Genomic DNA, 57,671 nt, shown 5'->3' with positions numbered 1-57,671 from the left:
GGTATACAGTTTAAACCAGACCAAAAAGCTGCGGCTGTAAAAGCGATGCAGCACATCGTAAAAAGTTTTGGTTTAGAAAACGGACCATTAAACTACGATATAACACATCATACTGATAATCAGAACTATGAAAATTATATTGTGGTTGGTTACTGGCGTGATCCCGCTGCCTACTGTCAATGGGCACGTTTAGCAGAGGTCAATGACTGGTGGAATTCAGATGAACGTCTAAATGATGGCATCGGTTATTTTCGTGAAATTGTTTCACCACGGGCTGAACAATTTGAAACCTTATATGCATTTAAAGAAGATTTGCCTGGTGTGGGTGCGGTCATGGATCGTATCAGCGATGATATTCAAGAACATGGATATTGGGGATCAGCACGAGAACGCTTTCCGGTTTCACAGACAGATCGCATGTTAGCCAACGGCGAATTACAGATACTTTCAGGTGATCCTCAAAAAGGTGGACGTGTAGTCGTACAGGGCCATGACAATATTACGTTAATTCGTTCTGGTCAGGATTGGGTCAATGCAGATGAACAAGAAAGAGCATTATATTTTAATGAAATGCTGCCTTCATTGCAGGATGGCATGGATTTCCTTCGCGATGAAGGCCAATCTGTAGGATGCTATAGCAATCGTTTTGTTCGCAATGTTGATCTGGACGGTAACTTACTTGATATCGCTTACGATATAGGTTACTGGCGCTCATTAGATAAATTAGAACGCTGGGCAGAATCACATCCCACACATCTCAGAATTTTTACCACTTTCTTTAAAGTTGTTACCGGCTTACAAAACTTGAGACTTTATCATGAAGTTTCAGTCAGTGATGCCAAACATCAAATATTTGAATACATCAATTGCCACTCCCAAACAGGCATGATGCGGGACGCACAAACCACCTAAATAACCCTAAAAATTATTTTATTTCACAACAATACAGGCACAGTCTGACTGTGCTCATGGCTGGTTATTGCCTAAAGGAAATGCAAATGAATTCAAAATATTATAAATATTACATGATGTTAATAGCCCTACTGGCTGCATATGCTGAAACACATGGGGCTGAAGTGATGTCAGGTGATTATGAGCAAGCTCCCGGTGGCCTAACTCTCGGTGCAATATATTATCAACATGCCACGACCGATGCACTTTATAGCAATGGTTCAACTGCCGCAAAAGATATGAAAGTCGAATCAAACATAGGAATCGCAAGGATGATCCATGTATTCGAACTCAGCGATCGCGTCACCATTGAGCCACAGTTCTTATTACCATTTGGTCGCGTTGAAGGCAAAGACAATGCCAGCGGACTTGGAAGCACCTCTGGTATAGGAGATCTTGTTTTAACCGCTCCTGTCCGCTATCGCTTAAATGATGCTAAAGATGTTCTTGCAGGAACGCTTTATCTTAATGCTCCGACCGGAGATTACGACAATGATAAACCATTAAATTTGGGCAGTAATCGCTGGAAATTTGATTTACAGGGTGCATATGTTAAACATTTCACACCAAACTGGGCATTAGATCTGGTGGGTGATGTGGTCTTTTACACCAATAACGACAACTACGGAGCAAATTCTGACACCCTTAAACAGGATATCTCGTTTGAAACACAAGTCATGGGACGCTATATGCCAAATGCTACAACCTCTTTGGGTTTAGGCATCGGGCATAACTGGGGTGGTGAAACCAAAATCAATAATGTTTCACAAGATAACTCAACCGAAACCACCAACATTCGCTTTGCTATTAGCAAATTTATGACGCCTAAAGACCAGTTCGTAGTGCAACTGGGACGTGATCTTTCAGTAGATGATGGCCTTAAAGAAGATTTTCGTCTGAACTTGCGTTATTTACGCATTTTTTAAAAGTTAGCCCCTATCAGGATAACTGCTCATGTTGTCCTTTTCGAACAATTGTCTGGCGCTTTAAATCAAGTTTTCAAGAAAAGAACAGACTAATTTAAAACATATCTTCAGTCAGAATAACAAGTGACGGGTAAAAAATTATGGCAATTCAAAGACCAACTATCGGCGATTTAAAACAGATTGCAAACAACCTGCACATGCAGTTGACTGACGCAGAAGCTGAGGAATATCTAAGTGTTATGCAGGCTAATTTTGATGCATACGATTTGATTGATGAACTGGCTGATGAAATTCCAGAAGTTCACTACCCACGTACTGAACCTTATCGTCCTGACCTAACCGAAAATCATCTCAATGCATGGTATTACAAAACTGAAGTTAAAGGTGCCCCCACTGGAAAACTTGCAGGAAAAACAGTTGCTCTGAAAGATAATGTCTCACTTGCTCAAGTTCCAATGATGAATGGTTCATCTACCTTGGAAGGTTTCATACCCGATTATGATGCCACTGTAGTGACTCGTATGCTTGATGAAGGTGCTACGATTTTAGGTAAAGCGACTTGTGAACATTTCTGTTTATCAGGTGGCAGCCACACCTCAGACCCGGCCCCAGTACATAATCCATATCGTCACGGCTATTGTGCAGGTGGTTCATCATCTGGCAGTGCTGCACTTGTTTCAAACGGCGATGTCGATTTAGCAATCGCTTGCGATCAAGGCGGTTCAATCCGTATTCCGGCTGCTTTTTGTGGTGTTTATGGGATGAAACCCACCCATGGATTGGTTCCTTATAGCGGGATTATGCCTATTGAAAATACTATTGATCATGCAGGGCCAATAAGCCGTTCGGTTCAAGATAATGCACTACTGCTTGAAGTCATCGCAGGCATCGATGGGCTGGATCCACGTCAATATGCTGTTCACGTTGAAAACTACACAAGTTATTTAGATCGCGGTGTGAAGGGTTTAAAAATCGGTATTGTTAAGGAAGGCTTTGCTCTACCCAACATGGACTTAAGAGTGGCAGAAAAAGTTCGCCAAGCCGCAGCGGAGTTTGAAAAACTCGGTGCAATTGTTGAAGAAATCTCTTTGCCTGAACATCAACTCGCAGGTGCATTATGGACACCGATAGGCTGTGAAGGCCTGACTGCACAAATGATGCATGGGAATGGCATGGGCTTCAATTGGGAAGGCTTATACGATGTCAAACTACTCGATAAACACAAAGACTGGCGCCAAAAAGCCGATCAGCTTTCTCCAACATTAAAAGTCTGTATGTTTGTGGGCGAATACGGCATTCGAAACTATTCAGGTCGTTACTACGCTAAAGCACAAAATATTGTACGACGTGCCCGTGCAGGTTATGACCAAAAATTGGCTGAATACGATCTTCTATTAATGCCAACTCTACCTATTGTTGCCCAACCTCTGCCTGACTCAGATTGTTCATTAACTGAATATATTACCCGTGCCTTTGAAATGATTGGAAATACAGCACCACAAGATATTACAGGCCATCCAGCGATGAGTGTGCCATGTGGGCTCGTAGATGATTTACCTGTTGGCATGATGCTCATCGGACGTCATTTTAACGAAGGCACTATTTATCAAGCAGCCGCAGCTTTTGAAGCAGCCGTTGATTGGAAAACTTTTTAAGCAAAATCAAAACGTTCATTCAATCAAACCATTTCTTCATGAATATGGTTCGTTGAAACTCATCTCTACCAAGGAGTATTACACGTGAGTACATCTGTTTCTAAAACATCAAACTCCACCCCAGGCGAGAGAGCATGGGCATTGCACAAAGTGCTTAGCAATAAAGGATTAATACCAGAAGGATTTATCGAAGGTTTAACCGATCTGCTTGCCAATAAATTTGATCCGGCTAACGGCGCTCATGTAGTGGCTAAAGCGTGGACTGACCCAGCCTATCGTGAGCTGTTATTAAGTAATGGCACAGCTGCATGTGAAATGTTTGGTTATACCGGCCCGCAGGGTGAATATATTGTTGCCCTTGAAGATACACCAACAATCAAAAATGTAATTGTTTGCAGCCTTTGTTCTTGCACTAACTGGCCCGTTTTGGGCTTACCACCAGAATGGTACAAGAGCTTTGAATTTCGGGCACGATTAGTGCGTGAAGGCCGAACGGTACTAAAAGAGCTGGGCACAGAATTACCCGAAGATATCAAAATCAAAGTATGGGATACCTCTGCCGAAACACGTTATCTGGTATTACCAATGCGCCCCGAAGGAACTGAGCATATGACTGAAGAAGAACTTCGAAAGCTCATCACCAAGGACGTACTTATTGGTGTTGCATTGCCAAAATTGCCTTAGTTTTTAGTAACGCTTTATCAACTATATAGTGGAGTAATGATAATGGATGGTTTTCATGATTTAGGTGGTATGCAAGGTTTTGGCTCAATTGATCACCAAATAAATAGCAAGAGTTACAAACCTGTATTTAAAAAAGACTGGGAGCACCTCGCCTACACATTAATGTTTTTAGGTGCAGGACATCTCAATAAATTTAATATTGATCAGATTCGTCATGCTGTAGAGCGTATTGGTTTACGGCAACATGTTGGAACTGAATATTACGAGCGTTATGTGATTGCAACAGCAACTTTGCTTACAGAGACTGGTGTGATTACGCAAGAAGAACTAGATGACGCTCTAGGTTCTCATTTTCAACTCGCTAGCCCAAATCATTCAAATGGCCGCGCTGCAATTTCAGGACGTCCACCATTTGAAGTTGGAGACCGAGTTACTGTTCGTGATGAATATATTTCTGGTCATATTCGTGTACCTGCCTATGTAAGAGGAAAAACAGGTGTTGTCCTTCACCGCACCACAGAAAAATGGCCATTTCCAGATGCTGCGGGTCATGGTCATTCTGATGCATTACCCCAACCAACGTATCATGTGGAATTTTCAACACAAGAATTATGGGGAGATGCAGGTCTTGAAGGTTCTGTAGTCGTTGATTTATTTGAGAGCTATTTAGATAAAGCTCAGACCTCTTAACCTGATTTTCTATATTAACTATCACGAACTATGAGGTCATGCATGACAGCAATATCATTAAAATCAGAATTTGAACTTAATTCCTCTCGTATTCCTGTGACGGTTTTATCTGGCTTTTTAGGTTCAGGCAAAACCACCCTACTGAACTATATTCTGAATCATCAGCAGAATATGAAAGTAGCAGTAATCGTCAATGATATGAGTGAAATTAATATTGATGTTGAAGATGTGCGCCGTCATGTAGATCTCAGTCGTGGTACTGATGAATTAATTGAAATGAGCAACGGATGTATCTGTTGCACCTTAAGGGCCGATTTACTCGAACAAATTAGTACAATCGCGCGCAAGTCACAGTTTGACTATATTTTAATAGAATCAACGGGTATTTCAGAGCCCATGCCTGTTGCCGAAACATTTGCTTTTCTTGATCAAAATGGTTTTAGCTTAAGTGAGCTGGCCCGTTTAGATACGCTGGTCACTGTAGTAAATGGCGAAAACTTTGCTCAAATGATTCAATCCAATGACAAAGTAGAAACAGCTCATCAAGAAGAAGAGTTGTCGACAACACGCCCTTTATCGGATCTTTTGATCGAACAAGTGGAATACGCTAATGTTATTTTAGTCAGTCGTGTTGATGTGATTGGACAAGAACAATTTTATCAATTGCGATCATTACTCACTGAGCTGAACCCAGCAGCAGAAATTTTTCCCATATCTTTTGGTGAAATTGATCTCGAAAAAATTCTAAATACTCATAAATTCAATTTGCCTGATTTGGTGAAATCCCCAGGATGGATGAAACAGATGGATCCGAATGAGGAGATTCATTCTGAATCTGAAAATTATGGTATTTCTTCATGGGTATATCATGAGCGTCTTCCCTTTCATCCCCAACGTTTTCAGAGCTTTTTACAGCAAGCATGGAATAATGGTGCTTTATTACGTTGTAAAGGCTACATCTGGTTTGCCAATAGTTATCAGGATATTGCGATGCTCGTGCAAACAGGAAATCAATTTGCATGGGAATATGTAGGCAAATGGTGGAATTTTATTAATCAGGCTGACTGGCCTCAGGATGCTTATCGTCGTAATAGTATTTTTGAAAAATGGGATGAACGTACAGGCGACTGTCGACAGGAAATTGTTTTTATCGGTCAAAATATTGACTGGGAACAACTTCAACAACAGTTAGATCAATGTTTATTAACATTAGATGAAATCGAAGACGGACCTGACGTTTGGACAGCTTATTGATGTTTATCAACCCACTTTTTTTAGAATTGGGTTGATTTTCATAAGATCAAATCTAGGACCTAATAGTTAAAAATTTTTATATAAATAATTTAATTTCACAGTTAGTTCACCCTATTTAAGTACCGATTTTAACTAAAAGGACAACTATCAAGTTTAAGTGATAAATAATGCTTTTTTATTCATAAATATAAACTCATCTTTGCATATATCCATTCCACTTTTTCATATTTTTATTAATCATAAATTTTCACTAAGATCGAGTAAATTTCGAAAATTACTGGAAATATAATGTTGTTTGCAACACATTTTCACTTTAAAAATGCGGTCTTATCATTAGGGGTTCTCAGCTTTGCACTTTTAACGGGTTGTGGAAATAATTCACAGCAAAATAATGAAACTAAGGTAGAAGCTTCTCAAACTGCACCTGCTGCTGAACTTCCTAAAGAAGTACGTTTTGCTTGGGGTGGTGGTCCACGAGTTTGGGTTCTTGGTAAAGCTGATGGAGATTTTGAAAAAGCTTTAGGTACAAAAATTAAGTGGGTCGAATTTGCTTCGGGTGCGGATGTAATTAATTACTTCGCCGCAAATGAAATTGATATTGCTCGTTTTGGTTCAAGTCCGGCTGTTGCAGGCATCACTCGCGGATTACCAATTGAAATCATTGGTTTGGAAGGTCTAATTTCTGGTGCAGAACGTTTAATCGTCCGTCCTGACATTAAAAACCTGCAAGATCTGGTAGGTAAAAAAGTTGCCTTCCCCGCAAACTCCACTGCGCAATATGCTTTAGAACAGGCCCTTGCATTAAATAAAATTGATAAATCAAAAATCAAATTAATCCCACTTAAGCCTGCTGAAATTGTTTCTGCATGGACACGTGGTGATATTGATGCAGCCTATGTTTGGGGACCATTTACTCAGCAGCTAGAAAAAGAAGGCGGTAAAGAAATTTATCGTACAACGACGCTAAATGAAAAAGGCATTTTGGTTTACAACAACTTTGCTGTCCGCAAAGAGTTTGCAGAAAAACACCCTGATCTTGTAATTAAATTCCTGAAAGCTTACCAAGAACAAGTTGATGAATATAAACAAGATCCTAAAGCTGCTTCCCAAAAAATTTCTAAATATTTAAGCCTTCCATATGATCAAGTCGAAACCACACTTGCTGGTATTGAGTACATTCCTCTGAAAGATCAAGCCTCTGAAAAATATTTAGGTGCGACACCAAACGATGAAAACTCTGGCTTAGCTAAAGCAACTCAAGATATTGCTAAATTCTTAGTCAATATTGGCGAGTTGAAACAATCGGATGTTCCAAAGAGCTATGCGCCTAATATAAACAGTAAATACCTTATTGAAGCGACAAAATAAGGTTATGAGATGATTCAGTTGAACCCGTTTAAATTAAAAGTGATTAGTGCATTATCGCTAATCACTTTTGTGATTATTTGGCAGCTTGTGTGTACATTCAAACTTGTATCACCAATTTTGTTGCCCTCTCCGCTACAAATTATAGATACAGTTTTAGATTTATTTAAAAACGGTTACCGTGATGCTCCTTTTTACCAACACATTTTAGTAAGTACGGCGCGTGCATTCTTTGCATTCTTCGTTGCAATCATTATTGGTGTGCCTTTGGGATTATTAATGGGTCGTAGCCCTGTACTTAATGCCGTTTTAGATCCATTTGTACAATTCTTACGCCCTATTCCCAAAATTGCCCTCATTCCATTAGTTGTTGTGTGGCTAGGGATTGGTGAGGAATCTAAGTTTTTCCTTATTTTTATTGCGACTTTGCTTAGTGTCATTGTGGGTGCAACCGCAGCAAGCCAAAACGTTCCATATGGTTTGATTCAAGCAGCACAAACGATGGGCCTAAGAAAAACAGCAATCTTATTTCGTGTCATTTTACCCTCTTCGCTTCCTGAAATTTTCACCACCATTCGTTTATCTATTGGTATTGGTTGGACATCATTAATTGCAGCGGAAATGGTTGCAGCAACTTCTGGTTTAGGCTGGATGATTATTAATGCCGGCTCTTATTTGCGTACAGATGTTGTGATTGTCGGAATTATTTTACTTGGAACAATTGGCTTTATTTTAGATTGGCTCATTGTGAAAGCACAGCAAAAATGGGCCCCTTGGACAGGAAAAGCATAATGACTCAACCATTTATTGAGCTAAATAATGTTCAGAAAATATTTAAACAAAACAAAACGGAAAATACGGTCTTAGAAGATATTAATCTGAAAATTCCTGAAGGTCAGTTTGTTTGCTTACTTGGGCCTTCTGGCTGTGGTAAATCAACTATTTTGAACTTACTTGCTGGTTTTGAAAAACCAACTTTAGGTGACATTTATGTAGATGGTCAAACCATCTCAGCACCGGGCATTGACCGAGCTGTTGTATTTCAACAGGCTCAGTTATTTCCTTGGCTCACAGTAAAAGAAAATATTCAATTTCCACTTAAGCAATCAAAAGCTGAAGCTAAATATATTGCTGAGCAAACTGAATACTATTTAGAAAAAACGGGCTTGAAGAAATTCGAAAATCATCGAATTTGGCAAATCTCAGGTGGTATGAAGCAACGTGTTGCCCTTGCCCGTGCGTGGGTTATGAAGCCAAAGATTTTATTGATGGATGAGCCTTTTGGCGCTTTAGATGCTCAAACACGTATTTTGATGCAGGAAACACTGACTCAGCTTTGGCAAGATAATAAAACTACCGTTTTATTTGTTACTCACGATATTGATGAATCTCTACTTTTAGCAGATCGCATTATTTTAATGGCAGGCCATCCTGGGCGTATTGCTGAAGATATTCAAGTAAATTTACCTCGTGCCCGCAGCATTGAAAATATTGCGCCACAGCAAGAATTTATTGAAACCAAAAAACATATTTTAGAAATTATGCGCAAAGAAGTAAGTCGCATGATTGATTACATACACTAAAATTTTAGGACACTATTATGTTATTAAGTCATTTGCCGCGCGTTCAACTGGTTCATGCGCCTACTCCTCTAGAGTTTTTACCTAACTTAACTAAAGCGTTAAATGGTCCCCAGATTTACATCAAACGAGACGATGCTACAGGTCTGGCTACAAGCGGTAATAAAACCCGTAAATTAGAATTTTTAATTGGTGATGCACTTGCGAAAGGTGCAACACATGTAATCACTCAAGGTGCAACTCAATCTAACCATGTTCGCCAAACGATTGCAGCAGCAAACAAATTTGGTTTAAAGGCATCTGTTTTACTCGAACAACGCGTTAGTGACGGTACAGATGAATATTACAACAATGGAAACTTATTGCTCGACGAGATTTTAGGCGCAACATCAATTGAGGTTGTTCCGGGTGGCACAGACATGGTGGCGGCTTTAGAAGCCAAAGCAAAAGAATTAGAACTACAAGGTGAACGTCCGTACATTATTCCGGGCGGCGGCTCAAACGCTATTGGTGCTTTAGGTTATGTCTCAACAGCAATTGAATTAATTAACCAACTTAACCAGATTCAACTCGCTCCCACTCACCTTGTACATGCAACAGGTAGCACGGGTACTCAAGCTGGCCTTTTAGCGGGTATTGCGGCAACTCACTCAAACTTACCAGTACTCGGTATTAGCGTTCGTGCTGAAAAATCTAAACAAGAAGAAAATGTTTATAAACTTACTCGTGCAACTTTAGAATATCTTGGTTTAAGCGCAGATCTTATTGCTCGTGAAAAAGTAATTGCAAATAGTGACTATGTTGGCGATGGCTATGGTATTCCAACCGATAGCATGGTTGAGGCAGTCGAACTGCTTGCTCGAACTGAAGGTATTTTGCTTGACCCTGTTTACTCAGGTAAAGGTTTTGCAGGTTTAGTCGACCTCATTCATCAGGGTCATTTCACTAAAGATGACAAAGTGATCTTCCTTCATACAGGCGGTGCCGTAGGCTTATTCGGTTATCGTAAAACCTTCTCTAGCAAAGATGCATACCGTTTGTAAGATGACAGAATTTTCAGAACTCCCCACCCTTGGAATTTTGGGTGGTATGGGTCCGGGCGCTGCTGTTGATTTTCAACAGCGTCTGCTCGATGCAAGCCCTGCCACTAAAGATCAGGAACATATTCCAACAATCGCTTGGAATCATGGTGGTATTCCTGACCGACAACTTGCACTTAAAAACTTAGGTGAAAGCCCTTTAAATGCAATGATACATGGACTAAAAATTTTAGAGCGTAGTGGCGTTTCTAAAATCGCAATTCCATGTAATACCGCGCACTTCTGGCATTCTGACTTACAGCAACATACCCATATTGAAATCTTAAATATGGTTGAAATTACGGTGCAACAGATTTTAAGGAACTATCAATCTGGTGATAAGGTTGGAATATTGGCAACTAAAGGTGCCCTTTCTACTCAGTTGTATCAACTTGAGTTAAGCAAGCATAACATCCCTTTTGTCATTAATTCAGATGAAGAGATAGAACAGGAATTTATGCCAGCTGTTTATGCTGTAAAACGCAATGAATCGGCTAAAGCGGGTAGCGTTTTTCAAGAATTAAGCCAAAGACTCATAGATAAAGGTGCTGGTTCGATTATTTTAGCTTGTACAGAAATTCCGATTGGGTTACATGCAATCCAATCTCCAATTTTAGATGTGAGCTTTGATACCACACAAATTTTGGCGGATGCTTGTGTAAATTGGTTTTATCGAAATACGCAACTCTAAAATGATGTTCTCCAAATCTAAAAAGCTGAATAATTGGACGGAACCAAACATGGTATCGAATTAAATCAGCTTCGAGGTCTTAAAAGACTTTATTTATAAATTGCATGGTTTTTGACGTAATCCTTTATCTCAAGAACCATGTAATTTTTTCCTAATTTTCTAAATATTCTTAAGACTTTTTAAAATATTCTCGAGGTGTTACACCAAAAGCCTTTTTGAATGCATGGCTAAAATGTGAAAAATCAGTAAAACCATAATCTAAAGCTACTTCAGAAATGCTATTTATAACTTTTTATCTATTTCTGGAACTTCTAACGTAACTTTTACTCGATCTAGTACAACAGTTGTCTTGAACCACTCTACATTAGAATTATTGTGAAATAGCTCATCACAAATCTTTTGAAAACGACTCATACTCGGTACTAACAGCACCAACATAAAGTCTGCCTCACCAGTGACATAATAACATTGCTGAATTTCTGGCCCAGAAAAGCTTTTTTTAAGATCATCTAGATCAGTCGCATGAGTTTTATTTACTCGAATCTCGACCAGAATTGTAATCACTTGATTTAATTTATCAGGGTCTAAAACAGCAATATTTCCAATAATATAGCCATTTTCACCTAGCTTTTGGATTCGACGCTGCACTGAAGCGGTAGATAAATGAATAGCATCTGCTAATTCACGTAATGGGATATGGCAATCTTTTTGAAGAAGTTCAAGTAAAGCTAAATCAAATTTATCTAATGTCATCACAAACCATACGGTGAGAAATTTTCTCATTTATATTAAGAAATAAGAGCCTAATTATCAATCAACCTGAAATAAAATATCAATTAAAAGACTCTGCTATTAAATATCTATGCATACTCAATCGAATACGGCTCTTGGTATAACTCTCAATGTAATTGGCTCTATCCTATTTGCTTTAATGTTTGCCTATACATCTTTACTACACTCATTACAGGGTAACGAAATGTATGGTTGGCGTATATTGCTGACTTTTCCCTGTTTAACTCTTTTTATTATTTTGAAAGGAAATTGGCAACAAGTGCGTGATATATACACTCGTATATTTCTAGACCGCTTTTTCTTTTTAACTCGTATATTTTCTGCGTTTCTTATTGGATTACAACTTTGGTTATTCATGTGGGCCCCTACCAATGGTTACGGCCTCGATGTATCTCTTGGATATTTTTTAATGCCCATCATTATGGTAATTGTAGGGCGAATCGCATTTAAAGAAAGAATGTCGAGATTGCAAAAAATATCCTCTATTTTTGCCATCCTTGGAATTATTAACATGTTGGTGATATCAAAAACACTGACATGGCCAACTTTACTTATTTGTTTAGGTTATCCGATTTATTTTTGGTTAAGACAAAAGACTAATACTAATCATATTGGAGGGCTTTGGTTCGATATGATCCTGAGTTTACCTATTAGCCTATTCTTTATTTTTAACGGAAATATTGGCTCAAATGAATTGATGAGCAACCCTGATACCCTTTGGTTAATTTCAGGTCTTGGTTTGATCAGTGCTCTTGCTTTAGGCTTTCAATCTCTTTCAGCACCGCATCTAAATTTGACGCTTTTTGGGCTTCTTGTATATGTTGAACCAATACTATTATTAGTCGTATCTATATTACTTGGTGAAACCATTAAAACTGATGAATGGCCCACTTATATTGCGATATGGTTAGCAGTTTGTACTCTTATCATTGAAGGGGTAAATAGCATAAAGAAAAATACTTATGCTTAACTTTCGAAATTTATAGCTGTCTTTTTAAAAAGATTACGACCCAGTATCCAATATGCACGATGAATGGGCCTAAAGTGGTTGCAATTAATCGTGCAGGATATCGCTGAACTACTCAGACATTCTGGGATAGGTATTTACATCCATAGTTGATTAAAAAACAATCCAGCACCCTTTCCCGATCCATTGCCCCATCTGAACTTAAAAGCTGAATGATTACGGCATCAATTAAGCAATAGGCCATCTAGATAAGATGAGCTTATATTTATAATGAAATAGAAGTTAAAAAAATTATTATTTTCTTAACTTCTTAATTTTTTTGTCTATTTAAATTAAATAACTTTATGAATTAAAGAAAGAAACAGCTTCATCTATTAAATCTGCAACTTCAACTGGCTTGGAAGCTAATGAAGCATGGCTAGCATCTAAAGAAATAACTTTTTTTGCATTTAATCTAGAAGACATAAACTCTTGATTTTCTGGACTAATCATTCGATCCTGAGTAGAAATTTGATACCAAGAAGGTTTAGTTTTCCAAGCTGGTGATGAAATAGTATCGCCAAAGGTGCTTGCTAACGGAGCTTTTTGTGTTACTCCCATAACTAGACCTTCCTCTTTTGTTAAGTCTTGGCAGAAACTTTCATGAAATTTGTCTGCTTTAAGCCAAAGGTAACCATCACTATCTGGTGATAAATTAGGGGCAGCTACTGGCAGATGCTTTTGCGTAATCTCCCCTGGACTCTCATTTGTATCAGGAGCAAATGCTGCGATATAGACTAGACCAACTACATTTGGAAGGTTACCAGCTTCAGTAATAACAGCACCACCATAAGAGTGCCCAACTAAAATTACGTCACCATCAATCTGAGCTATCATTTTCTTTGTTCGTTCGACATCATCGGCTAGTGAAGTTAAAGGCAATTCAACTGCTTGTAATGAGGTAAAACCTCTATGGGAAAGCTCAATAATAACTTTACTCCAGTGAGCAGCGCCTCCCCAAAAGCCGTGTACTAATATAATTGTTGGTTTATTGCTCATGATTTACTCCTAGCTTTTGCTATGACATTGAAATCAATAAATTAAGTAGAAATATTGATACATGAAGTTTAGAGAATCTGATCAAATATCAAACTATAAAATCTTCGTAAAATGATTATTTGTTATAAAACTACTTTTAACAATTACTAAAACAGCATATTTTTTTGCAGAAACATTTTTTTGATGAGATGTAGTGAGATGGAAAATGAACAAGATTTAAATAAATTAACTGATATATTTTTTGATATTTATAAAAATGCAAGAATATCAGGACAAATTTATCAAGTTGAAAATTATAAAAATACAAATATTGTTTTTATGGATAATAATTTTTCGTATATTCATATATTTCAAGGAGGTAGCTTTAAAATTAAAAGTAATGAACAAAAAATAAATGAGATTGTACACGACGGGGATGTTATCGTTATTCCTTCGAGATTTAAGCATTCTATCGAAATTATAGAAGATAAAGCTGTAGAACCATCTGTTATTACATGTATTTTTCAATTAAACGGCGTATATGGACAAACAATCGCTGAAGGATTACCCAAATATATATTAGTTCCCTCGGGCCAAAATGGTAAAGTTGCTGAGTGGGTACCAATGACAGTAGCTGCAATAAAATTAGAACTTGATCAACCTTCTTTAGGTAGTCAGGTTATGCTTTCAAGTGTTATCGATTTGCTATTAGTATGGTCAATAAGATTCTGGCTAAATAAAGAAACACTAAACCATAAAAGTTGGATTTCAGCTTTGCAGAATCCTGCTATTAGCAAGGCGTTATTCTTAATGCATTCTAACCCTGCTAAAGAATGGACCGTAGAAATTCTTGCCAAAGAAACTAATCAATCTAAATCAAAGTTTTCAAAAAATTTCATAGAATTGGTAGGTACTACTCCAATTAATTACCTCAAACATTGGCGAATGAAGTTAGCCAATCAATATTTAATTGAAACGAATAAAAGTATTTCACAAATTGCTGATTTAGTTGGTTATTCTTCACCAGCTGCTTTTACCAGATCTTTTATTCAAACATTTGGTTATAGCCCAAGAAAATTTAGAGAAATGTCGGAAACTAAAGCTAAATAATAGAAAGGAAAATTTCTAACCTAAAATAATAAAACACTAAAAAGCTATGTCTTAATTTTTTACAATAGAGGTCAGAATTTAGTTTTGTCGAAAAATAGGAAATGCTAAAAACATATTTGTTTTATACCAGTCGTAGATTGATGTCACCTGCTTTTAGAATTGTTAAAGATACCTTGAGGGAAATATGAAAAAGTCCTCATTAGAGGACTTTGATTTATAAATTATCGATTTTTTAGACGGGAAAATTAATTAACGAACATAGAGTGGATCTTCTTCAACAAAAAATACTTCACCCGATGAAGGTAGAATCCATTGGTAGGTTCCATCTATTTTCTTCATTTTTTCTTTAAAAATATTATATACAGCTACAAGATCATGTTTTTCATCATATTCCCCCACATAGCCAAGTGCCTTTTCATCATGAAACTCTTTAAACATTTTATGCATTTTGACGGCTCTAAGTTCCATATCTTTTCTCCTTTTTATTATCACTACAATAATTATGATCTCTTTTTATTTTCAATACTAAAAAAAATGTACCAAAATATATCTTATAAAATATCAATCAAATATGTATTGGATTTTAATATTTATCAAACCTAAACTTTTCCATATCATATGGTATGTCTAACTTCACGCTCCACTGGCTTAATTCTTCACTCATTATAACGGCATCAACTTCAAAAGCATCTCGCTCACTAAAACCTTTTATTTTTAAAAAATTAACAAAACTAGAGGAGTTTATTTTATTAAGATATCCGACTCTTAAAGTATCTATATATACTGCGATTTTATTTGTTTCTTTTTCGAGGCAGATTACAGCATTTTTAAAGACCTTCACGCTACCACCATTTTGGTTACCGACTAAAGTTATCAATTCTTCTTGGTATAAAATTACAATTATTTCATGCTCAAAAAAGTTTTTGTTCTCTGTAAATATTTTCCCAGCTATTTTTAAGGTGCTTTCGGGGAGTTCTAAATTAACTTTAGAAAAAACCTTAAATAAAATATAAGCAAAAATAAATAAGATAAAAAGTATTATTATAAAATACATATTAAAATATTCCTCTTAATTTTATAAATTGGCAAAAAGAATAGTTATTCTTTCTACCAACCAATATTTTTAAGAAAAAATATAAATTTCTATATTATGATTTTTTCTCATTTTTATCATTTTGATTGACTTTTTCTACGTCATTTTGCTCAGGAGTTTTAGGTTCAAACTCTTTACCATCTTGTTGTTGCTGTTGTTGCTCTTTTGATTTGTCTTGATCGCTTTTAACTTGGTCCTGAGACATTAGAGTCTCTCCTATTTAATGGTGTGCAGATGATTATCTAGCACTTAGTTAACATAGTCCCTTTACCTTTATATAGATACAACGCAAGTGTATCTGAATGTGATACTGTTGTTTCTTGTCACAATATATATTTTAATCACCACACAGAATAAATACTTTAAACCTCTATGTTTTTTATTATTTTAAGTCTTATTAACTTTACACTCACACACCAAGCACGAATTTAACCCACAAAAACAATATCATAAAATTTCTATATTTTTGGATGCAGATGCAAATATCATATTTTTTACAGACTATATAAATAAAAATAAATTTAAAATATCTATTAATTTATATACCTGATTTAAATTTTACTATTTAAATCAATATATAAGATATTTTTTAAAAAATAATATCGATATTAAAGTATATAAAGGAACATATCTCTACATACCACTCCCATAACTACCGTAATGTAACTGAGTGAAAGGTATACTATCAAACTTCACTACTCTTATTAAGAAGCTTAAAATGTCTGATTTTAAAGACTTTTCAAAAAAAGCAACTCAGAACCAAAATGACTCCGATCCAAAACCAAATGAGGATAAAGTTGAAAAACCGGCCCAGCCATCTGAATCAGAAGATTCTTCACCAATTAAAAATAATGAAGAAAAAAATAAATAAAAAGATAAAATTTTAATTAATATGAAATAAGTCCATTTTTTGGGCTTCTTTCATATTAATTTTTTATAAAGAACATTCCAACTAGATTCCTTAAAAAATCAATTAATTTTTAAATTTACTTAAATCTTTTGAATTAAAATCTGGATCGACATGTGTTTGTATTAATAAAATAAGTTCTTCATTTACTTGTCGAATTAGCTGTGCTTGCAACCTATTATCTTCAAGCTCATCAATTAACCGAATAATGATATTCCTCAACCATTCACACTCTATTTCTTTCTCTGCATTTTTTTGGGCAAGATAATTTAAAAGTTTATCTTTTTCAATCAATTTATCTCCCATATAGACACCTACAATCCAAACTAAATTATTTTCTTTAGATTACAGGATAAAAGAATAGATTCATGAATAATTATGTATTTATAAATTTCAAAAATTAAATCTATAAAATATTTAAATTTTATTTTAATGAAGAGGATAGCTTCAAAATTCCACCCTCTTTTATAATAAATTATTTATTTTAATTTAGGTAACTAAAAGTTTCGTATTCAGTATTAATTCAGCTCTTTTTTGTGCTTCATAGAAGTCAAGTTCTTCACTTATCCAAAACGAATGAAGTTGCCCATCTAAATGAAAATACTCTTTATTATATTGAGAACCATGATCAGAATAATGGTTGTCTACTTTGAAATGAGTCTGATCATTCTTTCTTTTTTGACCATCAAGTATGCCGCCAATACAGATATCCATTTTAATGCCAATTATTAATCGAAATTGACTATAACACACATAGATCGGTTGCTCTAAAAAGAGTTGTTACCCGTAATTTTTCTACCATTTATCAATATATTATGGTTTTAGTGTATCTGCTTAAATTTACAGGTAATAAAAAAATAATTTGTATGTCTAGAATATTTAAATATGCAATATTAGTATTTAATTTTCCAAATTTCATATTAGTGAAAATAACCCTTCTTTGATTAGATAAATCTCTATATGCTGCAATGAATCACTTACAGAAAACTATTCTAATGGCCGAACAGACCCTGCTACAAGAGCTTAACTCGCGAATCGAATATTATCCTTCAAGAACGGACTATCCCCTACGCAGAATTTTAATAGGCTACCGTGCATACGCAAAATTAATGTTATGCTCCTCTTTCTCAGATGAGGTCATAAATTCTGCAATTGATCCAAATAAACGCAAATATAAAAAGTTAAAAATTAGAATTACTAAAGACGATAATCAACTTGATCTTGAATAAATCAATGAAATTGGCTTATTTATGAGTGTTTTATAGACAACTGATTTAATGAGATAAAAAAGTACATCCATTTTCAAATATAAAAAACTTTCAAATCTGGAAATGCTTAGAAAAAAGAACAAATAAAAGAGGCCGAAACCTCTTTATTCTTATTGTACTAAAAATTTAGTCATCAATCATGGCGAACTCTTGCTCAGGAGTACCTTTAACCAAATGGTGACGGCTATATAACAGATAATAAAGTATAAATCCGACATAAATCAGCGCAGCTAATAACCAAACTTTCGGATTCACCATTAACCCTGCAACTACGGCAACAGCGGCAAGAATCAAGGCAATACAAGACGTCCACACTCCTCCAGGCGTTTTATAAGGACGTGGTAATTCAGGACGAGATACGCGTAATTTGATATGTGAAAGCATCATCAAGACATAAGAAATTGTTGCACCGAATACAGCCATTAAAATGAGTAAGTCACCCTCACCTGTTAAAGAAAGTAAAAAACCAATAATGCCCGGAATGATAATGGCCCAATATGGCGCTTTATTTTCATTGGTAAGCGATAGGTTTTTTGGCAAATATCCCGCACGTGACAATGCAAAAATCTGACGCGAATAGGCATAAATAATTGAGAAGAAACTTGCAACAAGTCCAGCAAGACCAACAAAGTTAACAAAGCTTGCCAACCATGTGTGCTGACCATACACCGCAATCAGCGCATCAACCAAAGGTGCTCCCGAATTTTTTAAAGCATTTGAACCCGCAGCGCCTGCTCCCAAAAATAAAATTAAAAGTGCAAACGATGCCAATATCAACATTGAACCAATCAAGCCTCGTGGCAATGAACGTACTGGATCTTTTGCTTCTTCGGCTGCAAGTGGTACCCCTTCAACTGCGAGAAAAAACCAGATGGCATACGGTACTGCTGCCCATATTCCCATATAGCCAAACGGCAAAAAGCTACTTGCACCTGCATGTGAGCTCACTGGAATATCAAATAAACGTGCGCTGTCAAAATGTGGAAGCATCGCCACGATAAATACGACCAGTGCAATACAAGCAACTGCGGTAATTCCAAACATGATTTTAAGCGCTTCACCTGCACCTTTCAGATGAATGCCCATAAAAACTAAATAACAAATTAAATAAACAGCCCAACCGCCAATGCCAAATAGTGATTCGCAATATGAGCCTATAAATACGGCAATGGCAGCAGGTGCAATTGCGTATTCAATTAAAATCGCAGTACCTGTGAGATATCCTCCAAAAGGACCAAATGCAACGCGGGCAAAACTATAGCCACCGCCAGCAGTGGGCAACATCGTAGACATCTCAGACATCACAAAGCTCATGCAGAGATACATAAACGCGACGATGACTGTTGCAATAAAGAGTCCACCCCATCCACCTTGTGCCAGTCCAAAATTCCAACCCGCAAAGTCACCCGAAATAACGTAGGAAACACCGAGTCCCACCAAAAGTAACCAACCTACTGCCCCCTTTTTTAACTGACGTTTTGCAAAATACTCTGCGTCCTGTTGCAGAGCGCCAACATCTACACTTAATTCTGACTCTTTCATTGCCGTATTGCCTTATCGACTAAATTTACACCATCAATAGTTGCGCAAAAGATATTCATAAAACTTGACAGCAAAACATCTCCCCGACCACTTGAAGTCAAGTTGATTCATTTTTTCTTTTATAAGATCGACGGCATCTCAACACAGAACGTGTTTAAAAATTAAATTGAGGAGTTGGGTCATGTCTGTAGAACAAAATGAATTTTTAAGCCAAGTTCAATTACAAATACTGGCAGAACAAGCAATTAAGCAATATCCATCAGACTATCAAGGACAGGTCAAACTACTGTGTCAGTCTGAAAATGCAACCTTTCAGATTTCGACTGGATCTGCCCGATATGCACTTCGAATCCATCGTCCGAACTATCACAGCAAACTAGATATACAAAGTGAGCTTGAATGGTTAGATGCCTTAAATGTGAGTGGTATTCAAGTTCCCGTTGCGATTGCAGATCAATCTGGTGAGCGCGTAATCACTTTGAAACTATCGAATGATATTTATCGTTATGCAGTACTTTTCAACTGGGTTGATGGCGATATGCCGACTGTTGAAGTTGACCCCACTGCATTTGAGCAACTAGGACAAATTACTGCAAAGTTGCACGTACATAGCAAAACATGGCAAGCGCCTGAAAACTTTCAACGTATTGTGTGGAATCATGAAACCATGATCGGTGCAGATGGACACTGGGGAAACTGGAAAAATGCACCTCACTTGAGGCTACAAGATCACGGCGTTATCGAAGAAGCCATTGTACAAATCGCGAAAGATTTAAATTCTTTTGGCAAAACTCAGGAACGTTATGGCCTGATTCATGCCGATTTGCGTTTAACCAATCTATTACTACAACAAGAACGTATTGGCGTGATCGATTTTGATGACTGTGGCATGAGCTGGTTTATGCATGACCTCGCCGCTGCGATTAGCTTCAATGAACATTATGCAAATGCGCCTCAATGGGTTGATCACTGGTTAAAAGGCTACGAGCGCGTAGGTCATATTCAGTCTGAAGAATATGAAATGATCCCAACTTTTATCATGCAACGCCGCATTCAAATGATGGCTTGGAATGGTTCTCACGCACAAACAGAAATGGCTCAAAGTCTTGGAGACCAATGGTCCAATGAAACTGTGCGTCTGTGCAAAAAATATTTAAACGGACAAATGCCTGTAGGAATTTGAAAAGTGATTTAGATCGCTTTTCCTCATTTTCAATTTTTAGTTTTTAAATTTTATAGAATTTAAAGGAAGGGTTTATGCAAGCTACCCATCAACTGAGCCGAGTTGCCAAAGCACTATTACTCATCAGTAGTCTGGCAAGTATGATTGCGCTAAGCGCATGTAACTACAACCCTTTGCAAAGCGCATCTCCCGCAGTCGCTATTCAAAAAAAGGAATATATCTAAAAAGGTCAATGGGACGCTTTTAACTTTGACCAACTCAATCAATTGATTGCTAGCTATGGAAAAGACAGCCCTAACTACAATTCTGAAAAACGTCCGTATATTGTCACTGACTTTGACAATACCTCAGTATTTTTAGACATTGAAGAGGCAACGTTAATTTATCAACTTGAACACTTAGCCTTTAATGTCACGCCAGAGCAGCTTAATCAAATTATTCGTAAAGGAATTAGCTCACAAAATTTTGAAGCGACATACAATAACCAGCAAGGCCAAGCCGTCAATATTGATAAAATCGCCCCAGATATTATTGCCAGCTACACATGGCTTTATCACCACTATAGCGGTCTAAAAGGTAAGCAAAGTCTGGATCAAATTAAACAAGATCCTCATTATCTCGATTTCATTACTAAAATGAGATATCTATATGCGGCGATTGGAGACACGTTTGATCATGAAGTCGCATATCCGTGGGTCACTTATTTGTTTACTGGGCTTACCGAACAACAAGTCCGTAATTTGGTAAAAGCAACCGTTGCTTGGCAAATGCAGCAACCGATTGGACCTGTTACATGGACCTCTCCCACAGTACTTTCGGGCCAAGCAGGTGTTGTAAAAACCACTTGGGAAAATGGTTTAAGACCATACCGTGAAATGCAAAATCTATTCAAAGCCTTTCAGGACAATGGCATTGATGTCTATGTCTGTTCGGCATCTTTTATTGATGTGATTAAGGAAATTATTTCTAATCCAGAGATCGGCTATAACATTAATGAAAAAAATGCCTACGCTATGGAATTAGAACGAGATGCACAAAATCTAATTTTGCCCGAATTTCGTCATGGCTATGCGCAAACTCAAGGTAAAGGTAAAACTGCAACCATCCAGCGTTTTTTAGTCTCTAAATATGGTTACGGGCCAATTTTTATCGCTGGTGACAGTGAAGGCGATCAAAATATGATGCAAGATTTTGAGACGACCAAGAAAGTACTGATTATCAACCGATTGCGCAGTCCAAGTTCTGATATCGGCAAGTTTTCTCAGCAGGCTGTGCAAGACTATGGTCAAGCCAATCCTAAGTTTTTACTACAAGGCCGCGATGCCAATACAGGTCAATTTAGACCCTCAATGGCTAGTTTAAGTTATGGTGCACAAACGGCGAAAACTACAAAAAATTAGTATTTCACTTATTTTCTCATGCCTACAATACATGTTGTATGCATGAGAAGCCGCTTAATTTTTTGTTTTAGTTCTGCCCTTTTTGCCTATCTCTAATGCATTTTCTGCCTTCTTTTAGTTCGCTACCCAACCTTAAATACAACTCTTGATCTCTTCTTAAAGAATCAAGCCTGAAACTTAGAACAGCAACACATAAGTCATTATTTTATAAAAACTTTTAATAACACAAAATCATGGATGTAAGTAAAAACTGGTATGGCTTTTGCTTAATATAAGAATAGTTAGGAATAAATATCATGAGACTTGACATGTTACATCTCAACCCAGCTCATCTTGTCGATTCAAATATGTGTAATCAAGGTGTATTGTCTGCAGCTGCCTCTGGATTAAGCGAGTTTATTCGTCAAAAAGGTGCAGATGTTGATCGCGTTTTAGGTATTAGTGGTATTAATCCTGAACTTCTAATCAGCCCAACTTTGAGCTTACAACTGCCCAATTATTGCAAGGTGCTAGAGCAAGCAGCACTGGTTTCAGGTTGTGATAATTTTGGCCTGCACTATGGTCAACAGTTTCAACCGAAATCATTAGGGCTTATTGGGTACATTGGACTTTGTTCAAACACATTAGAGTCTGCACTCATGAACATGACCAATAATTTTTATTTGCATCAGAAAGATACTCTTAATCGAATGGTAGATTTGGGAGATAGCTGGCGCATAGATTATCAAGTTCAACACGGCGCGATTTTAACTCGGCGCCAAGATGCAGAACTGACCATGGGCATGTTTATGAATGTGATCCGTGAAGTCATGGGCCCTCATTATTCACCACGCGCGATTCACTTTGAACATACTCGCCCTGAATTCTGGCAAGAACACAGCAAATTATTTAACGCGCCTGTTTATTTTGATCAACCTTTTAATTCCATCATCATTTCAAAAAAAGACGTCCAACATACTATGCCGGGCCGTGATTCTATTTTATTAACGGTAATTTTAGATACGCTGCTGTTACTCAATCGCTCTTCACCAAGTCAAAGTCTTGCAGATCAAGTTCGCTCTCACATCCAACTTGAACTCAGTGAAGGTGAACCAAACCTTGAAAAAATCGCTCATGATATTGGTTTAAGCAGTTGCACCCTTACCCGCCGTTTAAAAACTGAAGGACTGACCTTTACCCATTTAGTTGATCAGGTTCGTTGTGAGTTGGCCGAACATTATATTAAACAGAAAAATATTCCAATTTCAGAAATGGCATTCTTATTAGGTTATTCAGAAGTAAGTGCTCTATCACGTGCATTTAAACGCTGGTTTGGTGTTACACCACGTCAATTAAGACACTAAAACATCGCAAATACAGGCCTTGAATAAAGGCCTTTTTATTATTTAAGCAATTCGAGATAACTTCTAAAGCTGCAAGATAATTGAACAACAAAATACCCCTCAAATTAGATTTAACATCCAACTTGAAGGGTATTTTTTATAGAAGGTCTTACTTTAATTTTGTTAATGCTTGATCCAAAGCGCCAACTAACCAATCGATATCTTTTATTTGGAAAGCCAAAGGTGGGCGAAGTTTCAATACGTTGCCATAAGGACCTGCAACTGAGGTTAAAACTCGATGAGTATTTCTGAGCTCTTCAATAAGGTTCAAAGCCAATGCTTTATTCGGCTCTTTTGTAGCTCTATCTTTAACCAGTTCAAATCCTATAAATAGACCAGCGCCACGGACATCGCCCACCATCTCATGTTTATCCATAAGTTTAGTGAGTTCTTTTAGAAGTAGCCCTCCCACATATTTGCTATGGGTTTGCAATTCTTCTTCCTGAATAACTTTAAGTACAGCCTGCGCAGCTGCCATAGAAACAGGATTACCACCAAAGGTATTAAAATATGGAATTTTATCGCTGAAAACAGCTAGGACTTCACTCTTGGCTAAAAGTCCTGACACTGGTACACCGTTACCCATTGGTTTACCTGTGGTAATGATATCAGGCACAACATTGTGACGACCAAAGCCCCAGAAAGAGTCGCCAGTACGTGCAAAACCCGGTTGTACTTCATCAGCAATAAAGATTCCGCCATTGGCATGTACGACATCAACCGCTTTTTGTAAGAACCCAACAGGATTAGGCATCACACCGTCAGAAGAAAATATTGAGTCCGCTAAAAAACCTGCAAACTTAATTCCTTTTGCATTCATATCATCAATTTGTTGCTGGATCTGCTGTGCGAACCATGTACCTAAATCATCAGTTTGTATCCGATAATAATCGGGTGCTGGAACTAGACGAGTTGTCGCATCTAAAGGTTGTTCAGTTCCAAGCGCTGGAGAGCATCCTGAGGTTAAGCTACTGGTGCCATGATATGACTCTTGAGACACAATAATTCCTGTGCCACCGCTATATTCACGTGCAATACGAATCGCTAAATCATTCGCTTCTGAGCCAGTACACATATACATGGCACGGTCAATTTCATCGGGAGTGGTTTGTAAGAGTTCTTCGGTATAATCCAAAATATTTTCATGTAAATAACGGGTATGCGTATTGAGCATTTTCATTTGCTCATTTACCGCTTCAATCACCGCAGGATGACAATGACCAATACTGGCAACATTGTTGTAAACATCCAGATATTGATGACCTGCTGCATCCCATAAATATTGCCCCTGACCTTTTACCAGATGCACGGGATTACGATAAAACAAGCGATAGGATTCACCTAAAATTTTATTTCTTTTATCGGTCAGTTTGCGGGTAGCATGGTCCAGCTCAGCAGCATGTTCTGGACGAAAGCTATTGGTATCCATAATGGTTGAACGCGTACCCATGAATGACTCCTCTATTTATATTCAGCATACTTTTGCGCAAGACGATGACTGACGTAGGCAACTCATACGCTGATTCGAAATATTTCAGTATTTGATTGAAGTTACGCAAACCATATTGCTTAAGTATCTTTAAAAAAACTTGACCTCAGACCACTTAAGCCACGATTTGAAGTCAACTCTCAAAGTTCATCCAATAGCTATTTTAGAATTAGGGCTTATGCTTACCCCAAACATGAGCTGAAACGTTTAAAGAAAGACATTAGAAATCATATTCCAATAGCTTTCTCTGTCGTCTGCTCCATCTGAGCTTAAAAGCTGAATAATTGCGCCTTCAATCATATATAAAAAGAGTTTGGCGTCTTGAAAAGTCGCATCGGTTTTTAGTTTTATAAGCTGGCTATAGATTTCATTGATTAGCCATGTACGGTATTTAATTGCGACTTGATAGGCTTTTGCATAAGTCAGTTTTATCTCAAAAATGGCTTTAAATAATAGGTAGTAAAGCCCCTCTAAGTCGGTGTGTAAAAGATAAAGCGCCTTGAGTTTATCTTTTACACTTGTGCCTCGGTCGTATTCAGCAATTGAAACCACTTTTTCTTTTAGACGTTCTTTTTGCACAATCAAGCAGATTTCAATAAACCGCTCTTTAGAATGAAAGTAGTTATAAAAAGTTGCTTTGGGAATTTGGCATTCTTTCACAATTCGGTCGACCCCAACCGTATGAAAGCCGTGATGGTGAAATAAATAAATCGACGTATTAATAACTTGTATGGCACGTGTTGGGAGAACTAACTTTGGCATGGTTTTACCGTTATAAATTATTGTTGTTTCTAAATGAGATACTTTTTTGGGAGAAAAAAAGGCATAGCAAAGCCGTAAAGACTGTGCGTAGCACATCTCAAGTTTTGTTGTTGCTAAGTTTTAAATAAAAAGACTTAAAGCCTGAGAACCTTAGGGCAATCAAGCTGCTTTAAATTTTTAAGCTGTGTTGTTATAGCTTTTGGCAAAGGCTGCCAAGAAATAATGGATGTGCAAAGCCAACTCCTTTTTATTGGGAGTTCTGCCGACATTAAAATTAGGGTGGCAGAACGAGAAAGGGTTCGCGGACTGGGAAAGATAAACCAGCACACCCGAAGGTGTCCCTCTCCCGTCCTACCGCAACGGGAGGAGACGAGGAGTTCACGCATAAGACTATCCCTCAGAAGGAATAACTCTGATGCGATCTTTCAACACGGTCCGCGACGACCGTCTGGCAATGTAGGCCAGCAGGCAAAGAATAGTGCCCAACCCTATTGCAGTCAAGCACGCAAAATGCCATTTGTTTTAAATTAAATCATTAGAAAAGTAACGCTAAACAATGAGGGAGTTATTATTAAGTGGAGGTTTAGAGGGTGATATGAAACTGTAATTAAAAATGAATGCGTTAAGTTGAAAACTCAGTCGAACATTTTGATAAAGTTAATAAAATGCTATAAAAATACTTATTCATACTTTGTGCAAAAGATTCATAACAATCATCATTTTTAAAAGAAAGGCTTCCATGGAAAGACTAACAGACTCAAAAAGATTAGAAAAAGATGTACAAATTGATATCCATAAACGGCCAATTAAGATTGCTTTCTTTATTTCGGATGAAGAAAGTGAAACTAACCATTTAATTCTTGATGAAATTTTTAAATATTCTTATACCTGTTGGGGTGGAGCGAGGTTTTTAATTCTCCCTCTTAATTCTGATGAAGAAAGCTATTTAGAATGGTTAAGCCTTTATGATGCAGATATTGTTTACAGCTATATAAAATTAACGAGTGAACAAATTCAAAAAGTTGAAAATATCAACTCTCCTGCCCTTTTGATGGAACATGATTTTGGAAATGAGCAAAAATATTTCTCTGTAAATATACCTTTCTATAACCCAGTAAAGTCTATATCTACAGTTTATAGCCCTTATATATTTAGTTATTTGAGAAATAAAATAACCAATAATCCAATAAGTCTAATTGCACAATTTTCTCCTGAATTCGGCGATCGTTTTATAACAGATAATTTTGGTAATAGATTAGAATACAATAGCTATCTTAATGGAATTAAAGAAGTTTTTGAAACATGTTGCCTTTCTCTAAAAAATATTCCTCCTAATAATTATGTAGGAACTACAGTGATTAAATCTAGAACAGAAGTCTTAGATTTATTGGCAAACAGAGAAGCCACTACAGTTGCTCATTTAGCAAGAATTCATTCGGAATCGATTGAAACTATATTTGAACACACCTTTAGTCTTTCATTTTCAATAATAATAGGTTCTAGAATTAAAGATCGAATATCATTTTGGAATGTAAGACATTTTTATGATGGATCAAGTGACTCAATAAATTCATTAATCATTAGTGAAGAACTATCTAGTGATGAAAATTTTCTAGAATCTCTTGGCAAATACTTAAGTAATCTAAATTTTTTAAACTCTGGATCAGGACCATATCAAGTTTCATTATTTTCTCAAGCTATAGCAGAAGAGGATCTAAAACAAATAAGAGAAAACCTGCAAAAGTTTACTTATAATTTAATAAGTGTTCCTTCTTATTACTCCAAAACTATCATACCAACCAATTGCTCCGAGGTTAAATATTCAATTTCTATTAAAGATAATTCCGTATTATCTATTTCAGAAAATCCTTCTTCAATTTCTATCAATGGACCTAAACATTTAAGATATATACCATTAAAGTTTCAAAATCATGGTTTTGGAGACTTTGCAATAGAGTGTGGTATTGATCGGCATAATAATTTATCTATGTATTCAAACGTCATAGATAAATGGATTTTACCTAAAAGAGCATATTTAGCTAAAATCTTTGGAAATAAATATGAACGTATAAGTAAAAGTAAATTTCCTGTTTTAATTGCAGGAAAAAATTCCAGCCCATTTAGAAGAAGTATAGAAAATGAAGATTTCCATATTAATATATCTCTACCTGATGACTTATTTGCCCTTAATATCTTATTAACTAATAAAAATAATTACTCTCAACTAGATTTAAGAAGTAATTTAGATAAATCAAAAATTTCCCACATAAAACATTCAGATAAAGGAAAAAATTTTAACGGGGTAATTTCATTATTTAAAAAACTTCATATTGCTTCAAACTTTTTAACTAACAGGCTATGGAAAGATGTTTTTGAAGATGCCTCATCCAGAAATAAAAAAGAAGATTACATATATACTTTAGATAGGCTTAAAGCTTTTCAGCAAAAATACAGAAATGATAGCCATTTAAAATTTATTAAAAATCAAATGGATTTTAAAAAAAGTTTCCACTCATCTCAATATTTAACTTCATGTTTTAAAGATGCTCTTGACGATTTAATAAAATTTAAAATTTTCCATCCCATATATACATGGAACTGTAGATATTGTGGTTATAAAAATTTAAAAACTGTTGATTCTCTTAAACTAACTAATAATTGTGAAATATGTAATGAGAATCATACAATACCAGTTGGTGAAGAATTCTCATGGGAATATTTACTTAACAAATTTGTTCATAAAGTAATATTTGAACATAGTGGACTGCCTGTAGTGTGGGCTTTAAATTACATCCAAAACATAAGTTATATGAACTCTTTTTTATATTTACCAGAAGTTAATATTTACTATAATGATAAAAAATCAAATTATATTAATGAAATTGACTTATTAGGTATATATGATGGTAACTTTTTTGCGGGAGAAGCTAAGCGCACAGCAGAATATTTTTTAACTGATAGAGAAGCAGATAAATTTATAGAATTAATCAAATATATATCTCCAGATCAAGCTTTTTTAGCTTTTGATAAACATTCTGAAGATGAATCAAAAATAGAAGAAACAAAATCTAATTTAGAAGATTTCAAAAAAAGATTCCAAACTCAATTTAGCAATATTAAACTTACCATTCTTACATTTGAGGAATTTTTGAATTTTTCAACACCAGTTATAAATTTTGGAACTCATGGAAAAAATGTATATACTTTTTTTGAAAAAATTGATTCACAATAAAAAAATTCAACAAGCAAAAAATAATATTTCGACTCTAGCCTATAAAATATTCTTGAAAAATTAAATAATTAATTTAACTCCATAAGAAAACCCCTAAACAACTATAGTTTAGGGGCTCTATCTACTCATAAAAAATTAAAAGAACTTATAGCTTGGCTATACCAAAGTTTCTAAATAAATTATCTATAAAGCAATTATTCAAACTATCTAAAGAAAATATTACCTACATATCACTATTTTTAAAAATTATATTTAAATAATATCATAAATTTCGGAATCAAATTGATTAATATTATTTACTATATAAACTTTTTCAGGAAAGCCGAGACAAACATATTTCATAGAGTCTGTTATAGCAATATTACTCCATAAATAATTAAGAACATCATCACGATTTGAAAAAATCTGTATATTTTTTTGCAAAATTTCTAAAAATTTTTCAAACCAATTGGGGTGTAAGGGATTAATAATACAATTAACCTCTAAATGAATTTTACTAAAATCATCGTCTTTTATTAACTTATCATTTTCCATTAATTTCAACACTTCAAAAGTGTAGCTCATCAACATCCATCCTTGGAATATATTACTAAAACTCAATTTTTCAACATGTTTTAGGGCAATATCAACATACTGTTTTAGTCTATGTATTAGTCTAGATACTGCAATACTTGCTAAAAACCCATCTATTGGTAAATAAGTACCAATGACTACGCGAGCACCTAAATCAATAGCTGTTTGAGCCGTGGAGTTATCCTGATTAGCATTCATTGGCAAGCTATCACAACTACTGAATATGACAATTGGTGGTAATTTATTTATTTTAGTTTTTAATGAGTCCAAGCTGACTTTTTCACCGTATAAATATAAGCCATAATTTCCTTTATCATCTAGAGTAGTACCATGGCAGTCAAATATAATAATATTTTCAGTTGAATTATTTAATGTACTAATTAGATCGTCTTCAGAATCAACATCAACAAATCTATATTGTGCATATATATCTGAATTCTTATAATTTAATATTTTCTCTTTTCCTGCCTCATTTATGAAATCTATATCATCGAGATTATATTTTTTATTTGTGGATGTAAACATATCTAGAGTTTTTTCCATGCTATATTTGAGGTGATCGTAATCATCAAAACTCCGAATAATAAGTATTTTAAAAGCACTATCTTTTACAATTAGTAGTTCTCTTGTACTAACCAATTGATTTTTATTTCTAGGTACTAAGCTATAATGATGCCTTAAACAGAGAGGACATCCATCAATATTTAACCACCCTAAAGGGAGAGTACTATATGATTTTAAATTATAGTATGAATCTTTATCCTTTAAATTTTCTACCAGTTCATTAACTTCCTTATATTTTTTTACTTTGATATTCAGGTTATTCACTAAATGTGATAAAGATTGGTTATGGATTTTTATTTTTGATGGAGATGCTGGATCATAGCGTCTACAATGACTTGATATTAAATTAACCTCTTGTCTTACCCGATTGATATCATAATCTAGTGAGTAAAATAAATAATTATTTATTTTTGAGTAGAATAATGGAAACATTATTTCATGTTTAATTTTATCTACACTATGAATACTATTGATTTTTGTTAATGCTAATTTTTTTCTTTCTTTACTAATTTTTTCTTCTCTCAGCAATACTCTTGAATATTTTCCATAATAATAATATTTATCCTCAAAAGAATGTATGATAAGACCTTTCTTTTTATTATTTGTTAATAAGAAAAATTCTTTATTCGAAATAACTTCATTAAAGTCTATTTTCTTTATTTCAAAACTATTTTTAAACAGCCCCTGATTCATTTCTTCTGTTAAGAAATTTATTTGATCTAAAACAGACTTTTTATTTTCTGACAGGTTATTTATTTTTTCAATAAATTTACTTTCCCCTTCGTAACCATCTAAATAATTACGAAATAGAATTTTACTAAAATGATATGTTTTATTACGAAGCCATGCGTAGATATTAAATTTTTCTAAATCTGAAAAATTTATTACATCAAATAATGATATTTTATATCCATTGTATGTATTTTGATTAATCCTCAAAAAAATATCAGAAAGCGGATCAATATTTTCAACATTAATATTATCTGTTTTAATTACAAGAGTAAATAAATGCTTTTTATAGTTATTAAGTATTTCATTTGAATTCTTTTCATCTATGACTATATAATTTGGAAAAATTATTCCTTTTTCAATTAGTTTAGATAGTGTTTCTTCTTCTACGTCAAAAATTTCCCTTACATCCCATGGAAAATGTAAGATCTTTTCTAAAATTTCTGGAATATTATCCGTATTTTTACAAACAATAATATATTTAATATTAAATAAATTTTTAGATGAAATATTTTCAAAATCTTTATGCATGTGTAAGTGCCAGTTGTTAAATTGCATATAATGCAGTTATTTAGTTTAAAATTAAAGCCAATCGTAAAAAAATATTAGTTTTTAAACCAGCTATACAGAAATACTCTAAGATGGCTGCTTTAATTTACATTAGTTTTGATAGGTTTAAAGTAAAGAATATAGGCTATTCTGAGGTGAAATATAAAAAGATTAAAAGGTGATGAACGTGAATTCAGATTTTATAAAAAAGTTAATTTAGGTGTTATTTATCTAGACTCTAAAAATAAAGCCCCTTCACAGCTCATTATTTATAAAAGTGAGTAGCTTTTAAATGTAGTCTAACTCAAGTCCCCTCTCAATAAGCCAAAGCTAAGTACGAAATGACCAAGCTTTGGAACATAATCAGCTTTTCTCAACGCTTTTATTATTTTAATTAAGTTCTGCTCTGAATCTCGCTACACTCCAAACACCTATCACGGCGCAAGTCTGTAACACGTAGATGTAAATAAAGCGACTCTATTATTCAAACCGTCTGTTATCACCACTTCATAATGCGCAAATTTTTTACTACTGCCAACCTTGGTTGCCGTTGCAAACAACATCCTATCTTTCGCACCACTCATATAGCGAATATCAGCCTGTAGGCCTGTATATAGCGCATCCCCTGCATTACAAGCCATCGCAAAAGCAATATCGGCTAAAGAAAATATGACTCCACCATGTACGCCGCCCAATGCATTCATATGTTCGTCTTTCACATTAAGCTTGCAACGCGCTTCATCAAAACTGCGATGCAGCACTTGTACACCCAATAGCTCTGCGAATTGATCAACCGCTGTAGTTTCCATTTTTTGCACAACGTCTCCCTACTCGTGCGAGTATTCCCTAAGTGTTATGAACCTATATGTATTGAAATCGACTGATTAAAAGCCGTTAAACACTATCTTGTTTAATCTGATAGTTTGAAGAACTAAAGTCCTTATAGGTCAGGCGGTCATCCAACTCCGAGCTTAAAGGCTGAACTTCTTGCATTGAATTTAAGCAGCGCTGTGCAAGCTCAATGTATTCTTGCGTGCCTCTGGTTTTCCACTTTTTTTCTTGTTCTGATAAATCACGTGCAACCTTGGCAGGACTACCCATTGCCAATACATTTGCAGGAATTATATCTTTAGTTTTGACCAAACTATTTGCACCAATAATGGTGTTTTCGCCAATTTCTGCATAGTCCAAAATTACGCTGTTCATGCCGACCAAAACATTTTTTCCAATGCGGCAACCATGTAAAGTTGTACCATGCCCAATATGCCCCATTTCCTCAACCAAAGTCACGCTTTGTGGGAAGCCATGTACGGTGCAGTTATCTTGTATATTGGCATTTTGCTTAATATGAATACGACCAAAATCGGCACGCAATGAAGCAAATGGCCCTACATATACGCCCGCTTCAATAATCACATCACCAATTAAAACAGCGGTTGGATGTACAAAAGCCTCTGGGCTGACGACTGGAATAACACCATCAATACTATAACAAGGCATGATTTAACCTCTCATTTGTCGCCACCAAACCTCCGAAACGGCGCCAATAATGTGCTGTGGCATTTGGCATCGGCCCTTCTGCTGTTGCGGCAACAGACAAGAAGTATTCATCCGCAGGTTCAAATACTTTTTTATAAATATTCATTGATAAAGTTCGTGCACTAATCGCGGGCCAGTCAGTTGGCAACAATTCAAGCGGCAATGCAGGGTCTTTCAATAAAATCCGTCGATAATAATGAATCAGCAAAGTTCGAATTTGAAAGGCCTGAACAGGTTCTAGTTGTTCATTTTCCTGCATCAGCAACACGCCAATTTCTCTAAAAATATCGAGAAACTGTAGATATCTTTGGCGTAATTCATCGATTGGCCAGTTGGTTCTGAGCATACGACCAATGGTATCGACCGAATTATTAAAGAGCTGCAATGTTTCGGCTTTAAACACCACCACTTGCTCACTCATATTTAAGTCAACCAACAACCGTTGCAGTTCAATACGGTTACACCCCGGATAAGCCATTAAGTTTGTCGAAATATTGGCAAACCCTAACCATTCCAGTTCTTTCTTTAACAACGCTTTATTTTCGGTGTCGAGGCTAGACATCAGAATAAGATCCCAATAATGGTCCCACTCTTTCATCTGGTCGTTATAAATGCGTTGCTCGGCCTGCAAATAAGTCGAACGGCTTGAATCGGTAATTCGATAAAAACTGGTTCTGCCAATTTTGTCTGAACATAACCAATCATTTTTAACTAAACGAAAAACAGAGGTTCTTACAGCACGGTCATTAAAACCAAACAGCTCTAATAACTGAATCAGGCTTGCAAGACTAATGTTTCCACCCCTATGAAGTACTGAATCTCCAAAAATTGTCGAAATAAGCGAAGTTCCACTTAAGGTCTCATTCTTTACAACAGAATCAATTATTTGCTGTATTTTTGCACTCATACTCATGTCTTGGCGTTTAGTTTCAGGGTATAGATTCTATACCCTGAATGATCTTGATGTTAAGCAATCTGACGCATATCGATTACCCGCTTTGCCTTACCTTCCGAACGAGGTAAGGTCGCTTCTGTAACAACTTCTACAGTAACGCTAATCCCAATCATGGTTTTAATGCGTTTCATCAACTCCTGAGCAAGTTGATTGGCCTGTATAGTACAGTTATGACACATCTCTGTACGAATATGCAAAGTATCCATATGGCCTTTTTTAGTCACCAAAATTTCATAATTTGGAACTAAATGTGGAACTTGCAAAATTTGCTCTTCAATTTGGGTCGGGAAAACGTTCACGCCGCGAATAATCAGCATGTCGTCACTACGACCCACAATTTTATCCATCTTACGCATCGCCAGATTTTCGCCAGCGAGTAAACGGGTCAAATCACGGGTACGGTAACGAATAATCGGTAAGCCTTCTTTGGTAATGGTGGTAAAGACTAACTCACCAAGTTCACCATCTTTACAGACTTCACCCGTTTCAGGGTTAATAATTTCCGGGTAGAAATGATCTTCCCAAATGGTTAATCCCTCGCCCTCACCTAAGCACTGCATCGCAACGCCCGGTCCCATCACCTCAGACAAACCATAAATATCGAGTGCTTTAATATTTAGGCGTTCTTCAATTTCACGGCGCAGTTCGTTGGTCCACGGCTCGGCACCAAAAATACCGACTTTTAAAGACGTATTACGTGCAGTACCAAATTGTTGTTCGAGCTTTTCAATAATGCTGACGCAATACGATGGCGTAACCATAATTGCAGTAGGTTTAAAGTCTTGAATGAGCTGAACTTGCTTTTCAGTTTGTCCGCCAGACATTGGAATAACCGTTGCACCTAAGCGCTCAGCGCCATAATGTGCGCCTAGACCACCTGTAAATAGTCCATAGCCATAAGCAACCTGAATCATGTCTTTGGCAGTTAAACCAGCCATGCGTAAGCAACGCGCAACAATGTCCGACCACGTATTAATATCTTTTTGGGTATAACCCACCACGGTTGGTTTACCCGTTGTGCCCGATGACGCATGTAAACGCACAATTTGCTCTTGCGGTACGGCAAACATTCCAAACGGATAGTTGTCTCTTAAATCCTGTTTGGTTGTAAATGGAAACTTAGCCAGATCATCTAAAGTTACGAAGTCATCAGGATGTACACCCGCTTCATCGAACTTTTTCTTATACACCGGACTATTTTCATATACAAAAGTCAGGGTTTGTTTTAACCGTTTAGTTTGCAGCGCTCTAAGCTCTGCAAGTGTTAATTGTTCAACATTATCCGTTGTAAGGCTGTCCATCGCCTCTCTCCTCATTATGTAATTTTTAAAACCGTCTGAATTAATTTAAATTTTCCAAAATCAGTGCGACACCTTGTCCAACACCTACACACATTGTGCAAAGTGCATAGCGTCCACCTCGTTTTTTTAGCTCACGTGTTGCAGTAATGACTAAACGTGTACCACTCATACCGAGTGGATGTCCTAACGCAATCGCACCACCATTTGGATTCACGCGATCATCATCATCTTTTAAACCAAGTTCACGCATACAAGCCAAAGATTGGGCTGCGAATGCTTCATTCAGCTCAATCACATCCATCTGATCTAGCGTTAAACCTGTTTGCTTTAAAATTTTCTGCACAGCAGGAACAGGACCTATACCCATATATTTGGGTTCAACCCCTGCACTTGCAATGCCAATCACACGTGCTAAAGGTTTTAAACCATGTGCATTTGCAAATTCACGGTTAGTAATTAACACACACGCTGCACCGTCATTTACACCAGAGGCATTTCCAGCAGTCACCGAACCGCCTTCTTTCTTAAAAGGCGCTTTTAGTTTTGCGAGTGCTTCAAGTGTCGTTTCACGCGGATGTTCGTCTCGATTAACAACGTTCACGTTTTTCTTACGATCTACAATCTCAACAGGCAAAATCTCGTCGGTAAAAAAACCGTTTTGTTGTGCCGCAGCCGTTTTTTGTTGGCTACGCAATGCAAAAGCATCTTGGTCTTCCCGACTAATCTGATATTTTTCAGCTACATTTTCGGCAGTTTCCGGCATGCTGTCTGTGCCGTACTGAGCTTTAAGTTGTTTATTTACAAAGCGCCAGCCAATAGTTGTGTCATAAATTTCAGGTGTACGGCTAAACGCTTCGGTTGGTTTAGCTTGTACAAATGGCGCACGGCTCATTGACTCAACGCCACCTGCCAAAACGAACTGTGCTTCACCAGCTTTAATTGAACGTGCTGCAAGTCCTACTGCATCTAAGCCAGAAGCACACAAGCGATTGACGGTCATCGCTGGCACTGCATCTGGTAAGCCAGCCAAGAGTGTTGCCATACGTGCAACGTTACGGTTATCTTCACCTGCTTGGTTGGCGCATCCTAAAAATACTTCGTCTACAGTATTCCACGGTAAGTTCGGATGTTTATCTTTTAAATATTTGATGGGCAATGCAGCTAAATCATCTGCACGTACAGCACTTAAGGCACCTGCATATCGTCCAATTGGGGTGCGAATAAAATCGCAAATTAAAACGTCTTCCATGTTGACTCCTGATTATGCAAATTCGGTCATATCACGTGAATATTGAGTAGCAATGTTTTGAGTTTTCGCTACATATTGCTTGAGGTAGATACTCGGGCGATATTTTTCCTCTCCATACAGTGCATATAAGTTATTTAAGGTTTGGAGCACATAAGCACCGCCCATTTGTGTCAACCACTGGTAAGGACCCTTAGGATAATTCACTCCATATTTCATGGCATTATCAATATCTTCCAGACTCGCAACACCATGTAAACTTGCTTCGCAGGCTTCATTAATGAGTAAAGCGATGGTGCGCAGGGTTAACAGTGCCGGATGGTCCTTAATCCACATCACGCTCATGCCAAACTGTGCAAAGTAAGCTTCAACTTTTGCCAGATCACTTGCTTCACAAAGCTCGTTATGACTCAGTACTAAAGCCTCCGCCTGCTCGAAATCATGATGCCAATCCATCAAAACCACTTTACGGCTTAAGTAATGAATATTGGCTGATTCACCTTGGCTTAAACGTAAGTCGATATCATCAATTTGAAGGATATTGTCATCGTTCACAGATCCACTTTTAAAACCTAAACGCGTTAAAAAAGCAGGTAGCTGAGACCAAGTACCTTTTAGCTGAATATGTGCATCAATTGGCTTGGCAACCACAGCTTGAGGCTGAAATGTCTCGTACTGATTTTTTTCGTTATAGCTATAGAAGCCCTGTTTTGACTTACGGCCCCAAGCACCTGCATCGACCAATTCTTTTTGAATTAGGCTTGGACGGTAGCGTGGCTCGTAAAAAAATTCTTGATAAACGCTTTGGGTCACAGAAAAGTTAACATCTTGACCAATGAGGTCTGTAAGTTCACACGGCCCCATCGCAAAACCGCCACATTGCTTTAAGGCATAGTCTAGCTGGTCGTAGCTGGTGACTTGTTCTTGCAGTGCTCTAAAGCCTTCAGCATAAAACGGACGTGCAATTCGGTTCACAATAAAACCGGGAGTCGACTTGGTGAGTACCGGAATTTTTTTCCAGCCGAGCATCAAGTTTTTTAAAGCCAAACATAAGCTGTTTGGTGTTTTTAAGCCCTGCACAATTTCAACCAACTTCATCACTGGCGCAGGGTTAAAAAAGTGTAAACCCACCACGCGCTCAGGGTGAGCAATGCCAGCCGAAATTGCAGTCACTGAAATTGAAGATGTATTGCTTGCAAAAATGGTTTGTGCACTACAAATTTCAGCGAGTTGCTTAAATAAAGACTGTTTAACTTCTTTTTTCTCAACGACTGCTTCAATGACTAAGTCAGCATCACTTAAAGCTTCAACTTGATTAGCCACGGTTAAACGCGCTAAGGCTTCATCAGCTTGTTGCTGTGTGAGCTTGCTCTTTTCAACCAATTTTTTAAACGTCTGCTCTAAGCCGCGGGCGGCTTGTTGCGCTTTTTGAGCATCTAAATCATATAAAATGGTCGAGTGCCCATTGACGATGGCTAACTGAGCAATGCCGATACCCATGGTGCCAGAACCAATAACGGCAATTCGGGCACGAGATAAGTCTAAATCTGTCATGCTTAGCGCCCTTTAAAATTTGGTTCACGTTTATTCATAAAGGCTTGCACACCTTCACGATAATCTTCTGAACGACCAGCAATGCGTTGTAAGTCACGCTCTAATAGCACTTGCTCATCAAAGGTGTTATTGCTTGATTGATGAATGGCTTTTTTAATAAGAGATAAACCAAAAGTAGGCTGTTTTGCTAAACGTTCTGCCAGTTCAGTCACTTTTGTTTTAAGCTCGGCGTCTTCAACCACATCCCAAATCATGCCCCATTCTTTTGCGGTTTCTGCTGGGAGCTTGTCACCTAATAATGTCAAACCCATCGCACGCGCATGGCCTACAGCACGTGGTAAAAACCATGTGCCCGCAGAGTCTGGAACCAAACCTAAGCGGCAAAATGCTTGTACAAAGTTTGCCGATTTGGCTGCAATGACTAAATCACATGCCAGTGCAATATTTGCCCCTGCACCTGCTGCCACACCATTTACGGCGCAAATGACAGGCTTTGGCATATTTACAATCGTTTTAATGAGCGGGTTATAGTAAGTTTCAATGGAATATCCTAAATCTGGAGCTTCAGCATTTGGGTCAACTACACGGTCACCTAAATCTTGACCTGCACAAAAGCCGCGACCTTCGCCACTAATCACGACACAGCGAACATCCGGATTTTTAGTCCACAGATTTAAAACCTCAGCAACTTCACGGTGCATATCGACGTTAAAGCTATTCAGTGCTTTTGGGCGGTTAAATGTTAGGTAGCCAACACCATTTTTTTCTTCAGCAATAATATTTTGATAGTCCATCACTCACCTCTAAACACTGGCTTTCTTTTCTCAAAGAAAGCATTAATCCCTTCGTTTCGATCTTTTGTAGCCGCCAGCCAGACAAAGTTTTGACGTTCAAACTTGAGTCCCTGACTTAAAGTCGTTTCATGAATACTTTTAATTGATTGTTTAATCACGCGAATCGCTAAAGGCGCTTGTTTGGCAATTTTGGCTGCCAGTTGAACCGCATATTCAACAGTTAATTCAGTCGGCACCACTTGACTGCAAATGCCGTGTTGCTCTGCCTGTTTTGCCGAAATCATTTCACCTGTCATGGCCCAGCGCATGGTGAGTTGTTGCCCTACCAAGCGCGCTAAACGCTGTGTTCCACCTGCACCCGGCAACATACCAAGGCCAATTTCAGGTAAAGCAAAACGGGCATTTTCACCGCAAATCACCATATCTGAATATAAAACCAACTCAAACCCAGCACCTAAGGCATAGCCATTGACGGCACTAATCAGTGGCTTACTAAACGCATCAATTTTTTGCCAAAGCTTCGGGCGAATATCGAGTTGCAAAGATACGGCGTCCATTGCAGCCAGCTCGCTAAGATCTGCCCCAGCCGCAAAACATTGAGCGTTCCCCGTTAAAACCACCGCTTTGACTTGAGCATTATGTTCAGCTTCTTCGAGCAACTCGCATAAACACTGCAATGTTGCATTGTTTAAAGCATTTCTTTTTCCTGGACGGTTTAGGGTTAATAACAAAACACCGTCAGTTGCTGTGCTGGCTTTGATTAACTCTTGCATGAGAGGCCTCTATTCATCAAAACTCAAACGAACATTTGGGCCTTTTGGTAAGGTCTGGCAACTGAGCACATAGCCTCTTTCGACTTCATCTTTTTCAAGGCTGTAGTTAAGAAACATATCGACTTCACCAGAAACAACTTTACAACGACAGGTCGCACACACCCCACCTTTACAGGCATATGGTAAATCAGCACCAGCACGTAAAGCAGCATCAAGAATACTTTCATCATCCTGAGCCACAGAAACAATCAGCTCACGACCATCTAAAATGATGTTTACTTTTTCTTCTTTACGGTTTGCATCAGCTTCAGCGCTACGTTTACGAGCCTGCCCTGTATGGAAACGTTCAGTGTGAATTTTCTCTGCTGCAATCCCATAATTTGGCAAAGTGCTTTCTACAGCATTCATCATTTCGTCTGGACCACATGCAAAAACATGGTCAAAACTCGTTTCCAGTACATCAAAATCAAAAAGCTGTTTAAGCTTTTCTTGGTCAATGCGACCATTCATCAGTTCACTGTCGTTGAACTCACGAGAAAAAATATTGATGAGTTGAAAACGCTCTTTAAACTGATCTTTCAAATCCATAATTTGCTCGGCAAACATGGTTTGTTTCCACGAACGATTGCCATAGAGCAACGTAAATTTAGCTTCAGGTTGTTCAAATAAAACTTGCTTAACAATCGATAAAATTGGGGTAATACCACTGCCCGCAGCAACACCTAAATAGTTTTGACCACCAGCCTTTGCTGCTTTTTGAAAAAACACGCCTTGTGGTGGCATCACTTCAAGCACATCACCTACTTTTAAATGGTCATTTGCCCAATGTGAAAATTGCCCCTGATCAATTTTTTTAACCGCAATACTGATGTCTTCTTTGCCCGCATAGCTACAAATTGAATAACAACGGCGGATTTCACCCGCTTCAGTTAAATGGCGAATGGTTAAGTGTTGCCCCGGTTGAAATTGAAATTGTTCTTGTTGTTCAGGTACAACGTCAAATGCAATACAAATTGCCTGATCGGTTTGAGGCGTAATACTTTTTACTTTTAATGGTACAAATTGGCTCATGGCTGATTTCCTTATCTAAAGACTTAAATACATTTGAAGTAATCAAAAGGCTCAAGACAGTCCTGACATTTATAAAGTGCTTTACAGGCGGTAGAACTAAACTCTGTTAACAGTCGGGTATGTCGGCTTTTACAACGTGGGCACTCGACACCATCAATCAAATGAACATGCGTACCGCACTGATGTGCCAACCCTTCAGGTGGTGCAATGCCATAAACTTGAAGTTTCTTTTTACCCGCTTCAGACATCCAGTCCGTGGTCCATGCTTCTGATAAATCGACCATCACTTTGACTGGGGTCAACGCTTCTGCGGTAAATGCCTCAACAATTTGTGCTTTTAACATATCTGTTGCTGGGCAACCGCTATATGTTGGCGTTAGACGAACTACAATTTCTTGTTGATCGTTAATGTCTACGCCCCGAATCATGCCTAAATCCACAACAGATAAAACCGGAATTTCAGGGTCACTTACCGTTTGTAGAACATCCCAACATTGGTCGATGCAATGACGAATCATGTGCATGGCTCACCTCCTTGTCTTACCAAGTCATTCCTGGATAAGTTCTTTGAATACTTTGCATTTCAGCCAACAAATAACCTAAATGCTCAGTATGCAACCCTTGTTTCGCACCGCGGCGATAAGAGCCATTAACAGCAACATTTAATTCAAAACGCTTAAGCTCATCTGCAATGGTTTGGTTCCATTGTTCTTTTTCATTTGAAAAATCTGGAATCACGCCTTGTGCGACTAATGCTTGTTCGTCTGCATTAAGTTCAAATAACTCAGCGGTAAAGCGCCATAAATTATTTAATCCATCTTGCACACGTTGATGCGCTTCATCTGTACTTAAACTTAGACGCTCCATCCAGCTTGTCGAAAAACGAATGTGATACTTCACTTCTTTTAAAGATTTCACAGCAAGCGCACTTAATTCAGGAAGCGAGCTTTGGGTTAAAGCAGTAAATAAATGAAGATGGTAATGATCCATCAACCACTGGCGTACAATCGTTTGCGCAAAATCACCGTTCGGTTGTTCGCATAACAATAAGTTTAGAAACTCACGTTCTGTACGGAAATACGCAAGCTGATCTTCATCACGTTTAGCTTCATCATATTGGCCGGCCAATGTCAGAAAGTTTCTTGCCTGACCTAATAAGTCCAAACCGATATTTGCTAAAGCAATATCAACTTCAAGCTCAGGTGCATGTCCGCACCATTCAGCCAAACGCTGCGATAAAACCAGTTGACTGTCGCCAATATGTAATAAGAATTTAGATAAAACTGAATGATTCATTTTCCAACCCCTTACATATGCTCAATGCCATCTGGAATATGGTAAAAAGTCGGATGACGATAAACCTTGTCTAGAGAAGGATCGAAAAATTCAGCTTTTTCATCTGGCTGTGAAGACTTAATGAGTTCAGAACGAATCACCCAAATGCTAATTCCTTCATTACGACGTGTATAAACATCGCGTGCATGTTGAAGTGCGATTTCATCATCTGGTGCTCTTAAGCTACCCACATGACGGTGGCTTAAGCCTTGTTTACTACGGACAAATACTTCGTAGAGTGACCAGTTGTTTTTATCTTCCATTTTGATTTCCTCAAATTTTTCCATAAATCTTGTTAAGCCACTTTGTTCGCTTCTAGCTGCTGTTTTTTAGCGTAGACCACTGCTGCATCACGAACCCATTTGCCGTTTTCCCATGCTTTACGGCGCGCTTCGATACGCTCGTGATTACATGGTCCACGTCCAGCAATCACTTCATTAAATTCGTGCCAGTCGATCTCGCCAAACTCATAGTGGCCTGTTTCTTCATTAAACTTTAAATCTGGATCTGGTACTTCCAAGCCAAGCTGCAACACTTGCGGTACGGTGTTATCGACAAACTTTTGACGTAATTCATCATTACCAAAGCGTTTGACTTTCCACGCCAGGCTTTGTGCGCTATTTGGAGAATGCTCATCACTTGGGCCAAACATCATGAGTGCAGGCCACCAATAACGATTCACTGCATCTTGTGCCATTTGTTTTTGTTCTGGTGTACCGTTTGCCAAAGCCATCATCGCTTCAAAACCTTGACGTTGGTGGAAACTTTCTTCTTTACAAATACGTACCATTGCACGTGCATATGGCCCATATGAAGTACGGCAAAGTGCAACCTGATTTACAATCGCTGCCCCATCGACAAGCCAGCCAATCGCAGCGACATCTGCCCAAGTCAAAGTTGGATAGTTAAAGATTGATGAGTATTTCATTTTTCCATCAATCAACTTTTCCATCATGTCATCACGGTCAGCACCTAAGGTTTCTGCCGCGCTGTACAAATACAAACCATGACCCGCTTCATCTTGTACTTTCGCCAACAAAACCGCTTTACGTTTTAAAGTTGGCGCACGAGTAATCCAGTTCCCTTCAGGCAACATACCTACAATTTCAGAATGGCCATGTTGCCCAATTTGACGAATCAATGTTTTACGATAGGCATCGGGCATTTCATCCTTAGCCTCGATCGTAATGTCATTGGCAATATTTTGTTCAAATTTCTGGTAGTTGTTTTCCATTCTTTCATTCCCTGTAGGCATCACCCTTAAATCTATTTTTCGATACACTAAAAACAAAGTCAACCTATTTTTTAGTATCAAATTAAATCCACCCACCAAAATCACATTAAATAATTGAAATAAATAAATATTAATCAAATTTAAAAAACTTTTTTACTTTTAAAAATTAAAATAAAGTTGACTTTTAGATAAATTAATCTGAAATTATGAATCATATTTTTGCAATTTTTATAATTGATGTATCACATAAAAAGGAGTTTGGTCATGCTTGAACAAGCACACCTAGAAGGAACCACAACTGACACAGATTTTCAGCAGTCTGAGCATCAACTACCTCACCTTGCTTCTTATGCCTATGGAACATGGCATTCGACGAGTGAAGAACTACGCCCTGTTTTCCATGCTATTACAGGTGAAGCTATTTATGCTGTAAGTAGTCATGGCATTGATATGAAACGTGTTGTTCAATATGCCAAACAAAACGGCTCAGAACTAGCAAACTGGACGTTTCACCAACGTGCAAATGCGTTAAAACAAATTGCCCAACACTTACTTGAGCGCAAGGAAGAGTTCTACAAACTTGCGTATGCAACAGGTGCAACTCGTAAAGATGCATGGATTGATATTGAAGGCGGTATCCAGACATTATTTGCTTATTCAAGTCTGGTTCGTCGTGAACTCAATGATGAAAAAATTATTACCGAAGATAACTGGATTCAATTATCTAAAAATGGCACTTTCGGTGCTAAACACATTTTAAGCCCTAAAGCGGGTGTTGCAGTTCATATCAATGCTTTTAACTTCCCAATTTGGGGAATGCTTGAAAAGATTGCACCAACTTTACTGGCAGGTGTGCCATGTATTGTTAAACCAGCAACCGATGGTTCTCAATTAACTCAAGCTGTTGTAAAAGCCATTGAAGAGGCTCATGTATTACCAAAAGGCTCACTACAACTAATTTGCGGTCAAACATATGACCTGTTAGAGCATCTAGGTCCACAAGATTGTGTTACGTTTACGGGTTCTGCCTACACAGGCCAAAAACTACGTAACCAACCTCACCTAAATAAATATTCGATTCCATTTAGCATGGAAGCCGACTCGGTAAACAGCGCAATTTTAAGCCCTGAAGCAAATGAAGAAACGATTGATTTGTTTGTGCGTGAAGTCTTCCGTGAAATGACCACAAAAGCAGGCCAAAAATGTACAGCAATTCGTCGTGCTTTCGTTCCTGAAAACTTGTTAGCCACTGTGCAAGAGAAGCTAACTGCCAAACTTGCTAAAGTTGTGGTGGGTGACCCGCAAAAAGAAGAAACCACCATGGGCGCTTTAGCGAGCATTAAACAAAAACATGACGTTTCAGAAAAAGTTGCTGAACTCAGCAAAGACGCAAAAATTGTTTTTGGTGGCAACGATAGCTTTACATTTAATGCAGATCACCCTGAAAAAGGTGCTTTTTTCGCTCCAACTTTATTGTTATGTGAGCAACCTTTACAAGCGACACATGTGCATACCACAGAAGCTTTCGGTCCTGTATGTACCCTCATGCCATATAGCAACATTGAAGAGCTTGCCGACCTTGTTTCACGTGGTGAAGGTAGCTTAGTGGCTTCAGTCGTTAAAAATAATGATGAGAATATCGAACAGATTATTCAAAAAATTGCACCTTGGCATGGACGTGTGCATGTACTCGATGCAGAGTCAGCTAAAGAAAGTACAGGACATGGTGCTCCACTTCCGCATTTAGTACATGGCGGTCCTGGTCGTGCAGGTGGCGGTGAAGAGTTAGGTGGTATTCGCGCGGTTAAACACTATATGCAGCGCACAGCAATTCAAGGTTCTCCAAATAGCCTGACACAAATTACTCACTCATGGACTGCTGGCTCGAAAGTTAACGAAGACCGTGTACATCCTTTTAAAAAGTCGTTTGATGAGTTAGTCATTGGTGAACGTTTATTAACGGCGCGTCGCACCGTAAGTGAAGCAGATATTGTCAATTTTGCTGGTTTAAGTGGTGATTACTTCTATGCACATACCGACAAAATTGCAGCTGCCGAGTCTTTCTTTGGTGAACGCGTTGCGCACGGCTACTTTATTGTTTCTGCCGCAGCAGGTTTGTTTGTAGATGCAGCACAAGGCCCTGTTATCGCTAATTACGGTATGGACAACTTACGCTTTGTTGAACCAGTTAAAATCGGTGACTCTATTCAGGTTGAATTAACCTGTAAACAAAAAACGCCTAAGCCACAAAAAGACCCGTCTCAGCCTGCTCATGGGGTTGTGGTATGGGATATTAAAGTCAAAAACCAGCGTGGTGAACTTGTCGCAACCTACGACATTTTAACTTTAGTTGCTCGTGATTTATAAATAGAACTCAAACTGATGGATATTCAATTTATCCATCAGTTTTTTTACATTAGTTGTTGTCGTTTTAATGGATCGAAAAATAACAACTTTAGAGTTATGTTGGATCAAAACGTTTAGTCAGTTTCTTTTGCAGAATAATAACGATAATTGGGAATCCTGCTGCTGAAATTGCACATATCATCAGTAACTTGTTTACATTTTGTGGTGCCATACCATGATCAGGTAATAGAAAAGCAGACAGAAAGAATGCGATGGTTGTAACCAGATACATGATTGATGTCTGTAATGAAGAGAATCCAGCTCGTTGCCTATCATCAGGAAACTGAATCGAAACCACTGAAGATGACACCAAACGACTGTAAGATGCGCCGAGAAATAAAGTAATAAATAACGTTGCATGCTGATAGCCTAAAATTGGTATCAGCAAACTCAATATAAAGACGATGGTAGAACCTGTAGCCAGCATCAAAGCAGAAAAATGAGAGGTTAACGCCCCTGTGATTTTTGTAGACAAATAACCTATCACGCCCCCGCTGAAGAAAAGCCAAGGTAGTAGATCTTGCGAAGCGCCTAGCTGCTGTATCATTAATGGCGCCAGAATAGGAATAACCAGCATAGGACTAAACTGTACAAGCGCATTACTCGAGGCGAACAGTAAAGTATCCATATCGAGAGGCAGCTTAGAAGACGTATCTAAAGAAACTGGGTCTTGGGGTATGATGGATACAATCAATGGCAATGCCAACACACACAATGCACTTATTAGCCACAAAGCTACATGCCAACCATGATGTGTGCACAGAAATAATATGGTGGGCATTCCTACAATGCTTACTATCGAAAATGACGCAATCACCGTCGCCAACATTTTTCCGCGCAAGTTAGGCGGTGCGTTGTTTATCAATATACTTATACCCACACCCATGGTCGTACCACCAACCAGCCCTGCACAGAATCGTAGTGCGAGCAGAAGACTATAACTGGATGTGAATGTAGTCAAAAGTGTGAGTAGGCCTAATAGCGCCATATTAGCGATTAAAAAATTTTTCTTATTGAAATGACCAATCCAGTAAAAGGCAATAACTCCCGAAAGGACCGCACCAAGTGTGTACATACCCGACACATAGCCTGAGAACGATACAGGCACTGCGAAATCTGTTGCCATAAAAACAAAAACAGGGTTGAACACCATATATTCCAGTGCATTCGTGAACTGAACAAAAGCAATTACAATGGCTATCCGCATGAGAGATTTATGATTAAATGTCTGCGTGACCGGAGGCATAGCAAGCAACCTATGGATGAAAGATATCCAAGTTTAACTACTATCAATGGTGTTTATTATATGGTAGAAATGGCACTTATTATTATCAAATATGGGATAATTGATGCGTCCAGCTCTGGATTTTAATACCCTGAAAGTGTTTATTGCTGTGGTTGAAAGAGAAAGTTTTGTTGGGGCATCGAAAATCCTTGAAATGCCGACATCAAATGTTAGTCGCTATATTTCTCAGTTAGAAGAAAAACTGGATCTTCAGCTCATTGAGCGTAGCACTCGACATATGAAACTCACTCAGGCGGGGCAGCTACTCTATACCCGAGCAAAGCCATTACTGGAGGCGCTTGAGCAAACTGAGACAGAGTTAACGTTGCGGCAAATGCAACTCAAGGGTTCATTACGTATCTGTATTCCCAATGAAATAGGTCCTGCATTGCTGGGTTCTGTTATTGCCAATTTCGCCTTTCAGTACCCAGACCTAGAGATCAGCTGTATCACAAATTTATCCGGTTTTGAATCTCTGCGAGATGATCTAGATTTAGCTATCATTATTACCCGCGGTCAGATGGATAACAGTGACTACATCGCCCGTCATTTGGTGACTATCCCTTGCACCATTGTTGCAGCCCCCTCCGTCGTTCAGCGTTATGGTACCCCGACTCATATCCAGCAATTTGAAGAATTACCCTGTATTACAACGGTAAGTGCACTCAAAGGTGCTCCCTGGCAATTTGTGAATAAAAAGGGGGAATTTGAGACCATCAAGGTTAAAGGGCATTATCGAGTAAACAGCGGAGAGATGGCAGGACAAGCTGCGATATCAGGTGTCGGTTTTGCAATTCTATCCAAACAAGCCTGCCAACCCTACATTAGTGATGGACGGTTAATCGAGGTTGAGTTTGAACAATCGGCAGCTCCATTGCAATTGTTCGCACTTTATTCAAATCGCCGTTACTTACCCACTAAAACAAGAGCGCTTATTGATTTCATACAGCAGAAATTGAGTGATAGTTTGAGCTGATAAGGCCACTTTCTTTTTGCTGTTTATTTCCTCGCTCATTTTAGGAATCCTTTTTGTCAATCAGCCTCAATTTGTTAAGATAGCAACCGTGAAAAATTAAGTTAAGTTCTCACACACTGTTAACTCAATATTGACACTAAAAAAGGTACACTACAAAGGTATACTTTTTTCTTAGATTAAGTCAGATTTACACAGAAGTTGTTAGAATTGGTTCGACAACCAAACTTTCAAAGTTAACTTATTTATTATTGATTTTTTAAGGGTTTAATACGCATGAATAGCGCTGAAATCATGGCTGACTTATCTTCTCATACACCTATGATGCAGCAATATCTCAAAGTTAAAACGGACTATCAACATGCGTTGCTGTTTTACCGTATGGGTGACTTTTATGAACTCTTCTTTGAAGATGCTCATTTAGCAGCCAAACTTTTAGGCATCACCTTAACCCATCGTGGTAAAGCGAGTGGGCGACCTATTCCAATGGCAGGTGTTCCCTATCACGCGGCAGAAGGTTATCTTGCACGTCTTGTCAAAGCTGGGCGCACTGTAGCCATTTGCGAACAAGTTGGAGAAGTGACAGGTAAAGGTCCGGTTGATCGTAAAGTTGTTCGTATTCTTACTCCAGGTACGTTAACTGATGATGCATTACTCAGCAGTTATCAATCATCTAACCTAGTCTCTTTATGCATCCATCAAAATCAGATTGGTTTTGCTTTACTCGACTTAAGTGCAGGCATTTTTAAAGTTCAACAACAAGATTACAAGCCAGAACAATTGCCTATCGAACTTGCGCGTTTAATGCCAAGTGAAATCTTGATTGATGAAGACTTGGTCGACACGAATATTATCGAACAAATTAAAAAACACTTAGATTGTCCAGTTACCAAACGCCCGAATGTAGACTTCAATCAAAATAATGCACAAAAAACCTTATGTGACCAGTTTACGGTATCAACGCTTTCAGGTTTTGGTTTAGACCCATTGCCTTTAGCAAAAGCTGCTGCCGCTGCACTCATTCACTATGCAAAAGAAACACAAAAAACTGCATTACCGCATATTCGTTCAATTCAACTTGAACAAAGCACCGACTTTATTGCGCTTGACCCAATCACACGTCGTAACCTAGAAATTATTGAACCATTATTTGAACACGGCACGTCATTATTCCAACTGGTAAATGACTGCCAAACTGCAATGGGTGGACGCTTATTAAGCCGTACACTGATGCAACCTGTTCGTGATACCGCATTACTCGATGCTCGTTTAGATGCCATTGAGCAACTCATTCAGGGATATCATGAAAGCCCAGTTCGTTTAGTGCTTAAAGAAATTGGTGATATTGAGCGTGTGCTTAGCCGCGTTGCACTAGGCAGTGCGCGACCACGTGATTTAGTACAACTTCGTCATGCATGTGCACAAATTCCAGCTTTGAGAACGGCATTAACTCCAGTCATTCAAGCGAAAAAATCCAAACTATTAGTTCAACTTGATCAAGAACTTGGTGATTTTAAAGCGCTTCATCAACATTTGATGGCGGCCATTGTTGAAAACCCACCTGTATTACTTCGTGATGGCAATGTAATTGCAGAAGGCTATGATGCTGATCTCGATGAATTACGCCAAATTCGCGATCATGCAGGTCAATTCCTCATTGATTTAGAAATTAAAGAGCGTGAACGTACTGGCATTAACACACTTAAAATCGGTTATAACCGTGTAAGTGGTTACTACATCGAACTCACTCGTGCTCAAGCAGAGCAAGCTCCAGCTGACTATATTCGTCGCCAGACTTTAAAAAATGCTGAACGCTACATTACGCCTGAGCTAAAAAGTTTTGAAGATAAAGTCCTGTCGAGTGAGTCGCGTGCATTAGCACGTGAAAAAGCATTATTCGAAGCTTTACTTGAAAACCTTCGTGAAAATATTGCTCATCTCCAAATGATGAGTTCAGCAATTGCTCAAATTGATGTGGTTGCTAACTTTGCTCATCAAGCACGCTTAAACAATTGGGCGCGTCCTGAATTTACCCCAGAAACGGGCATTAAAATTCAGGCAGGCCGTCACCCTGTAGTTGAAGCATTAAATAAAGCTCCATTTACACCAAATGACACTTTCCTTGATGCTCAGCACCGCATGGCAATCATTACTGGCCCAAACATGGGCGGTAAATCAACATTCATGCGTCAAACGGCATTAATTAGTTTATTGGCTTACTGCGGCAGTTATATTCCAGCCAAAGCAGCCAAACTCGGTCCAATCGATCGTATTTTCACTCGTATTGGTTCAGCCGACGATTTATCTACAGGCAAATCGACCTTTATGGTTGAGATGACAGAAACTTCTCAAATTCTGCATCATGCGACTAATCAATCGCTTGTTTTGATGGATGAAGTTGGTCGTGGAACCAGTACCTATGATGGCTTGTCTTTAGCATGGGCATGCGTGGTTGATTTAACCAAACGCGTCAAATGTTTATGTCTATTTGCAACCCATTATTTCGAGTTGACTGAACTTGGTGGTGAAGCAGGAATTGATAACTACCATGTCACGGCACAAGAGCTTAACGGCAACCTGATTTTATTGCATAAAGTTCAGCAAGGTCCTGCAAGTCAAAGTCATGGTTTACAGGTCGCAAAATTAGCGGGTATTCCTGCCAATGTGATTAAAGAAGCTCAAAAACGTTTACGTATTTTAGAGAAACAGCAGCAGCAACATCTACAAACGAGCTTTCAAAATGATTTGTTTGCACCACCAGATGCGAACGCTGGTTCACAAGTCATAGAGAAAGTTGTCGAAATAGAGGTTTCATCCCCTGCTCTAGATTTACTTAAACAAATTGAAGTCGATAACTTATCACCTCGTCAGGCGCTTGAGCAGCTCTACGAGTTAAAAGCTGCACTAAAATCCTAATAAATCACGTCTGAATAAGCAGGCTTAGGTCTGCTTATTCATCTCGGAGAATAATATTTATATGATTTTAAGATCTTTGCAAAGTTCAGAAATTGATCTTATTTGGCAGCAGATTAGCCGCCGTGAATTAATCACTCAAATGTATATTCAAAATCAACAACACTTAGAATTGGTTGATTGTTTTTTTGATGTCCAACATTGGGACTTATATCATTTAGAAAATGACCCACCCAAACTAAAACAACTCTTTGAGCAAGGTTCAATATTTGTTGGCGCATTTGATGCTTCTGAAAAACTGGTTGGTGTGAGCGTAGTCTCAAATCAACTTATAGCGGATTACCCTCACGCGAAATTACTCCACTATTTCTATGTCGATGCAGACCAACAAGGTAAAGGCATTGGTGCCAAACTTATGCAAGCCGCAAAAGAGTCCGCCAACCAACTCAGTGCAAATCAATTGTATATTTCAGCAACTCCAAGTCGGCGCACTGTAGACTTCTATATCAAACATGGCGCACAACCTCTAAGTGCTCCAGATCAACAACTTTGGCAATTAGAACCTGAAGATATTCATTTGCTCTGTACCCTTTAGTTCTACAGATTTAAGTGATTTTCAACAAAAAAAGCAGAAAATCAAAATTTGTAAAAGAAAAATGAGAAATTAAGGCATTTAATAAAATAGATGGCTTGACTTAAATGACATCTGAATATTTAAAGGAAATATTTTTTAAGTAATTGTTTTATAAAATATATTATTATTTTCATTTTATAGATTAACCCATCTTAAGGATGGAAGATCCGTTTGATTATCAACGTATTAACTTATCTTCATATGCATGAATAAAGAATATCAATAAAAGCAATTGTTTGTTTACCCCTTTTTTGCCTAAAATAAGCTATTCGAAATGAAACCATATTTTTTAGGTAGCTGTCGCCATGACCTTTGTTGTCACTGAAAATTGTATTAAATGTAAATACCAAGATTGCGTAGAAGTTTGTCCTGTAGACTGTTTTTACGAAGGTCCGAATTTCCTAGTGATCAATCCGGATGAATGTATTGACTGTGCATTATGTGAACCAGAGTGCCCGGCAAATGCAATTTTCTCTGAAGATGAGTTACCAGAAGGTCAAGAAGTGTTTATTGAGCTCAATGCTGATCTTTCTCAAAAATGGCCTAACATTACTCAAATTGGTGATCAACCGGCTGACCGTGAAGAATGGAACGGCAAACCTGATAAATTACAATATCTTGAAAAGTAATTTCAAAAAAGATCAGCAACCGCTGATCTTTTTTTATACCCTATTCAAACATTTCATTGCAAATTCCTCGTAATTTGTGCACTGTTTTGCATTAAAATAGCCGCAATATTTATAAGTGCTTAATTTTTCTTATGCGGAAGTTTTTGCAGAGTATGGTGCCCTTATGCATAATCCCAGCGGTTATGGTAGGTTGTGTCAGCTCTCCCCAACACACAACAACAGGCAAAACCTCTCCAAGTGGTAAACGAATCTTTATTCCACAAGAGCGCGTTATTATCGAGCGCCCGATTCCCCCTAAAGTTGAGCCTACATCTTATCGAGGTTGGTTAAGTTCTGGTGAAAATTACCAACGTGTTCGTGAATATGAAAAATTCTTAACCCGAAATAATGTCGCGGGCATTGTGCCAAGTTTTGAGTTATTACGTTCAGCACGTGATTGGCAAAAATGTGGGCGTTCAGAATATGCTGTGCCTAATCGCGAACTTTGGGGAAATTCTTTATCGACCCTACGCGTATTTAAATATTTAGTTGCGTCAAAAGTTCTAACAGACTTTGAAGTAACCTCGGTTTACCGAGATTTACCTTTAAATGAATGTGCTGGTGGCGCAAGCTCTTCTAAGCATTTATTTAACTCTGCAATCGATTTCCGTATTGGTCCTGAGTTTCCACAAGCTCAAGATTATGCATTTATTGAAAATACCAAGTTTAAACTCTGCCAATTCTGGGCTCAGCATGGCCAAAGTTTAAATATGGGTATTGGTTTATATAGCTCCGGACAAATTCATATCGATACTCAAGGCTATCGTACTTGGGGACCCGATTTAACTCGAAGCAGTTCGATGTGTAATTTTTAAATTAAAAAACTCCTTTCAATCGAAAGGAGTTTTCACTTAAACCCATTACAAACGTTTGGCTAAAGAGATGAGTTTTGAGCGATTTTTAAAGCCATGCTTTTTATAAAAATCTTCGGAAATAGATGCTCTTAACGTGTGCAAAACAATGGTTTCTATATTATTTTCTCTACACTTTCCTTCTATATACTTTAAAAGCTTAGAACCAACTCCTTTTCCCTGATATTGGGGATGAATAAAAAAATCATCTAGATAATAACGAAGTCCTTGTATAGTGGGATGAATATGCCCCATTCCCACACCAATTAATTGGTTTCCCCATTTTGCACAAAAGCCAAAAGAAGATGAATATTGAAAATATCTCTCAAAATATTTTCTAATTGGCTCTAAATCATCAAACTGCTCATTCCATGGCTCATTACTAAAAGCTGAACAATAAACCTCAATACCCTCTTCAAAATCTACACTTGTAAAAGCACACAACGTAATTCTCATTTATACATCCCTAACTACACATTGATAAAAATAAGCAAGAAATGAACCTTTTTATACTCCTTGTTTAATTTGGGTCGGTAACTCAGAAAAATTAATTTGCTCATTCAATAATCAACCAAAATTTCTTCAAACGAAGATTTTTGCACTCTAGGCATAAACGTTTAAAATACCCCTATCAACATATAGGTAAATTTGATTATGCAGCAGATGTGGACAGACATTGACGAATATATCGATTCACATTTAATTCCCGAAGACCCGCGACTCGAATATGCATTAAAAAATACCGACGAACACGGCTTCTCAAATCATCTTGCAGTGGCTCCTAACCAAGGAATGTTCTTGCAGATGCTTATTCAAATGAATAAATGCAAACGAGTTTTAGAAATTGGAACCTTTGCTGCATATAGTACAATTTGGTTAGGCCGTGCGTTACCTGAAGATGGTTATTTACTGACCATAGAAGGCCGCGACACTCACGCAGAAATGGCACAAAAAAATATCGACCATGCAAATCTTCCTGTAAAAGTTGAACTTAAAACTGGTCGTGCAGCAGATATTCTTTCTGAGATTGATCCTCAATCTATCGAGCCTTTTGATTTTATTTTCATTGATGCAGATAAACAGGGATATCCGGAATATTTAGAGTTGAGCCTAAAATTTTCTAAATCAGGTACGATTATTGTGCTTGATAATGTGATTCGCGCAGGTGATATTTTAAATCCAGATAATAAAAAACCAAGTATTGAAGGCATCCGTGAAATGTTTAAAGCCCTCGAAAACCATCCACAAATCTTGTCTTGTACAGCATTACAAACAGTTGGCTCAAAAGGCCATGATGGCTTCGCAATTGCAATTGTGAAATAATGGTTAAAAAATCGTCTTTTTTATTTTATTATTTATAATCAATAAATTACTTTTATTACAGTTGCTTTTCCATATAGTTATCCACAAGATTTGCGGATAACTATATGCAAATCTAATTATTTAGCTACTAGCAATGGTACAGTCGCATTTCGGAATACGGTTGTTGCAATACTTCCCAAGAAGAACTGATGAATTTTGCTATGACTAAATGCGCCTAGCACAATGATTTGAATACCATGTTCTTGTTGGTACTCTAAAATATTTTGTGCAACATCACCATAGCGATATACGGTCACTACATCTATGCCCGCTTGTTTAAGGTAATGCTCAGGTTCATTGAGTACTTCTGGGTGATCACCGACATAAACCAAATGACATTGCAGTGTTCGCAATAAATCACTTTGAGCAATGCGGCGCATCATTTTTTGACAAGTTGGTGAATATTCATACGCAAAAATAAATCTTGTCGGTATTTTAAAGTTTTCACCAATGGTCAAAACAGTACAGTTGGCTCCACGAATAAAGTTTTCAACATTACTACCAATTGGTTTCTGTTTTTCGGCAGCTCTTTCCCCGACTCGACCTAAAATTACGATGTCATTTTCATGCAAGAGATTAAAACTTTGCTCTAAAAAATCACCTTTTTCTTGAATTTTTGAACATGTAATATCGTATTTTTCTTTAATAAGATCAGAAATATGACGGAGTAAATTATTGCTATAGTCTAAAGCGAGTTCACTTTGTTTTTGTTCCAGCTCAGCTAACTCTTTTAGCAGCATTGCATTGCTTTCAAAGCCAATTACTCCACTAATTTCACCAAGATGATAACTTGCAGGGTAATAGTCTAGAATTTGTAATAATACAAGTTCTCGTCCGGTTGCTTTAGCAACCCATGCTGCTGCATCGGCAATAGCATTAATACACGGTGATGAGTCAATACACGCAATAACACGGTTCATGTCAGCCTCTCTTCTTCAGGTCTTTTGCCTTGGAGATTATTCTTAAAACTTAGCTTTAACTTAACATAGATAAAAATTGGTATGTTAAGGTTTATGTATAAAAATCAACTTTTTTGTTTAAAGATCAAACATTTTATTACATTCTTGAGACTGCATTATTCCCTTAAACGAAGAAATTTTGCGGGGTTGCCACCTACAATATGGTACGGTTCCACATCTTTTGTCACCATACTATTCATGCCAACTACAGCATGCTTACCTATTTTAATACCATCTTTAATACCCACATGTGCACCTAACCAAACGTCCTGCTCAATTTCAATTCCTTTGGAGGTGACAGGTTGCTGGTAAAGTGGACGGTCTAACTGCATGCCATGATCAAATGCATATAAGTGGCAATATGCAGCAATACGTACCTGATCATGCAACTTTATGCCGGCTCGCCCCCCATCTAAAATACAATGATGATTTATCGCGACCTCATTACCAATTTCAATTGGTCCATGCAAACTGCAATCTGCTGCAATAAAACAATTATCACCAATAATAATTTTTCGTCCTGGTTCAGCAAAAATATGAGCTAAGGGCGAGATAAAACAATTTTTACCAATCTCAACTGTTTCCATCTCCATCAAATAAGCCTGATATTCTTGTTGCCACTCTTCGGCCCAAGCACGATTTTTAGGTTTTAAAGTCCAATATAACCATGGCATATAATTTAAACGGTGCTTATGTTGTTCCCGATATTTGAGTAAGGAATCAGTCATCGGTTAATTCATCCTCAATTTTTAATTCTTCACGACCACGCGTTACATCTCTGAGTTTTAAGGCAAGTGGTTCAATTTGATGTATTTGTAGTCTTGCTCCGATATCTACACCCGTTGCAGTATAGGTTTCCTGATATTCAATTTGTTGTTGAGTAAGCTCATATTGAAATATGGCCCACTCATTAAAGTGGCAGGAAAAATAAATCGTTTTCTTTGCAATGAGTTCAATACGCTCAGCCAATAGCAAACATTGTCCAGCACAACCGCCATATGCTCTTACAAGGCCGCCGGTCCCTAGCTTTATTCCACCATACCAGCGGTTAACCATTACAATGATATTCGTCAGGTCATTCCCTTCAATGGTTGCCAAGATTGGACGCCCTGCTGTTCCTGAAGGTTCACCATCATCGTTAAAGCGAACATTATGGCCAATTTTCCATGCCCAGCATTGATGAGTTGTCGAGATATCTTTGTTTTGTTCTAAAAATTCTTTAACTTGCTGTTCATTTTCTACTGGTGCAGCGATAGCTTGAAATCTACTCTTTTTAATTTCTTCTTCAAACGTAATGGGTGATGCAATCGTAAAAGCCATAAATTAAATAAAGCATAATAAAAATCAAATTATAACGTGAATTTAATAGAATCAAACCCATAAAAAAAGCCCCGAATCTCGGGGCTTTTTTATTATCTTTCTCGTAATGCTTCTTTGGCTTTATTAAATGGTTTAAGCAAGTAATCCAGTACCGTTTTTTGACCAGTACGAATATCTACAGTTGCCACCATACCCGGTGTAATACCGTATGCCTTACCTTGTTTATTATAAAGCTTGTCTGAATCGGTTCTGATATAAACACGATAATAGAATTGGTCTTGTTTAACTTCATCACGAATCGTGTCTGGGGAAATAACTGTAACCTTACCTTTTAAACCACCATAAATTGAATAGTCATAGGCAGTAATCTTAACGAGTGCTTCTTGTCCCGGTCGAATAAATGCAATGTCACGCGGTAAAATACGCGCTTCAATGAGCAACTGTTCATCAATCGGTACAATGGTCATCAACTTGCCATTTTGCGGAATAACACCGCCATGGGTAGTGACCGCAATTTCTTTTACAACACCGCGTACTGGTGCTTTAAAAATAGCACGATCTAAGCTGTCAGTACGACCCAGTACGACTTGTTGTTGCGTTTCAATATCGGTATTGGCTTTAGATAACTCTTCACGAGCCTTTACGAAATATTGGTTCTGCGCATCATTCATTTTATTTCTAAGGTCGTTTGCTTCACGGCGTAAACGTAAAACTTCAACCTCACTGGCCGCGCCTTTAGCAACTAACGGTTCGGTCATTGCCAGCTCTTGTTGTACCAGTTGTAAAGCTTGTTTTAAGCCTGCAATGGTCTGTTCTAAATCTGCACGACGAGACCGATATAGCGCTGTTTCTTCATGTACAAGTTTTGGTTCTTTCAGCACAATCTCAGGAAAAACCAAGGGCGTACCGTTTACTTCTGCACGCAAACGTGAAGCTGTTGCCTGAGCAGAAATAAGCAAAGATCTTGATTCACCGACATTCGATGCAAAACGGGTGGGATCTAATTGCGCAAGAATTTCGCCTTTTTGAACAATATCGCCTTCTTGTACATTCAGCTTGGTTAA

56 protein-coding genes and 2 pseudogenes (1 of these 58 running past the window's edge) are annotated in these 57,671 nt (G+C 37.7%); 26 read left to right on the top strand and 32 right to left on the bottom strand.

Annotated elements, in window-relative coordinates; genetic code table 11:
* The 11 genes from RMB13_RS02460 to RMB13_RS02410 form a co-directional block, all read left to right on the top strand.
* Positions 1-912: the 3' portion of a phenylacetaldoxime dehydratase family protein gene (locus RMB13_RS02460; RefSeq protein ID WP_311084327.1), read on the top strand. It extends 138 nt beyond the left edge of the window; only the last 912 of its 1,050 coding nucleotides appear in the window; its start codon lies off the left edge, out of view; it ends in the stop codon at positions 910-912.
* A gap of 86 nt (positions 913-998) precedes the next feature.
* On the top strand, positions 999-1,877 hold the full coding sequence (locus tag RMB13_RS02455; protein WP_311084326.1) for a transporter: 879 nt from the start codon (positions 999-1,001) through the stop codon (positions 1,875-1,877).
* 140 nt (positions 1,878-2,017) lie between these two features.
* Positions 2,018-3,532 carry an amidase gene (locus RMB13_RS02450; RefSeq protein ID WP_311084325.1) on the top strand — a complete coding sequence of 505 codons (1,515 nt, stop codon included), beginning with the start codon at positions 2,018-2,020 and terminating at the stop codon, positions 3,530-3,532.
* 84 nt (positions 3,533-3,616) lie between these two features.
* Positions 3,617-4,216 carry a nitrile hydratase subunit alpha gene (gene nthA, locus RMB13_RS02445; RefSeq protein ID WP_017390305.1) on the top strand — a complete coding sequence of 200 codons (600 nt, stop codon included), beginning with the start codon at positions 3,617-3,619 and terminating at the stop codon, positions 4,214-4,216.
* A 42-nt stretch (positions 4,217-4,258) separates the two neighbouring features.
* Positions 4,259-4,906, top strand: coding sequence for a nitrile hydratase subunit beta (gene nthB, locus RMB13_RS02440; protein WP_311075099.1), 648 nt, complete (start codon positions 4,259-4,261; stop codon positions 4,904-4,906).
* Positions 4,907-4,948: 42 nt separating this feature from the next.
* Entirely contained in the window at positions 4,949-6,160 is a 1,212-nt protein-coding gene (locus RMB13_RS02435) for a GTP-binding protein (RefSeq protein ID WP_311084324.1), read from the top strand.
* Positions 6,161-6,448: 288 nt separating this feature from the next.
* On the top strand, positions 6,449-7,528 hold the full coding sequence (locus RMB13_RS02430; RefSeq protein WP_311084323.1) for an ABC transporter substrate-binding protein: 1,080 nt from the start codon (positions 6,449-6,451) through the stop codon (positions 7,526-7,528).
* 9 nt (positions 7,529-7,537) lie between these two features.
* Positions 7,538-8,317, top strand: coding sequence for an ABC transporter permease (locus RMB13_RS02425; protein WP_045435751.1), 780 nt, complete (start codon positions 7,538-7,540; stop codon positions 8,315-8,317).
* A complete protein-coding gene (locus tag RMB13_RS02420; RefSeq protein WP_045435758.1) occupies positions 8,317-9,108 on the top strand; it encodes an ABC transporter ATP-binding protein in 792 nt (263 codons plus the stop codon). The genes RMB13_RS02425 and RMB13_RS02420 overlap by 1 nt, the downstream gene beginning before the upstream one ends.
* Positions 9,109-9,125: 17 nt before the next feature.
* Positions 9,126-10,148 (top strand): D-cysteine desulfhydrase, encoded by a 1,023-nt coding sequence (locus RMB13_RS02415; protein WP_311084322.1) that lies wholly within the window; start codon positions 9,126-9,128, stop codon positions 10,146-10,148.
* A gap of 1 nt (position 10,149) precedes the next feature.
* Positions 10,150-10,875 (top strand): amino acid racemase, encoded by a 726-nt coding sequence (locus RMB13_RS02410; RefSeq protein ID WP_311084321.1) that lies wholly within the window; start codon positions 10,150-10,152, stop codon positions 10,873-10,875.
* 169 nt (positions 10,876-11,044) lie between these two features.
* Here RMB13_RS02410 and RMB13_RS02405 read toward each other — a convergent pair whose 3' ends face one another.
* Positions 11,045-11,152 (bottom strand): helix-turn-helix domain-containing protein, encoded by a 108-nt coding sequence (locus RMB13_RS02405; RefSeq protein ID WP_249882037.1) that lies wholly within the window; start codon positions 11,150-11,152, stop codon positions 11,045-11,047.
* A gap of 5 nt (positions 11,153-11,157) precedes the next feature.
* The gene (locus tag RMB13_RS02400; RefSeq protein WP_311084320.1) at positions 11,158-11,628 is read right to left on the bottom strand and encodes an Lrp/AsnC family transcriptional regulator; all 471 of its coding nucleotides are present in this window, start codon (positions 11,626-11,628) and stop codon (positions 11,158-11,160) included.
* A 109-nt stretch (positions 11,629-11,737) separates the two neighbouring features.
* Here RMB13_RS02400 and rarD point away from each other — a divergent pair, with 109 nt between their 5' ends.
* Positions 11,738-12,637 (top strand): EamA family transporter RarD, encoded by a 900-nt coding sequence (rarD, locus tag RMB13_RS02395; RefSeq protein ID WP_311084319.1) that lies wholly within the window; start codon positions 11,738-11,740, stop codon positions 12,635-12,637.
* Positions 12,638-12,749: 112 nt separating this feature from the next.
* Here rarD and RMB13_RS02390 read toward each other — a convergent pair.
* A pseudogene (locus RMB13_RS02390) lies at positions 12,750-12,866 on the bottom strand (TetR family transcriptional regulator); the annotation flags it as partial.
* A gap of 110 nt (positions 12,867-12,976) precedes the next feature.
* A complete protein-coding gene (locus RMB13_RS02385) occupies positions 12,977-13,672 on the bottom strand; it encodes an alpha/beta hydrolase (RefSeq protein WP_311084318.1) in 696 nt (231 codons plus the stop codon).
* A gap of 198 nt (positions 13,673-13,870) precedes the next feature.
* On the opposite strand from RMB13_RS02385, the gene RMB13_RS02380 reads away from it, so the two are divergent.
* Positions 13,871-14,761, top strand: coding sequence for an AraC family transcriptional regulator (locus RMB13_RS02380; RefSeq protein WP_311084317.1), 891 nt, complete (start codon positions 13,871-13,873; stop codon positions 14,759-14,761).
* Between the two features lie 249 nt (positions 14,762-15,010).
* Here the strand turns inward: RMB13_RS02380 and RMB13_RS02375 are convergent, their stop codons facing one another.
* The 3 genes from RMB13_RS02375 to RMB13_RS02365 all read right to left on the bottom strand — a co-directional run bounded on the left by RMB13_RS02375 (position 15,011) and on the right by RMB13_RS02365 (position 16,059).
* Complete coding sequence (locus RMB13_RS02375; RefSeq protein ID WP_311084336.1) at positions 15,011-15,199, bottom strand: hypothetical protein; 189 nt, start codon at positions 15,197-15,199, stop codon at positions 15,011-15,013.
* Between the two features lie 145 nt (positions 15,200-15,344).
* Positions 15,345-15,815 (bottom strand): hypothetical protein, encoded by a 471-nt coding sequence (locus tag RMB13_RS02370; protein ID WP_311084316.1) that lies wholly within the window; start codon positions 15,813-15,815, stop codon positions 15,345-15,347.
* A 94-nt stretch (positions 15,816-15,909) separates the two neighbouring features.
* A complete protein-coding gene (locus RMB13_RS02365) occupies positions 15,910-16,059 on the bottom strand; it encodes a hypothetical protein (protein ID WP_005041751.1) in 150 nt (49 codons plus the stop codon).
* A gap of 513 nt (positions 16,060-16,572) precedes the next feature.
* Here RMB13_RS02365 and RMB13_RS02360 point away from each other — a divergent pair.
* Positions 16,573-16,725, top strand: a complete 153-nt coding sequence (locus RMB13_RS02360; protein ID WP_003650910.1) for a hypothetical protein — start codon at positions 16,573-16,575, stop codon at positions 16,723-16,725.
* A gap of 102 nt (positions 16,726-16,827) precedes the next feature.
* On the opposite strand, the gene RMB13_RS02355 is transcribed toward RMB13_RS02360, so the two are convergent.
* The gene (locus RMB13_RS02355; protein WP_003650908.1) at positions 16,828-17,067 is read right to left on the bottom strand and encodes a hypothetical protein; all 240 of its coding nucleotides are present in this window, start codon (positions 17,065-17,067) and stop codon (positions 16,828-16,830) included.
* A gap of 183 nt (positions 17,068-17,250) precedes the next feature.
* The gene (locus RMB13_RS02350; protein ID WP_056478911.1) at positions 17,251-17,475 is read right to left on the bottom strand and encodes a hypothetical protein; all 225 of its coding nucleotides are present in this window, start codon (positions 17,473-17,475) and stop codon (positions 17,251-17,253) included.
* Positions 17,476-17,756: 281 nt separating this feature from the next.
* Here RMB13_RS02350 and RMB13_RS02345 point away from each other — a divergent pair, with 281 nt between their 5' ends.
* The gene (locus RMB13_RS02345) at positions 17,757-17,990 is read left to right on the top strand and encodes a hypothetical protein (protein WP_311084315.1); all 234 of its coding nucleotides are present in this window, start codon (positions 17,757-17,759) and stop codon (positions 17,988-17,990) included.
* Between the two features lie 165 nt (positions 17,991-18,155).
* On the opposite strand, the gene eat is transcribed toward RMB13_RS02345, so the two are convergent.
* On the bottom strand, positions 18,156-19,571 hold the full coding sequence (eat, locus tag RMB13_RS02340) for an ethanolamine permease (RefSeq protein ID WP_056478907.1): 1,416 nt from the start codon (positions 19,569-19,571) through the stop codon (positions 18,156-18,158).
* A gap of 181 nt (positions 19,572-19,752) precedes the next feature.
* Between eat and RMB13_RS02335 the strand changes: the two genes are divergently transcribed.
* The 3 genes and pseudogenes from RMB13_RS02335 (at position 19,753) to RMB13_RS02325 (ending at position 23,497) form a co-directional block, all read left to right on the top strand.
* Entirely contained in the window at positions 19,753-20,754 is a 1,002-nt protein-coding gene (locus RMB13_RS02335; protein WP_311084314.1) for a phosphotransferase, read from the top strand.
* A 74-nt stretch (positions 20,755-20,828) separates the two neighbouring features.
* Positions 20,829-22,154, top strand: a pseudogene (locus RMB13_RS02330) (haloacid dehalogenase-like hydrolase).
* A gap of 308 nt (positions 22,155-22,462) precedes the next feature.
* Positions 22,463-23,497: an AraC family transcriptional regulator gene (locus RMB13_RS02325; RefSeq protein WP_311084335.1), complete on the top strand. Its 1,035-nt coding sequence runs from the start codon at positions 22,463-22,465 to the stop codon at positions 23,495-23,497.
* A gap of 148 nt (positions 23,498-23,645) precedes the next feature.
* Here the strand turns inward: RMB13_RS02325 and RMB13_RS02320 are convergent, their stop codons facing one another.
* A complete protein-coding gene (locus RMB13_RS02320) occupies positions 23,646-24,986 on the bottom strand; it encodes an aspartate aminotransferase family protein (protein WP_311084313.1) in 1,341 nt (446 codons plus the stop codon).
* Between the two features lie 246 nt (positions 24,987-25,232).
* On the bottom strand, positions 25,233-25,787 hold the full coding sequence (locus tag RMB13_RS02315) for a TetR/AcrR family transcriptional regulator (RefSeq protein WP_311084312.1): 555 nt from the start codon (positions 25,785-25,787) through the stop codon (positions 25,233-25,235).
* Between the two features lie 739 nt (positions 25,788-26,526).
* On the opposite strand from RMB13_RS02315, the gene RMB13_RS02310 reads away from it, so the two are divergent.
* Positions 26,527-29,019, top strand: coding sequence for a hypothetical protein (locus RMB13_RS02310; RefSeq protein WP_311084311.1), 2,493 nt, complete (start codon positions 26,527-26,529; stop codon positions 29,017-29,019).
* Positions 29,020-29,271: 252 nt separating this feature from the next.
* On the opposite strand, the gene RMB13_RS02305 is transcribed toward RMB13_RS02310, so the two are convergent.
* From RMB13_RS02305 to paaA, 14 genes are all read right to left on the bottom strand, one after another.
* Positions 29,272-31,416 carry a hypothetical protein gene (locus RMB13_RS02305; RefSeq protein ID WP_311084310.1) on the bottom strand — a complete coding sequence of 715 codons (2,145 nt, stop codon included), beginning with the start codon at positions 31,414-31,416 and terminating at the stop codon, positions 29,272-29,274.
* 452 nt (positions 31,417-31,868) lie between these two features.
* Positions 31,869-32,252 carry a PaaI family thioesterase gene (locus tag RMB13_RS02300; RefSeq protein WP_311084309.1) on the bottom strand — a complete coding sequence of 128 codons (384 nt, stop codon included), beginning with the start codon at positions 32,250-32,252 and terminating at the stop codon, positions 31,869-31,871.
* Between the two features lie 76 nt (positions 32,253-32,328).
* Entirely contained in the window at positions 32,329-32,934 is a 606-nt protein-coding gene (locus RMB13_RS02295) for a DapH/DapD/GlmU-related protein (protein ID WP_133746413.1), read from the bottom strand.
* Positions 32,921-33,886, bottom strand: a complete 966-nt coding sequence (paaX, locus tag RMB13_RS02290; RefSeq protein WP_000062822.1) for a phenylacetic acid degradation operon negative regulatory protein PaaX — start codon at positions 33,884-33,886, stop codon at positions 32,921-32,923. Before paaX ends, RMB13_RS02295 begins: the two co-directional genes overlap by 14 nt.
* Before the next feature lie 53 nt (positions 33,887-33,939).
* Positions 33,940-35,229 (bottom strand): phenylacetate--CoA ligase PaaK, encoded by a 1,290-nt coding sequence (paaK, locus tag RMB13_RS02285; RefSeq protein WP_309949920.1) that lies wholly within the window; start codon positions 35,227-35,229, stop codon positions 33,940-33,942.
* A gap of 40 nt (positions 35,230-35,269) precedes the next feature.
* Positions 35,270-36,478 (bottom strand): 3-oxoadipyl-CoA thiolase, encoded by a 1,209-nt coding sequence (gene pcaF, locus RMB13_RS02280; protein ID WP_311084308.1) that lies wholly within the window; start codon positions 36,476-36,478, stop codon positions 35,270-35,272.
* 12 nt (positions 36,479-36,490) lie between these two features.
* On the bottom strand, positions 36,491-38,029 hold the full coding sequence (locus RMB13_RS02275; RefSeq protein WP_311084307.1) for a 3-hydroxyacyl-CoA dehydrogenase: 1,539 nt from the start codon (positions 38,027-38,029) through the stop codon (positions 36,491-36,493).
* Between the two features lie 2 nt (positions 38,030-38,031).
* Entirely contained in the window at positions 38,032-38,823 is a 792-nt protein-coding gene (paaG, locus tag RMB13_RS02270) for a 2-(1,2-epoxy-1,2-dihydrophenyl)acetyl-CoA isomerase PaaG (protein ID WP_005041595.1), read from the bottom strand.
* Entirely contained in the window at positions 38,823-39,596 is a 774-nt protein-coding gene (locus tag RMB13_RS02265; protein ID WP_311084306.1) for an enoyl-CoA hydratase-related protein, read from the bottom strand. The genes paaG and RMB13_RS02265 overlap by 1 nt, the downstream gene beginning before the upstream one ends.
* 9 nt (positions 39,597-39,605) lie before the next feature.
* Positions 39,606-40,667 (bottom strand): 1,2-phenylacetyl-CoA epoxidase subunit PaaE, encoded by a 1,062-nt coding sequence (paaE, locus tag RMB13_RS02260; protein WP_311084305.1) that lies wholly within the window; start codon positions 40,665-40,667, stop codon positions 39,606-39,608.
* A 23-nt stretch (positions 40,668-40,690) separates the two neighbouring features.
* Positions 40,691-41,191, bottom strand: a complete 501-nt coding sequence (paaD, locus tag RMB13_RS02255; protein ID WP_005041603.1) for a 1,2-phenylacetyl-CoA epoxidase subunit PaaD — start codon at positions 41,189-41,191, stop codon at positions 40,691-40,693.
* A gap of 16 nt (positions 41,192-41,207) precedes the next feature.
* Entirely contained in the window at positions 41,208-41,963 is a 756-nt protein-coding gene (gene paaC, locus RMB13_RS02250; protein WP_311084304.1) for a 1,2-phenylacetyl-CoA epoxidase subunit PaaC, read from the bottom strand.
* A gap of 11 nt (positions 41,964-41,974) precedes the next feature.
* Positions 41,975-42,265 carry a 1,2-phenylacetyl-CoA epoxidase subunit PaaB gene (paaB, locus tag RMB13_RS02245; protein WP_198078768.1) on the bottom strand — a complete coding sequence of 97 codons (291 nt, stop codon included), beginning with the start codon at positions 42,263-42,265 and terminating at the stop codon, positions 41,975-41,977.
* Between the two features lie 32 nt (positions 42,266-42,297).
* Positions 42,298-43,236: a 1,2-phenylacetyl-CoA epoxidase subunit PaaA gene (paaA, locus tag RMB13_RS02240; RefSeq protein ID WP_005041608.1), complete on the bottom strand. Its 939-nt coding sequence runs from the start codon at positions 43,234-43,236 to the stop codon at positions 42,298-42,300.
* A 264-nt stretch (positions 43,237-43,500) separates the two neighbouring features.
* Here paaA and paaZ point away from each other — a divergent pair, with 264 nt between their 5' ends.
* Positions 43,501-45,603 carry a phenylacetic acid degradation bifunctional protein PaaZ gene (gene paaZ / locus RMB13_RS02235; RefSeq protein ID WP_311084303.1) on the top strand — a complete coding sequence of 701 codons (2,103 nt, stop codon included), beginning with the start codon at positions 43,501-43,503 and terminating at the stop codon, positions 45,601-45,603.
* A gap of 94 nt (positions 45,604-45,697) precedes the next feature.
* Here paaZ and RMB13_RS02230 read toward each other — a convergent pair whose 3' ends face one another.
* Complete coding sequence (locus RMB13_RS02230) at positions 45,698-46,888, bottom strand: MFS transporter (RefSeq protein ID WP_311084302.1); 1,191 nt, start codon at positions 46,886-46,888, stop codon at positions 45,698-45,700.
* 103 nt (positions 46,889-46,991) lie between these two features.
* Here RMB13_RS02230 and RMB13_RS02225 point away from each other — a divergent pair, with 103 nt between their 5' ends.
* From RMB13_RS02225 to RMB13_RS02205, 5 genes are all read left to right on the top strand, one after another.
* Positions 46,992-47,903, top strand: coding sequence for a LysR family transcriptional regulator (locus RMB13_RS02225; RefSeq protein ID WP_311084301.1), 912 nt, complete (start codon positions 46,992-46,994; stop codon positions 47,901-47,903).
* A gap of 273 nt (positions 47,904-48,176) precedes the next feature.
* Positions 48,177-50,816, top strand: coding sequence for a DNA mismatch repair protein MutS (gene mutS / locus RMB13_RS02220; RefSeq protein ID WP_311084300.1), 2,640 nt, complete (start codon positions 48,177-48,179; stop codon positions 50,814-50,816).
* A 61-nt stretch (positions 50,817-50,877) separates the two neighbouring features.
* Complete coding sequence (locus RMB13_RS02215) at positions 50,878-51,408, top strand: GNAT family N-acetyltransferase (RefSeq protein ID WP_311084299.1); 531 nt, start codon at positions 50,878-50,880, stop codon at positions 51,406-51,408.
* Positions 51,409-51,752: 344 nt separating this feature from the next.
* Entirely contained in the window at positions 51,753-52,076 is a 324-nt protein-coding gene (gene fdxA, locus RMB13_RS02210; RefSeq protein ID WP_003650851.1) for a ferredoxin FdxA, read from the top strand.
* Between the two features lie 131 nt (positions 52,077-52,207).
* Complete coding sequence (locus RMB13_RS02205) at positions 52,208-52,930, top strand: D-Ala-D-Ala carboxypeptidase family metallohydrolase (protein WP_213033766.1); 723 nt, start codon at positions 52,208-52,210, stop codon at positions 52,928-52,930.
* A 45-nt stretch (positions 52,931-52,975) separates the two neighbouring features.
* Here RMB13_RS02205 and RMB13_RS02200 read toward each other — a convergent pair whose 3' ends face one another.
* Positions 52,976-53,422 carry a GNAT family N-acetyltransferase gene (locus RMB13_RS02200; RefSeq protein WP_045125211.1) on the bottom strand — a complete coding sequence of 149 codons (447 nt, stop codon included), beginning with the start codon at positions 53,420-53,422 and terminating at the stop codon, positions 52,976-52,978.
* Positions 53,423-53,620: 198 nt separating this feature from the next.
* On the opposite strand from RMB13_RS02200, the gene RMB13_RS02195 reads away from it, so the two are divergent.
* The gene (locus RMB13_RS02195; protein WP_198496159.1) at positions 53,621-54,289 is read left to right on the top strand and encodes an O-methyltransferase; all 669 of its coding nucleotides are present in this window, start codon (positions 53,621-53,623) and stop codon (positions 54,287-54,289) included.
* 116 nt (positions 54,290-54,405) lie between these two features.
* Here the strand turns inward: RMB13_RS02195 and RMB13_RS02190 are convergent, their stop codons facing one another.
* From RMB13_RS02190 to RMB13_RS02175, 4 genes are all read right to left on the bottom strand, one after another.
* Positions 54,406-55,248 (bottom strand): universal stress protein, encoded by an 843-nt coding sequence (locus RMB13_RS02190; RefSeq protein ID WP_005041766.1) that lies wholly within the window; start codon positions 55,246-55,248, stop codon positions 54,406-54,408.
* 155 nt (positions 55,249-55,403) lie between these two features.
* On the bottom strand, positions 55,404-56,015 hold the full coding sequence (locus RMB13_RS02185; RefSeq protein WP_311084298.1) for an acyltransferase: 612 nt from the start codon (positions 56,013-56,015) through the stop codon (positions 55,404-55,406).
* On the bottom strand, positions 56,008-56,607 hold the full coding sequence (locus RMB13_RS02180) for a YigZ family protein (protein ID WP_311084297.1): 600 nt from the start codon (positions 56,605-56,607) through the stop codon (positions 56,008-56,010). Before RMB13_RS02180 ends, RMB13_RS02185 begins: the two co-directional genes overlap by 8 nt.
* A 92-nt stretch (positions 56,608-56,699) precedes the next feature.
* Positions 56,700-57,671: HlyD family type I secretion periplasmic adaptor subunit (locus RMB13_RS02175; RefSeq protein WP_311084296.1), on the bottom strand; the 972-nt coding region annotated here is incomplete at its 5' end.

Source organism: Acinetobacter sp. V102_4, from assembly GCF_031799005.1.
Lineage (GTDB): Bacteria > Pseudomonadota > Gammaproteobacteria > Pseudomonadales > Moraxellaceae > Acinetobacter > Acinetobacter calcoaceticus.
Note: the sequence above shows the minus strand (reverse complement) of the source record. Positions and strands in the feature narration are given on the sequence as shown.

Bases quoted from the DNA above. Each gene is read 5' to 3' on its own strand.
- RMB13_RS02455 (WP_311084326.1), top strand. From the start codon at position 999: ATGAATTCAAAATATTATAAATATTACATGATGTTAATAGCCCTACTG.
- RMB13_RS02450 (WP_311084325.1), top strand. From the start codon at position 2,018: ATGGCAATTCAAAGACCAACTATCGGCGATTTAAAACAGATTGCAAAC.
- nthB (WP_311075099.1), top strand. From the start codon at position 4,259: ATGGATGGTTTTCATGATTTAGGTGGTATGCAAGGTTTTGGCTCAATT.
- RMB13_RS02435 (WP_311084324.1), top strand. From the start codon at position 4,949: ATGACAGCAATATCATTAAAATCAGAATTTGAACTTAATTCCTCTCGT.
- RMB13_RS02430 (WP_311084323.1), top strand. From the start codon at position 6,449: ATGTTGTTTGCAACACATTTTCACTTTAAAAATGCGGTCTTATCATTA.
- RMB13_RS02425 (WP_045435751.1), top strand. From the start codon at position 7,538: ATGATTCAGTTGAACCCGTTTAAATTAAAAGTGATTAGTGCATTATCG.
- RMB13_RS02420 (WP_045435758.1), top strand. From the start codon at position 8,317: ATGACTCAACCATTTATTGAGCTAAATAATGTTCAGAAAATATTTAAA.
- RMB13_RS02415 (WP_311084322.1), top strand. From the start codon at position 9,126: ATGTTATTAAGTCATTTGCCGCGCGTTCAACTGGTTCATGCGCCTACT.
- RMB13_RS02410 (WP_311084321.1), top strand. From the start codon at position 10,150: ATGACAGAATTTTCAGAACTCCCCACCCTTGGAATTTTGGGTGGTATG.
- RMB13_RS02400 (WP_311084320.1), bottom strand. From the start codon at position 11,628: ATGACATTAGATAAATTTGATTTAGCTTTACTTGAACTTCTTCAAAAA.
- rarD (WP_311084319.1), top strand. From the start codon at position 11,738: ATGCATACTCAATCGAATACGGCTCTTGGTATAACTCTCAATGTAATT.
- RMB13_RS02385 (WP_311084318.1), bottom strand. From the start codon at position 13,672: ATGAGCAATAAACCAACAATTATATTAGTACACGGCTTTTGGGGAGGC.
- RMB13_RS02380 (WP_311084317.1), top strand. From the start codon at position 13,871: ATGGAAAATGAACAAGATTTAAATAAATTAACTGATATATTTTTTGAT.
- RMB13_RS02375 (WP_311084336.1), bottom strand. From the start codon at position 15,199: ATGTTTAAAGAGTTTCATGATGAAAAGGCACTTGGCTATGTGGGGGAA.
- RMB13_RS02370 (WP_311084316.1), bottom strand. From the start codon at position 15,815: ATGTATTTTATAATAATACTTTTTATCTTATTTATTTTTGCTTATATT.
- RMB13_RS02365 (WP_005041751.1), bottom strand. From the start codon at position 16,059: ATGTCTCAGGACCAAGTTAAAAGCGATCAAGACAAATCAAAAGAGCAA.
- RMB13_RS02360 (WP_003650910.1), top strand. From the start codon at position 16,573: ATGTCTGATTTTAAAGACTTTTCAAAAAAAGCAACTCAGAACCAAAAT.
- RMB13_RS02355 (WP_003650908.1), bottom strand. From the start codon at position 17,067: ATGGGAGATAAATTGATTGAAAAAGATAAACTTTTAAATTATCTTGCC.
- RMB13_RS02350 (WP_056478911.1), bottom strand. From the start codon at position 17,475: ATGGATATCTGTATTGGCGGCATACTTGATGGTCAAAAAAGAAAGAAT.
- RMB13_RS02345 (WP_311084315.1), top strand. From the start codon at position 17,757: ATGGCCGAACAGACCCTGCTACAAGAGCTTAACTCGCGAATCGAATAT.
- eat (WP_056478907.1), bottom strand. From the start codon at position 19,571: ATGAAAGAGTCAGAATTAAGTGTAGATGTTGGCGCTCTGCAACAGGAC.
- RMB13_RS02335 (WP_311084314.1), top strand. From the start codon at position 19,753: ATGTCTGTAGAACAAAATGAATTTTTAAGCCAAGTTCAATTACAAATA.
- RMB13_RS02325 (WP_311084335.1), top strand. From the start codon at position 22,463: ATGTTACATCTCAACCCAGCTCATCTTGTCGATTCAAATATGTGTAAT.
- RMB13_RS02320 (WP_311084313.1), bottom strand. From the start codon at position 24,986: ATGGGTACGCGTTCAACCATTATGGATACCAATAGCTTTCGTCCAGAA.
- RMB13_RS02315 (WP_311084312.1), bottom strand. From the start codon at position 25,787: ATGCCAAAGTTAGTTCTCCCAACACGTGCCATACAAGTTATTAATACG.
- RMB13_RS02310 (WP_311084311.1), top strand. From the start codon at position 26,527: ATGGAAAGACTAACAGACTCAAAAAGATTAGAAAAAGATGTACAAATT.
- RMB13_RS02305 (WP_311084310.1), bottom strand. From the start codon at position 31,416: ATGCATAAAGATTTTGAAAATATTTCATCTAAAAATTTATTTAATATT.
- RMB13_RS02295 (WP_133746413.1), bottom strand. From the start codon at position 32,934: ATGCCTTGTTATAGTATTGATGGTGTTATTCCAGTCGTCAGCCCAGAG.
- paaX (WP_000062822.1), bottom strand. From the start codon at position 33,886: ATGAGTATGAGTGCAAAAATACAGCAAATAATTGATTCTGTTGTAAAG.
- paaK (WP_309949920.1), bottom strand. From the start codon at position 35,229: ATGGACAGCCTTACAACGGATAATGTTGAACAATTAACACTTGCAGAG.
- pcaF (WP_311084308.1), bottom strand. From the start codon at position 36,478: ATGGAAGACGTTTTAATTTGCGATTTTATTCGCACCCCAATTGGACGA.
- RMB13_RS02275 (WP_311084307.1), bottom strand. From the start codon at position 38,029: ATGACAGATTTAGACTTATCTCGTGCCCGAATTGCCGTTATTGGTTCT.
- paaG (WP_005041595.1), bottom strand. From the start codon at position 38,823: ATGGACTATCAAAATATTATTGCTGAAGAAAAAAATGGTGTTGGCTAC.
- RMB13_RS02265 (WP_311084306.1), bottom strand. From the start codon at position 39,596: ATGCAAGAGTTAATCAAAGCCAGCACAGCAACTGACGGTGTTTTGTTA.
- paaE (WP_311084305.1), bottom strand. From the start codon at position 40,667: ATGAGCCAATTTGTACCATTAAAAGTAAAAAGTATTACGCCTCAAACC.
- paaD (WP_005041603.1), bottom strand. From the start codon at position 41,191: ATGCACATGATTCGTCATTGCATCGACCAATGTTGGGATGTTCTACAA.
- paaC (WP_311084304.1), bottom strand. From the start codon at position 41,963: ATGAATCATTCAGTTTTATCTAAATTCTTATTACATATTGGCGACAGT.
- paaB (WP_198078768.1), bottom strand. From the start codon at position 42,265: ATGGAAGATAAAAACAACTGGTCACTCTACGAAGTATTTGTCCGTAGT.
- paaA (WP_005041608.1), bottom strand. From the start codon at position 43,236: ATGGAAAACAACTACCAGAAATTTGAACAAAATATTGCCAATGACATT.
- paaZ (WP_311084303.1), top strand. From the start codon at position 43,501: ATGCTTGAACAAGCACACCTAGAAGGAACCACAACTGACACAGATTTT.
- RMB13_RS02230 (WP_311084302.1), bottom strand. From the start codon at position 46,888: ATGCCTCCGGTCACGCAGACATTTAATCATAAATCTCTCATGCGGATA.
- RMB13_RS02225 (WP_311084301.1), top strand. From the start codon at position 46,992: ATGCGTCCAGCTCTGGATTTTAATACCCTGAAAGTGTTTATTGCTGTG.
- mutS (WP_311084300.1), top strand. From the start codon at position 48,177: ATGAATAGCGCTGAAATCATGGCTGACTTATCTTCTCATACACCTATG.
- RMB13_RS02215 (WP_311084299.1), top strand. From the start codon at position 50,878: ATGATTTTAAGATCTTTGCAAAGTTCAGAAATTGATCTTATTTGGCAG.
- fdxA (WP_003650851.1), top strand. From the start codon at position 51,753: ATGACCTTTGTTGTCACTGAAAATTGTATTAAATGTAAATACCAAGAT.
- RMB13_RS02205 (WP_213033766.1), top strand. From the start codon at position 52,208: ATGCGGAAGTTTTTGCAGAGTATGGTGCCCTTATGCATAATCCCAGCG.
- RMB13_RS02200 (WP_045125211.1), bottom strand. From the start codon at position 53,422: ATGAGAATTACGTTGTGTGCTTTTACAAGTGTAGATTTTGAAGAGGGT.
- RMB13_RS02195 (WP_198496159.1), top strand. From the start codon at position 53,621: ATGCAGCAGATGTGGACAGACATTGACGAATATATCGATTCACATTTA.
- RMB13_RS02190 (WP_005041766.1), bottom strand. From the start codon at position 55,248: ATGAACCGTGTTATTGCGTGTATTGACTCATCACCGTGTATTAATGCT.
- RMB13_RS02185 (WP_311084298.1), bottom strand. From the start codon at position 56,015: ATGACTGATTCCTTACTCAAATATCGGGAACAACATAAGCACCGTTTA.
- RMB13_RS02180 (WP_311084297.1), bottom strand. From the start codon at position 56,607: ATGGCTTTTACGATTGCATCACCCATTACGTTTGAAGAAGAAATTAAA.